This is a genomic window from Aeromonas sp. V90_14 (assembly GCF_029967615.1).
Lineage (GTDB): Bacteria > Pseudomonadota > Gammaproteobacteria > Enterobacterales > Aeromonadaceae > Aeromonas > Aeromonas hydrophila.
This window is the reverse complement of sequence record NZ_JASCAS010000031.1, coordinates 1-57,318: the sequence shown is the minus strand read 5'-3', so window position 1 is coordinate 57,318 and position 57,318 is coordinate 1. Positions and strand designations below refer to the sequence as shown.

Here is a 57,318-nt window from a genome sequence, read left to right as displayed (position 1 = left end):
CATGGTGGGCCTCCTTGTGTATCTGCTTTCACCCTAGCCCAGCCCCCCTCGGCAAAACATGATCAGGGTCAATACAAAACCTTAAAGGTTTTTTAACTGGCCCTGCTTCACATAATTGCTCGCTATCCCTTGTCTCCCTTGGGTTTTTGGTCTTTTGGGTTGCCTTGGAAGAAGGGGATAACTAGACTAGCCGCCGATTCCCCCCGAGGTGAAAGATGCAAGTATCCGATTTTCATTTTGATCTGCCAGACGAGCTGATTGCCCGCTATCCCATGACGGAACGTACCGCCAGTCGTCTGTTGCAGCTCGATGGTCAAACTGGCGCACTGCGCCACGGTCAATTTGTGGATGTGCTGGACCAGCTCAACCCCGGCGATCTGCTGGTATTCAACAACACCCGTGTCATTCCGGCGCGCATGTTTGGCCAGAAGGCCAGCGGCGGCAAGCTGGAGGTGCTGGTGGAGCGGATGCTGGACGAGCACAGCGTGCTGGCCCATGTGCGCTCTTCCAAATCGCCCAAGCCCGGTACCCGGCTCATTCTGGATGGCGGGGCCGACGGCGAGAAAGTCGAAGCCGAGATGCGTGCCCGTCACGATGCCCTGTTCGAGATCCACTTCCTCGACCCCCGTCCGGTGCTGGAGATCCTGGAAGCCATCGGCCACATGCCGCTGCCCCCTTACATCGACCGTCCCGACGAGGATGCCGACAAGGAGCGCTACCAGACCGTCTACAACCAGAAGCCGGGCGCCGTGGCGGCGCCGACAGCCGGCCTGCACTTCGACGAGCCCTTGCTCGAGAAAATTCGTGCCAAGGGGGTGGAAACGGCGTTCGTCACCCTGCACGTCGGGGCGGGCACCTTCCAGCCGGTGCGGGTGGAGAAGATTGAAGATCACCACATGCACTCGGAGTATGCCGAGGTGCCGCAGGAGGTGGTGGACGCCATTGCCGCAACGCGCGCCCGCGGTGGCCGGGTGATTGCTGTGGGAACCACCTCGGTGCGATCGCTCGAGAGCGCGGCCAAGGTGACCCTGGCTCAGGGCAAGCCGCTGGCGCCGTTCTTCAGCGACACCGACATCTTCATCTTCCCCGGTTACCCGTTCCAGGTGGTCGATGCCATGGTCACCAACTTCCATCTGCCGGAGTCGACCCTGATCATGCTGGTCAGCGCCTTTGCCGGCTACGACAACGTGATGGCGGCCTACCAGGCGGCCGTGGCCGAGCAGTACCGTTTCTTCAGCTACGGGGACGCCATGTTCGTCACCCGTCGCCGGGCGCTGGCATAAGCCGTGTCCTTTATACCGGGCCCTCGGGCCCCCTACTGTCAGACTGTTTCTCTGACGCAACGAGGTAGCAATGAAATTTGAACTGAAAACCACTGACGGCCGTGCCCGTCGCGGCCAGCTGGTATTCGAGCGCGGCACCGTGCAGACCCCGGCCTTTATGCCGGTCGGCACCTACGGCACCGTCAAGGGGATGACCCCGGAAGAGGTGCGTGAGACCGGTGCCCAGATCCTGCTCGGCAACACCTTCCACCTCTGGCTGCGGCCGGGGCAGGAAGTGATGCGCGCCCACGGCGATCTGCATGACTTCATGAACTGGCAGGGCCCGATCCTGACCGACTCCGGCGGTTTCCAGGTGTTCAGCTTGGGACACATCCGCAAGATCACCGAAGCGGGCGTGCACTTCCGTCACCCCATCAACGGCGAGAAGATCTTCCTCGACCCCGAGAAATCCATGGAGATCCAGTACGATCTGGGTTCCGACATCGTGATGATCTTCGACGAGTGCACGCCGTACCCGGCCACTTACGAAGAGGCGCGCAAGTCCATGGAGATGTCCCTGCGTTGGGGCAAGCGTTCGCGCGACAAGTTCGATGCGCTCGGCAACAAGAACGCCCTGTTCGGCATCATCCAGGGTTCCGTGTACGAAGATCTGCGGGATGTGTCGCTGGAAGGTCTCTTGGAGATCGGCTTCGACGGCTACGCGGTCGGTGGTCTGGCGGTAGGTGAGCCGAAAGAGGACATGCATCGCATCCTCGAGCACGTCTGCCCGAAAATCCCGGCCGACAAGCCGCGCTACCTGATGGGCGTAGGCAAGCCGGAAGATCTGGTGGAAGGGGTGCGCCGCGGCATCGACATGTTCGACTGCGTGATGCCGACCCGCAACGCCCGCAACGGCCACCTGTTCACCACCGACGGGGTGGTCAAGATCCGCAACGCCAAGTATCGCGAGGACACCAGCACCCTGGATGCCGACTGCGATTGCTACACCTGCAAGAACTACACCCGCAGTTACTTGTACCATCTGGACAAGTGCAACGAGATCCTCGGTGCCCGTCTGAACACCATTCACAACCTGCGTTATTACCAGCGCGTGATGCAGGGTTTGCGGGACGCGATCGAGCAGGGTAAATTAGACGACTTTGTAACTGAGTTTTACCGTCGGCAAGGGAAGCCCGTGCCTCCGTTAGCTGAAAATGACGTGAAATAACAACGATATATAAGCTAGTTTTCAAATCTACATCAATAAGAGGTTGTTAAATGAGCATTATCTCCAAGGCGTATGCAGAAGGCGCAGTTCCGGGTGCACAGGGTGGTGGCATGGAAATGATCATCATGCTGGCCGTATTCGGCCTCATCTTCTACTTCATGATCTATCGCCCCCAGGCCAAGCGCGCCAAAGATCACCGCAACCTGATGAGCTCCCTCTCCAAGGGTGACGAAGTACTCACTTCCGGTGGCCTGGTTGGCAAGATCGCCAAAGTATCCGCCGACAGCGAATACCTCGTGCTGGCCCTGAACGATCAGACCCAGGTCACCATCAAACGTGACTTCGTCTCTGCCGTTCTGCCCAAGGGTTCTATCCAGTCCCTCTAATCTCCCGAGGAGCACAGCGTGTTAAATCGCTATCCGCTGTGGAAATACCTGATGGTGGTCGTGGTGATCGCCATCGGTTTTCTATATGCAGCCCCCAATCTTTACGGCGAAGACCCGGCCTTGCAGATCTCTGCCAGCCGGGGGGCCGAAGTCAAGCTGGACACCCTTGACCTGGTGAAAGAGACGCTCGATGCGGCTCAGATCCCGGTCAAGCATGCGGCGTTCGAGCACGGCTTCATCCTGGTTCGTTTCAAAAATACCGAAGAGCAGCTCAAGGCGCGCGACATCGTCGCCAACAAGCTGGGCGACAACTTCATTACCGCTCTCAACCTGGCCCCTTCCACGCCTGCCTGGCTCGAAGCCATCGGCGCCAACCCGCTCAAGCTGGGTCTGGACCTGCGCGGCGGTGTGCACTTCCTGATGGAAGTGGACATGGCCGAGGCGCTGACCAAGCAGCAAGAGCAGATGGTGCAGGATTTCCGTTCCGAGCTGCGTACCCAGAAGATCCGTTATTCCGGCGTGCGCCGGGCCGGTGATCAGGTACAGGTGCTGTTCCGTGACGAGGCCGATCAGGCCAAGGCCATCTCTCACCTGCGTCGTCAGAACCCGGATCTCACCTTCACCACCGAGCAGAAGGGGGACGAGTTCGTCCTGCTGGCCGGTCTGAGTGAAGCCAAGATCAAGGAAGTGAAGAAGTACGCCCTCGAGCAGAACATCACCATCATCCGCAACCGGGTGAACGAGCTGGGCGTGGCCGAGCCGCTGGTACAACAGCAGGGTGCCGAGCGCATCGTGGTGGAACTGCCCGGTATTCAGGACACCGCCCGTGCCAAGGAGATCCTGGGCGCCACCGCGACCCTGGAATTCCACATGGTCGATGAGACCGCCGACATCCAGGCCGCGGCCGACGGTCGGGTGCCGCCGAGCTCCAAGGTCTACAACGATCGCAACGGACGTCCGGTGGTGCTGCAAAAACGCATCATCCTGACCGGTGACCACATCGTGGGTGCCCAGTCCGGTTTCGACGAATACAGCCGTCCCCAGGTCAACATCAAGCTTGATGGCCAGGGTGGCAACAAGATGGCCAACTTTACCAAGGACAACGTTGGTAAGGGCATGGCGACCGTGTTCATCGAATACAAGCCGGTCGGTCAGCCGGGTCCGGACGGCAAGCGCAAGTTCCGCAAGCAGGAGGAGGTGATCAACGTCGCCACCATCCAGTCGCGCCTTGGCAGCCAGTTCCGCATCACCGGCATCGACAACGCCAACGAAGCCCATAACCTGGCGCTGCTGCTGCGTGCCGGTGCGCTGATCGCCCCGATCCAGATCGTGGAAGAGCGCACCATAGGCCCGAGCCTGGGTCAGCAGAACATCGACAGCGGTATGGAAGCCATCGGCTGGGCCATGCTGGTGATCGTGCTGTTCATGGGGATCTACTACCGTGCGTTCGGTTGGGTGGCCAACATCGCCCTCACCATGAACCTGGTGCTGATCGTCGGTATCATGTCGATGATCCCGGGGGCCACCATGACCCTGCCGGGCATCGCCGGTATCGTCTTGACGCTGGGTATGGCGGTGGATGCCAACGTGCTGATCTACGAGCGTATTCGTGAAGAGATCCGCAACGGTCGTGGGGTGCAGCAGGCCATCCATCTGGGCTTTGATCGGGCATTCTCGACCATCGCCGACTCCAACGTCACCTCGCTCATCACCTGTGTGATCCTGTTCGGTATCGGTACCGGCGCCATCAAGGGCTTCGCCCTGACGCTGGGGATTGGTCTGAGTGCTTCCATGTTTACCGCCATCACGGTCTCCCGCGCCATCATCAACCTGGCCTGGGGTGGACGGCGCCTCGACAAGCTGCCGATCTAAGGAAGAGACATGTTTCAGATTCTACATTTTGAAAAGCCCATTCCCTTCATGCGCTATGCCAGGCCGGGAGTGGTCTTCTCTACCCTGCTGATGGTGATCTCCCTGTTCTTCCTGTTCGATCGGGGCCTGAACTGGGGGCTGGACTTCACCGGTGGTACCACCATCGAGGTGGGTTTCCAGCAGTCGGTGAGCCTGGACAAGGTGCACCAGGTGCTGGACGAGCAGAAGATTGAAGGGGCGACCCTGCAACACTTCGGCTCCAGCCGTGACGTACTGTTCCGCCTGACCCCGAAAGAGGGGGTCAAGGTGGAGCAGCAGGGCAACGAGGTACTGGCGGCGGCCAAGCTGATCGATCCTGCGGCCGTGCTCAAGCGCGTCGAGTTCGTCGGCCCTTCGGTGGGTGACGAGCTGGCGACCGACGGTGCGCTGGCCATGCTGGCCTCCATCCTCTGTATCCTGATCTACGTGGCGGTGCGCTTCGAATGGCGTCTGGCCATGGGGGGCATTCTCTCCCTGGTGCACGACGTGGTGATCACCCTCGGCGTCTTTGCCTACTTCCAGTACGAGTTCGACCTGACCGTGCTGGCGGCATTGATGACCCTGGTGGGTTACTCCCTGAACGACACCATCGTAGTGTTCGACCGGTTGCGGGAGAACTTTCGCAAGGTGCGCAAGGGGGATACCGAGTACATCCTGGATCTCTCCATGACCGAGACCCTGAGCCGGACCATCATCACCTCGGGGTTGACCTTCGTGGTGGTGCTGGCACTGCTGCTCAAGGGCGGTCCGCTGATCCACGGTTTCTCGGTGGCGATGGTGATCGGTGTCGCCTTCGGTACCTACTCCTCCATCTATGTGGCGAGCTCGTTCGCCATGTTCTTCGGGGTCAAGCGGGAGCACATGCTGCCGACCCAGGTGGAAAAAGAGGGCGCGGATCAGCAAGAGATCCTGCCGTAAATGACAAGGGCGCCGCGAGGCGCCCTTTCTCTTATCGTCCGGGTGAGTCATTATGACGGTTTCACCCACGGCTGTTGGCCAACAGGCAAGGAGCAAGCCATGCAACACAATCCCCGTTTTCTGGCACTGGTAGAGGCCATTCGTCCCCATGTACAGGAGACCGACGTGCACCAGATCAAACGTTGGCAGGATGAGGGGCGCACCTTTCACCTGGTCGACGTGCGGGAAGAGAGCGAGTGGGCCAGAGGCCATCTGCCGGGGGCGACCTACCTCGGTCGCGGGGTGATCGAGCGGGACATCGAGACCCGTTATCCGGATCCCGACACCGAGCTCTACCTCTATTGTGGTGGGGGATTTCGCTCCATTCTGGTGGCGGAGAACCTGCAGAAGATGGGCTACGGCCGGGTGGTCAGCGTCGATGGTGGCTTTCGGGGCTGGTGTGATGCCGGATACCCTGTCGAATCCTGATTTATTTGAGGGAGAGAGGCTCAGCCACATGACAAAGTGTCGGCTGACCTTTACCATATGCCGGGTCAAGCGTAAGCGTCGGAGTGTTCATTGAACGTCAGGAAAGGGATTGGATACCTCCTTGGTATCCTGTTGCTGCTCCCCATGTGGGGTTGCAGCAGTAGCAGTCAGGTTGAAGCGCCTCAAGTTCCCAAGCCGCAACCCGCTTCACTGGTATTGGCGACCCCCCTGCAGGTCTCTTACCAGAGCGAGTTGGCGTTGGCGCGACTCGGGCAGATGCTCAGTGAGATGGAATTGACCACGGAGCAACGGGCTGAACTGTTTTATGAGCGTGCTGTCGTGTTTGACCGGGTAGGCTTGCGCTCCCTGGCGCGGCTGGATTTCAACCGCGCCTTGCGGGAGAAGCCGGATTTCGCCGAAGCCTACAACTTCATCGGCGTCTACTTGGTGCAGCAGCAGAATTATGACGAGGCCTACGAGGCATTTGATTCCGCCCTCGAGCTGGCTCCCGATTATGACTATGCCTACCTGAACCGTGGCATTGCGCTCTATTACGGCAATCGTCCCGAGCTGGCCGCGGCCGATATGAAGCGCTTCTACGAGGCGCAGCCGGAAGATCCCTATCGGGTGATCTGGCTCTATCTGGCCGAACAGAAGCTCAATGCACCGGCCGCCATGAGCCGGATGCGCGAGCGGCTCAACAAGTACGATGACGATGCCTGGAACTGGGATCTGGTGCGCCTCTATACCGGCGAACTCAATGCCACCCAGTTGATGGGCAATGTGGTGAAAGGGGTGAAGGACAACCGGGAGCTCGCCGAGCGCCTGTGCGAAACCTACTTCTACCTCGGCAAGTTTGAACTGGCCAAGGGCAACCGCAAGGAAGCCATCAGCTACTTCAAGCTGGCGCTCGCCAACAACGTGTATGACTTCATCGAGCACAGATATGCCCTGCTGGAGCTGGAGCTGATGGCGCGCAAACCCCTGCCGCCCGGTGCCCAGAGTGCCCAGGGCAAGAGCAGCAAGCAGGCATCCTGAGCTTGCCCTGTTGCCGGTTTGAATGATGTAGAAAAGGCCTCACTGCGAGGCCTTTTTGCTGTCCGGGTGTCAGATGCGAGGGGGGGAGTCACCCCCGTCAGAGGGTACACAGCCGGCTCACTGCGCCAGCATCATGCCGGGGATCTGGCGCCAGTAGCCGTTGCAGTCGCGCTCCTGCTGCAGGGGCAGGGGAGCCTGGCCCTGCTGGTTGGCCTTGAAGCGCTCCAGCATCGTCAGGGTGTCCAGCCCCTCGGGGGAGAGGCGCACCACATCCACCAGCCCCTCCATCCCGGCCAGATCGTTGCCCAGGTTGTAGCAGTAACCGGATTGGGTCTGGATGCCGTTGAGGTTGAACACCTTCTGCCCCTCGCGGCTGCTGGCGAGCCGGCCGGTGGGGTAGTCGATGCAGGCCAGTTCGCAGTTGTCCTTGGGCCGGTCGAGGGAGCGGGCGGTGAAGCAGCGTGCCGAGTAGGCGAGCGGCAGGTGGCCGTAGGCGAACACCTCCACCTCGATCTGCTGGCGGGCACTGCCCAGATCCTGATTGAGCTGCACCAGCCAGTCCCGTGAGAGCTCCACCGGCATCACCCAGCGCTGCATCCCCTGTTTGAGCAGCATGCGCAGCACATCGGCGTTGTAGGCGTTGATGGCGGGGCCGCAGACGAACGGCAGCCCGGCTTCGCTGGCGAGCTGGACTGCCCCCAGATCGTTGGCCTCGATCATCAGCTCGCCGTTGTCGACCAGCCGCTTGACCTCCTTGAGCTCGGAGGGGGCGGAGATGAGCGCCAGCGTGGAGAGCACCGCCTGCTTGCCCGAGCCGGCTACCTGATGGGCGAGGGCAATCCAGTTATCCACTTTCAGTTCGCGGCGCTTGCTGCAGACGGTTTCCCCCAGATAGACGATGTCGGCCTGGCTGGCGGCGGCGGCCTGATAGAAGCCCTGGGTGTCGGCCTTGGGCCAGTAGAAGAGCAGGGGGCCGAGAGAGAATTTCATGAACAGGGCTCCTTATTGCCACTGGCGATGATAGGCACCGAGGGTAGTCTGGCTCCCCTCGGAGACGCGGGCGAGCTGGGCATCCCACTCGGCCTTGACCTGATAGGCTTCCGGGTTGGCCTGATAGGCGTCGATGGCGGCGCGCCAGACCCGGGTGACCTGCTCCACGTAGGCGGGGCTGCGTTGGCGCCCCTCGATCTTGACCGACTGGATACCGGTCTGGAACAGCTCGGGCAACAGGCCGAGGGTATTGAGGCTGGTGGGCTCCTCCAGCGCGTGGTAGGTCTGGCCATCGACCTCGAAGCGGCCCTTGCACAGGGTCGGGTAGCCGGCGTTTTCCCCCGGGCCGTAGCGGTCTATCAGCACCTCGTTGAGGCGAGACTCGAGGCCGCTCGGGGTCTCCTCCCAGCGCACGAACTTGGCCGGTGAGCAGGCGCCGACGGTATTGGGGCTCTCGCCGGTCATGTAGGAGGAGAGGTAGCAGCGCCCCTCCGCCATGATGCAGAGGCTGCCGAAGGCGAACACCTCGAGGCCGACGTCGGTCTCGCGGGCCAGCTGCCTCACCTGATGCATGGAGAGGACGCGCGGCAACACCACCCGACCGACGTTGAAGTGCTGTTGGTAGAAACGGATGGCGGCGGCGTTGGTGGCACTGGCCTGCACCGAGACGTGCAGTTCCAGATCCGGGTAGCGGCGGCTGGCATAGTCGAGCACGGCGAGGTCGGCGATGATCAGGGCATCGGCACCCAGTGCGGCGCCCTTGTCCACCGCCTGCTGCCAGCGGGCATCGGAGCCCGGGTGGGCGAAGGTGTTGATGGCGATGTGCAGTTTGCGGCCATGCTGGTGCACATAGTCGACTGCTTTCTCCAGCTTGCTGTCGGTGAAGTTGAGCCCGGCGAAATGGCGGGCGTTGGTGTCATCCTTGAAGCCGATATAGACCGCATCGGCCCCGTTATCCACGGCTGTTTTCAGTGCCGGCAAACTGCCTGCCGGACAGAGTAATTCCATCGGGTACGCTCCGAGAGGGCAAAAAATGCAAAAGTGGCCCGATTGTATTCACCGGCGTCCTTCCACTTTTTGACCTGAGGCAGCTTTGTGTGGCTTTACCCTTCTTGAGGTAAGTGGGCACAAGTTTGATTTCCAACAGGATCATGGCTGCGGCCCTGTGTTTGAATGCGCAAAAAACTGGGAGTTTATCGTGTTTCAACAACTGCAACGTCGCCTGGTCGAACAGGCTCCCCGCATTCTGCGCCACCCTCTCAAACTGGTGCCATTTTCCTTGCAGCAGAACCTGATGGAGCGCCTGCTGGCCAGCGTGTTCAAAGAGGCCATCGCAGATGGCGACTTTGAATTCCTGGCGGGCAAGTGGCTCAAGGTCGAAGTCTCGGATCTGGAGCTCTGCTGGTTCATCAGCGAGCAGGATGGCAAGCTGGTGGTGGCTCGCCATTGCGAGCAGGCCGATGTCTGTTTCAGCGGCACTACCAACGACCTCATTCTGATCGCCGGGCGCAAGGAAGATCCCGACTCTCTCTTCTTCCAGCGCAAGCTGAAGATTGAAGGGAACACCGAGCTGGGGCTGGAGGTGAAAAACCTGATGGACAGCCTGGATCTGGACGGTTTGCCAAGCCTGGTGCGTTATCCCTTGCTGGATCTTGCCACCTTCATCGAGCGGGCGAAGGCGGGATCAGCGCAAGAGGCGCACTCTGCGCCGGCGGGTGGGGTTGCGCCTCAGTTGTGAGACCAGCCCATCGGCATGGTGGCGGTAGTGATTGCGGGCCCACAGGCAGCGACAGGCCCACAGACAGGGCAGCAGTGCCAGCAGGGCGCTGGCGCTGGGAAGGCGCGAGAGCAGCAGACCCAGCGCCAGCCAGATGAACGGCTGGGCCTCGTAGAGCCACTCCGGCTGGAACCAGCGTTTGGTCGGGAAGATGACCAGATCGGTGCGCCGATAGCTGGATCGCATCATCCAGACGGTGGCGCCGGCGACAAACAGCAAGGTGCCCGCCAGCCAGAGCAGCGGGGAGTGGCTGAGCAGGATGATGCCGACCGCCACCAGCAGATAGCAGACGGGCAACCTCTCATAAAGCCAGCGTGGGCACATGTTGCCTCCACTTTTCACCTTCCCATCCTTCAAGTCTAGCCAGTCAGCGCACCTGTCTCATACCGCTTTGTTCTGCAAAACGGCGTCATTGTTGTGAATTGGCGCGCCATTTACGGTGCCAAAATAGCGATTGGCTATGTTACAATTGCGCGCCATTTTTGACTGAAGATTGACTGGGCATGTTGGATCAGATTCGTATCGTGTTGGTAAACACTTCTCACACCGGCAACATGGGCTCTGCGGCACGCGCCATGAAGACCATGGGCTTGAGCCAGATGGTGCTGGTTGATCCGCAAGCACAGCCCGATGACAACGCCTATGCGCTGGCCGCCGGTGCCAGCGATCTGCTGGCCAATGCCCGTATCGTGTCGACCCTGGATGAAGCCATTGCGGATTGTGGTCTGGTCATCGGTACCAGTGCCCGCTCCCGTACCCTGAGCTGGCCCATGCTGGACCCTCGCGAAGCGGGCGAGAAGCTGGTAACCGAGGGGATGCAGCATCCGGTGGCGCTGGTATTTGGCCGTGAACGCACCGGCCTGACCAACGACGAACTGCAAAAGTGCCACTACCACGTGGCCATTCCGGCCAATCCGGAGTACAGCTCCCTCAACCTGGCCATGGCGGTGCAGACCCTCTGCTATGAGGTGCGGATGCACTGGCTGCAGCGGGAACAGGTCGGCGAGACCGACATGGCGGTGGATTATCCCAGCGCCGAGCAGCTGGAAGGCTTCTACCAGCATCTGGAGCAGACGCTGCTCAAGACCGGCTTCATCGCCGATGACCATCCGGGGCAGGTCATGAGCAAGCTGCGCCGCCTGTTCAACCGGGCTCGTCCGGAAGCGGTGGAACTCAACATCCTGCGCGGCATTCTGACCTCGGTGCAAAAACCGAGGCCGCAGGATTAAACCCGACTGGATTACTCAACCATATACTTGACTGATTTAGTCGGGTATGTGACCATATGCCCATATTGATTGGTTCGCAAAACGGTAAGGCATATGAGACTGACCTCAAAAGGACGTTACGCTGTGACTGCCATGCTCGACGTGGCGTTGCATGCAGAGCAGGGGCCCGTGCCCCTGGCTGATATTTCGGAGCGCCAGGGCATCTCCTTGTCCTATCTGGAGCAGCTGTTTGCCCGCCTGCGCAAGCATGGCCTGGTGAGCAGCGTACGTGGTCCGGGCGGCGGTTATCGCCTCGGTCTGGCGCCGAATGCCATCTCGGTCGGTCAGGTGATCACCGCGGTCGACGAATCGGTGGATGCCACCAAGTGCCTCGGCAAGGGCGGCTGCCACGGCGGCACCCAGTGCCTCACTCACTCCCTGTGGCGTGACCTGAGCGAGCGGATCTCCAGCTTCCTGGGGGACATCACCTTGGCCGAGCTGGTTGATCAGGCCGATGTGCGCCGGATTGCCGGCAAGCAAGATGAACAAATGAAAACCGTGTTGTCCTTGGTAGACCGGGCAGAACGCGGCGATGTGAGCTTGAAAGTCCAACTATAAACAAACGTGCTTTCCACAGCTGGTCGATGTATGACCCTGGCTGTAACGGAGAAAAACATGAAACTGCCTATTTACCTTGATTATTCGGCAACCTGTCCGGTGGACCCGCGTGTCGCAGAAAAAATGATGCAGTGTCTCACCATGGATGGCCTGTTCGGCAATCCAGCTTCCCGTTCCCACCGCTTTGGCTGGCAAGCCGAAGAGGCGGTCGATCTGGCCCGTAATCAAGTGGCAGAGCTGATCGGTGCCGACCCGCGCGAGATCGTCTTCACCTCCGGTGCGACTGAATCCAACAACCTCGCCATCAAGGGCGTTGCCCATTTCTACGCCGGCAAGGGCAAGCACATCGTTACCTCCAAGACCGAACACAAGGCGGTACTGGATACCTGTCGCCAGCTGGAGCGCGAAGGCTATGAGGTAACCTACCTCGAGCCGATGCCCAATGGCCTGTTCACCCTGGAACAGATCGAAGGCGCGTTGCGTGATGACACCATCCTGGTCAGCATCATGCACGTCAACAACGAGATCGGCGTGGTGCAAAACATCGCCGCCATCGGCGAGCTGTGCCGCTCCCGCAAGATCCTGCTGCACGTGGATGCGGTACAAAGTGTGGGCAAGATCCCGGTCGACGTGGAAGCGCTCAAGGTTGACCTGCTCTCCATGTCTGCCCACAAGGTATACGGCCCGAAAGGCATTGGTGCCCTCTACGTGCGTCGCAAGCCGCGTGTGCGCCTGGAAGCCCAGATGCACGGTGGTGGCCACGAGCGCGGCATGCGTTCCGGCACCCTGCCGACTCACCAGATCGTCGGCATGGGCGAAGCCTTCCGCATCGCCAAGGAAGAGATGGTGAGCGAAGGTCAGCGCATCATGGCCCTGCGTCAGCGTCTGTGGGACGGCATCAAGGATATCGAAGAGGTCTACATCAACGGTGACCTGGAACAGCGGGTGCCGGGCAACCTCAACGTCAGCTTCGCCTATGTGGAAGGGGAATCCCTCATCATGGCGCTGAAGGATCTGGCGGTCTCTTCTGGTTCTGCCTGTACCTCGGCCAGCCTGGAGCCCTCCTATGTGCTGCGCGCACTGGGCCTGAACGACGAGCTGGCGCACAGCTCCATCCGTTTCAGCATGGGTCGCTTCACCACCGAGGAAGAGATTGATTACGCAATCAAGCTTATCCGTGACTCCATCGGTCGTCTGCGCGAGATGTCTCCCCTGTGGGAGATGTACAAGGACGGCGTCGATCTGAACACGGTCGAATGGGCTCATCACTGATCCGCGGGATCGGTGTTCAACGGAATTAGCAGGAGTTAGATATGGCTTACAGTGAAAAAGTAATCGACCACTACGAGAACCCCCGTAACGTAGGCGGCTTCGACAAGAACGATCCCAGCATCGCTACCGGCATGGTCGGTGCACCGGCCTGTGGTGACGTGATGAAGCTGCAGCTGAAGATCAGCGACGATGGCATCATCGAAGATGCCAAGTTCAAGACCTACGGTTGTGGTTCCGCCATCGCCTCCAGCTCCCTGGTGACCGAGTGGGTCAAGGGCAAGACCCTGGATGAAGCGGCCGGTATCAAGAACACCGACATCGCCGAAGAGCTGGCACTGCCACCGGTGAAGATCCACTGCTCCATTCTGGCCGAGGATGCCATCAAGGCCGCCATCGCCGATTACAAGCAGAAGAAAGGTCTCTAAGGTCAGGAGCGCAGTATGGCCATTACCATGACAGATGCCGCAGCGGCACGGGTTTCCTCGTTTCTGACCAACCGGGGCAAGGGCATCGGCCTGCGCCTCGGCGTCAAGACCACCGGCTGCTCGGGTCTTGCCTATGTGCTCGAGTTCGTCGATGAGCTGGCAGATGAAGATCAGGTATTCGAGCAGGACGGGGTCAAGATCATCGTCGATGCCAAGAGTCTGATCCACCTGGATGGCACCGAACTGGATTTCGTCAAGGAAGGCCTCAACGAGGGCTTCCAGTTCAACAACCCCAACGCCAAGGGCGAGTGTGGTTGCGGCGAAAGCTTCAGTGTCTAAGATGTGTGCAACACATGATCGCTTGTCCGTTGAACTGGCCGGCCACGGCCGGTTCAACCATGCCGCTTCGCCCACCTGAGCGCGAGCGGCATGGGGGCAGCATCAGTGTCTAAGAGGTCTGCATGAATTATTTCGAGCTGTTTGGGCTGGTTGAAGGCTTCGAGCTCGATACCCGTCAGCTGGCAGAGACCTACCGCCAGTTGCAAATCCAGTTTCATCCCGATCGTTTTGCCACCGCCCCCGAGCGGGAGCAGCTGGCTGCGGTGCAACGTGCCGCCCAGATCAACGATGCCTTCACTACCCTCAAGGCGCCCCTGCGCCGAGCCGAGTACCTGCTCTCCCTGCGTGGCACCGAACTTCGTGGCGAGCAACAGACGTTGCAAGATACCGCGTTTCTGATGCAGCAACTGGAGTGGCGTGAGCGGCTGGCTGACCTGAAAGGGGAGACGGACCCTGAGCGTGCCATCAAGGATTTTCGCCAGGAGATCAGGCATGATCACCAGTTGTTGATGCAGCAGCTGACCCAGGCTCTCGCTACTGGCGAGGATCCGCGAGCGGCTGATTGTGTTCGCAAACTCAAGTTTGTCGACAAGCTCCTCGAGGAGCTGGAACGATTCGAAGACTCGCTGTTCGAGTCTTGATCCTTTAACGCTGGAAGTTTGATTACCCATGGCATTACTGCAAATCGCCGAGCCCGGCCAGAGCGCCGCACCTCATCAGCACAAACGTGCCGTTGGCATCGATCTTGGCACTACCAACTCGCTGGTCGCCGCCGTGCGCAGCGGTCAGGCCGATACCCTCTGCGACGAGCAGGGGCGTGATCTGCTGCCCTCCGTCGTGCATTACCAGGCTGACACCATCCGGGTCGGCGTCGATGCCAAGCGCGAGGCCGCCCTCGACCCGCACAACACCATCGTTTCCGCCAAGCGGATGATGGGCAAGGCGCTGGCCGACATCGATACCCGCCAGCAACCCTATCAATTCGTGGCAGCCGACAACGGCATGCCGCAGCTGCAGACCCGTCAAGGGCTGGTCAACCCGGTTCAGGTCTCGGCCGAGATCCTCAAGAAACTGGCCGAGCGGGGCGCTGCCGCCCTCGGTGGCGATCTCGACGGCGTGGTCATCACTGTGCCCGCTTATTTCGATGACGCCCAGCGCCAGGGCACCAAGGATGCGGCCCGCCTGGCCGGTCTGCACGTGCTGCGCCTGCTCAACGAACCGACCGCCGCCGCCATCGCCTATGGCCTCGACTCCGGTCAGGAAGGGGTGATCGCTGTTTATGACCTGGGTGGCGGCACCTTCGATATCTCCATCCTGCGCCTGCATCGCGGGGTGTTTGAGGTGATGGCCACCGGTGGCGATTCGGCCCTCGGCGGCGATGACTTCGATCACCTGCTGGCAGACTGGTTGAAAGAGCAAGCCGGTTTGACTGGCGAGCTGGATGCCCGTCTGCAGCGCGAGCTGCTGGATGTGGCCGCCGCCGTCAAACACGGTCTGACTGACGCCGACGCCGTTCCCTGCACCTTTGCCGGCTGGCAGGGCTCCATCACCCGCAGCCAGTTTGACGAGCTGATCCAGCCGCTGGTCAAGCGTACCCTGTTGGCCTGCCGCCGCGCCCTGCGCGATGCGGGGCTCGAGCAGGAGGAGGTGCTGGAAGTGGTGATGGTCGGTGGTTCGACCCGGGTGCCGCTGGTGCGCGAGCTGGTGGGCGAGTTCTTCCAGCGTCCGCCCTTGACCAGCATCGATCCCGACAAGGTGGTGGCCATCGGTGCTGCCATCCAGGCCGACATCCTGGTGGGCAACAAGCCCGACGCCGAAATGCTGCTGCTGGACGTCATTCCGCTCTCCCTGGGTCTTGAGACCATGGGCGGCCTTGCCGAGAAGGTGATCCCGCGCAATACCACCATTCCGGTGGCCCGCGCCCAGGAGTTCACCACCTTCAAGGATGGCCAGACCGCGATGGCGATCCACGTGGTGCAGGGCGAGCGCGAGCTGGTGGCCGATTGCCGATCCTTGGCCCGCTTCACCCTGACCGGCATTCCGCCCATGGCGGCAGGGGCGGCACACATTCGCGTCACCTTCCAGGTGGATGCGGACGGTCTGCTGTCGGTCAGCGCCATGGAGAAATCCTCCGGCGTGCAGGCCGAGATCCAGGTCAAGCCCTCCTATGGACTGGGCGAGGATGACATCCTCAACATGCTGAGCGCCTCCATCGCCAATGCCCAGCAGGACATGGACGCCCGCATGCTGGCGGAGCAGCAGGTCGAGGCCGACCGGGTGGTCGAGAGTCTCAACGCCGCCCTGGCCGCCGATGGCGAGGCTTTATTGAGCCCCGCCGAGCGGGCCGAGCTGGATGCCGCCATCGCCCATCTGCTGACCATGCGCAGCACGGGCACCACCAACCAGATCAAAGAGGCCATCGAGGCGGCGGACGCTGCCAGTGGCGAATTTGCAGCCCGCCGGATGGATGCCTCCATCCGCAAGGTGCTGACCGGACAAAACGTCAACAAGGTGTAATATGCCAAAACTGATTATTCTGCCCCATCCCGAGCTCTGTCCGGACGGCGCGGCCCTCGAAGGCGCGACCGGTGAAACCATTCTGGACATCGCGCTGCGCAACGGCATCGAGATCGAGCACGCCTGCGAGAAGTCCTGCGCCTGCACCACCTGCCACTGCGTGGTGCGGGAAGGCTTCGACTCCCTCGAGCCGAGCGACGAGCTGGAAGACGACATGCTGGACAAGGCGTGGGGGCTGGAGCCGGAATCCCGTCTCAGCTGCCAGGCCAGACTGGCGGACGAGGATCTGGTGGTGGAACTGCCCAAGTACACCCTGAATCTGGCGTCTGAGCGCCACTGATGACCCCTTAATTACACATGAGTGAATTGCGCGTGCAGCATCTCGTGGTGCAGTAATGATATGGTGAAGGCCGTGACCCTTGAGGGAGCGGCCTTTTTTGTGCCCGTGATTTCCCTATTCGTTGATGAAAGTGCCAATAAAAAGGAAGCAAGAGAACATGGCTGACATGATGAACGTACGGTTGTCTTCCCAGGCTGCCGCCGCCCACTGGGGCGAGGGTGCCCTGCTCAGTTTCAACGGCGACGAAGCCCATCTCCATCTGGGCAGCGGCCAGGAGAAGGAGGCGCTGCGCGCCATCCAGCGTGCTGCCAGACGACTCGAGTCGAGCGGCATCAAGCGCGTCAAGCTGGTGGGTGAGGGCTGGAATGGGGAGCGTCGCTACGCCTTTGCCCAGGGCTTCTATGCCGCCAAGGGGGTTCGCGAGCTCGATTTCGGTGAGCAGAGCGACCAGGAGGCTGCCGAACTGGCTGCCTTGCTGAAAGCGACCCGCTGGGTGCGCGAGGTGACCAACGGCTGCCCGCAGGAGATCTACCCCATGAGCCTGGCGGAATCCGCCCTGCTGCTCATCCGCAGTCTCGCCGGTGACAAGGTGACCGCCCGCATTACCGCCGGGGAGGCGCTGCAGGAGGCCGGTCACATCGGGATCTGGTCGGTGGGCCGCGGCAGCGAGCGCGAGCCGGTGCTGCTGGAGCTAGACTACAACCCGACCGGGGATGCCAATGCCCCCGTGCTGGCGGCGCTGGTGGGCAAGGGGATCACCTTCGATTCCGGCGGCTACTCCATGAAGTCCTCCGACAACATGCTGCCGATGAAGTCCGACATGGGCGGCGCCGCCATGGTGACCGGCGCGCTGGCGCTGGCCATCAGCCGCGGCCTGAACAAGCGGGTGAAGCTCATCCTCTGCTGCGCCGAGAACCTGGTCTCCGGCCATGCCTTCAAGCTTGGCGACATCCTCACCTATCGCAACGGCATCTCGGTCGAGATCCAGAACACCGACGCGGAAGGCCGCCTGGTGCTGGCTGACGGCCTGCTGGCCGCCAGCGAAAGCGGGGCTGCCTACATCCTCGACGCCGCTACCCTGACCGGCGCCGCCAAGACCGCGCTGGGCCGCGACTATAACGCCGTGTTTGCCCTCGATGAGGCCGAGCAGGCCCGCGCGCTGGCAGCCGCCAAAGCCGAAAACGAGCAGGCCTGGGCGCTGCCGCTGGAGCCCTGGCATGCGGGTCAGCTCACCTCCGCCTTTGCCGAGCTGGGCAATGTGGCGTCCGCCGAAGGCACCGCCGGTGCCACCACGGCAGCTGCCTTCCTGTCGCGCTTCGTGCGTGACGAAGGCAAGGGCTGGGTGCACCTGGATCTGGCCGCTTCCTATCAAAAATCGGGCAATGACCTGTGGGCGACCGGTGCCAAGGGCCACGGTCTGCGTACCATCGCTCGCTGGTTGCAGGAGGTGAGTGAATGAGAGTCTGGCTGAATCAAGCATTTGGTGAAGGCTTTGGACAATCGGCGAACAGCGCCACGGCCTGCGTATTATCTGTCACCCGCTGTCTGCAGGAGGTGAGTGCATGAACATCTGGTTGAGCCGAGAATTTGCCGCTCCCGAGTGGGGCGAGGGGGCGCTGCTCTCCCACCGCGCCGACGGCATGGTGATCCATCTGGTGACCGCCAGCCCCTTGCTGGATATCCAGCAGGCGGCACGGCGTCTGTGCAGTCAGGGGATCCAGCAGGTGGTGCTGGCCGGCCACTGGGAGCGCGAGCAGCAGTGGGCCTTTGCCCAAGGGCTGCAAACCCCCAAGGTGGAGGTCGAGCTGCAGTGGGCCACGTCATCCGAGGAGGATCGGGAGGAGCTGGAGGCGCGCTGGCTGTGCGGGCGCTGGGTGCGGGAGATGACCAATGCCACGCCGGAACAGCTGGGGCCGCTGGAGCTGGCGGTTGAAGCTGCCGCCTTCATCACCGAGCTGGCGCCGGACCGGATCAGTCATCGCATTCTCAAGGGGGAAGCCTTGCAGCAGGCGGGCTGGGTCGGTCTCTACCAGGTCGGCCGTGGCAGCGAGCGCGAGCCCGTGCTGCTGGAGCTGGACTTCAACCCGAGCAGGGATCCCAAAGCCCCGGTAGCGGCAGCGCTGGTGGGCAAGGGCATCACCTTCGATTCCGGCGGCTACTCCATGAAGACCTCCCAGGGCATGCTGACCATGAAGCACGACATGGGCGGGGCCGCCATCGTCACCGGCGCCTTGGCGCTGGCCATTCTGCGCGGCCTCGACAAGCGGGTGAAGCTCATCCTCTGCTGCGCCGAGAACCTGGTTTCCGGTCATGCCTACAAGCTGGGTGACATCCTCACCTACAAGAACGGCACCACGGTGGAGATCGTCAACACCGACGCCGAGGGACGGCTGGTGCTGGCCGACGGCCTGCAGCTGGCCGGGGATTCCGGCGCGCCGCTGGTCATCGACGCCGCGACCCTGACCGGGGCGGCGGTGATGGCGTTGGGGGGACGTTACAATGCCTTGTTCGGGCTGGACAAGGGGCTGGTGAGCCGCGCCATGGGTTATGCGGATGCCGAACAGGAACCCGCCTGGCCGCTGCCGCTGGAACCCTGGCATCGCCAGCAGTGCCCGTCCCACTATGCCGACACCGCCAACAGCCGGCCCGTGCCGGGCGGTGGTCCGGGTGGTGCCTCCAACGCGGCGGGTTTCCTCTCCCGCTTCGTCGCCAATGAGGGGCAGGGCTGGCTGCACGTCGATCTCGCCGCCTGTTTCAGCGAGAACGGCGACAACCTGTGGGCGCCGGGGGCCAACACCCTGGGGATGCGCACCATCGCCCACACCCTGCTGGCGGAGGTCCGCTGACCGGCAATGACAAGGGCACCTGCGGGTGCCCTTTCGACAGGGGGAGGCTGAGCAATAGCCTGGGTTTCAGGGGGTTAACATGACTATCGTGCACAAGCGCACATTTTTTCCTGCCAGCCTGGGCCAAGATGAGTGGTGATGTTGTTTTAGGGAAGAAATTGTTTAATAAAAAGTTGCTTTTCTGTGTGTTATTTCGCTTTTTGTTTACGTATAATCGCCGCCGAACATGGATTCTAACAATAAATCTCTGTAGTTAAGGAAAGATCTCAATGGCCATCGAACGTACCTTCTCCATCATCAAGCCGGATGCCGTCAGCAAGAACCTGATCGGTGCCATCTACAACCGTTTCGAGAGCGCTGGCCTGAAAGTCATCGCCGCCAAGATGCTGCACATGAGCAGCGAGCAAGCCGCCGGTTTCTATGCCGAGCACCAGGGCAAGCCTTTCTATGACGGCCTGGTCAGCTTCATGACCTCCGGCCCCGTCATGATCCAGGTGCTGGAAGGCGAAGAGGCCATCCGTCGCCACCGTGAAATCATGGGCGCCACCAACCCGAAAGAGGCCCTGGCCGGCACCCTGCGCGCCTGCTTCGCGGAGAGCATCGACCGCAACGCCGTGCACGGCTCCGATGCTCCGGCCTCCGCTGCCCGTGAAATCGCCTACTTCTTCTCCGACGCCGAGATCTGCCCGCGCGGCTGATTTCTGTCGAAAGAACCCCAAGGGAGCCTCGGCTCCCTTTTGTTTTTTGGTCATTCGGTCAATATCCACTTATTCTCCAGGTGGAAAGCCGGACCCATAATTTGTACAATGCCGCCCCCTGACGTAGGTCAGCCGATAATTTATGAAGTGTGTGAGCTGAGGCCCTTGATGAGCGAAACAAAAACCAACCTGCTGGATCTTGATCGGGATGCCATGCGTGCCTTCTTCGTCGAACTGGGCGAGAAGCCGTTTCGGGCAGATCAGGTGATGAAGTGGATCTATCACTTTGGTTGTGATGATTTCGATCAGATGAACAACGTCAACAAGGTGCTGCGCGAGCGCCTCAAGGCGATCGCCGAGATCCGGGCGCCGGAAGTGAGCCGTGAACAGCGCTCCTCCGACGGCACCATCAAGTGGGCGCTGCAGGTCGGCGGTCAGGAGGTGGAGACCGTCTACATTCCGGAAGAGGATCGGGCGACCCTGTGCGTCTCCTCCCAGGTAGGCTGCGCCCTGGAGTGCAAGTTCTGCTCTACCGCCCAGCAAGGCTTCAACCGCAACCTGAAAGTCTCCGAGATCATCGGCCAGGTATGGCGTGCCGCCAAGATCGTCGGCGGCAAGCGTCCCATCACCAACGTGGTGATGATGGGCATGGGCGAGCCGCTGCTCAACCTCGCCAACGTGGTACCGGCCATGCGCCTGATGATGGACGACTTCGGCTACGGCATCTCCAAGCGCCGGGTGACCATCTCCACCTCCGGCGTGGTGCCGGCACTGGACATGCTGGGCGACCAGATTGACGTGGCCCTGGCCATCTCCCTGCACGCACCCAACGACAAGCTACGCTCCGAGATCATGCCGATCAACGACAAGTACAACATCGAGGAGTTTCTCGCCGGTGTCCGTCGCTACCTCGGCAAGTCCAACGCCAACGGTGGCCGGGTGACCGTGGAATATGTGCTGCTCGATCATATCAATGACGACATGCAGCACGCCCACGAGCTGGCCAAGGTGCTCAAGGATACCCCGAGCAAGATCAACCTGATCCCGTTCAACCCCTTCCCGGGCAACCCCTACGGCAAGCCGAGCAACAGCCGTATCGACCGTTTTTCCAAGGTATTGATGGAATATGGCTTCACCGTCATCGTCCGCAAGACCCGTGGTGACGACATCGATGCAGCCTGCGGCCAGCTGGTGGGGGAGGTGATCGATCGCACCAAGCGCACCATGAAAAATCGGATGCAACAGGATGGGATTTCCGTCAAAATGGTTTAACTTGCTAAGCCATTGTATAGTCAGGGAATGGATACACGTACATTGATCGTAGTGGCAGCGCTCTGCGCGCTGCCAGGCTGTGTTACCGAGACCACTTACGCTGGCCAGAATTCCACTCAGCGTGAAGTGGGTCCCGATCTCAAGGCGGCAGCCCAGACCCGTCTGGATTTGGGTATTCAATATCTGCAACAGGGCAACGCCGAGCAGGCCAAGTTCAACCTTGACCGCGCGCTGCAGTATGACCCTGCCAACCCTCAGGTTTACGTCGGTTTTGCCTACTTCTACCAGCAGGTGGAAGATTTCAAGGCGGCCGAAGAGAGCTACAAGAAAGCCCTTGCCATGGATCCGTCCAATGCTGACGCGATGAACAACTATGGCGCCTTCCTTTGCAATCGTGGTCGCTTCGACGAGGCGGAAAAGGCCTTCCTGCAGGCCGTCAGCCAGCCCAACTACATCAAGATTGCCGATACCTATGAAAACGCGGCACTTTGCGCCGCGCAAAATCGCAGAAATGATAAAGCAAGCGAGTATTATCGCTTGGCCTTGGGGTATAATCCCCGCAATCCAAGGTTATTGCTGGACATGGCGGAGCTTTCCATGAAAGATGGCAAGCTGCCTGATGTGCAGGCCTATCTCGCCCGTTTTGCCGATGTGTCAGACGAGAACGAGAACAGTCTCTGGTTGAGATTGCGGCTGGCGCAGGCCATGGACAAACCGGCACTACTTCACCAATTCGGGACTGAGCTGGTAAGGCAATATCCCACTTCGCAACAAGCCAAGCGTTACTTAGCCAATGACTACTGAACAGCCACACGATTTTCAAGACGACTCCCAGGCAGTTGGCCCAGGCCAGCTGCTGCGCAACGCCCGTGAACAGCTCGGCTGGACACGAGAACAGGTTGCGTCTCGCATTCACCTTCGTCTGACCCTGATTGCCGCGATCGAATCGGATACGTATGACAAGCATACGTCCCATACCTTCATTCGGGGTTATCTGCGTACTTATGCCAAGCTGGTCGGTATCCCGGAAGAGACCATCCTCGCGGCTTATGACAAGCTGGGGCTGACTCCCCCCGACAACATCGACATGCAGAGCTTCTCTCGTCGCTCCCGTCAGCAGGCCAACGACAGCCGCCTCAAGGTTGTCACCTGGCTGGTGATCCTGATGCTGATCGCGCTCTCCGTCGCCTGGTGGTGGCAGAGCACGGCCCGTCGCTCCGCCGGTGACGAGGCCCTGGCCGCGACTGAAATGGGCGCAACCAGCAACACCCCGAGCGCCACCGTGCCGCCGGCGGTGGACGTGGCTGACCCTGTGGTTGCTCCGGCAATTTCCGCTGCGGTCGCGACCTCGGCTGACCCCGTGGCGAGTGCCGCCGCGACCACGCTGCCGGTCGATGCCAGCAGCGCCGTGGCGACCACGGCTGTTGCGACCTCTGCCGCCACTGCCACGCAACCGGCTGCCGACACCGCCGCGAGCGAGCCGGCCAAGGTGCCCCAGCTCAAGATGAGCTTCACCGCCGACTGCTGGCTGGATGTCAAGGATGCCAAGGGCAAGACCCTGTTCAGCGGCCTCAAAAAGGCCAATGACGAACTGGTACTGGAAGGACCCGAGCCGCTCAAATTCATCATTGGTGCGCCCATGGCCGTCAATATCGAATATCAGGGCAAGTCCATCGACATGAGCCGTTACAACAACGGCCGGACTGCTCGCCTCTCACTGCCGCAGGAGTAATCTGTCCGCCATGTCCGCTCACGAATCTCCCATCATTCGTCGTAAATCCAGGCAGATCATGGTCGGTAATGTACCGGTTGGGGGCGATGCCCCCATCACGGTGCAGACCATGACCAACACCAAGACCACGGACGTGGCCGCCACCGTCGAGCAGATCCAGCGGATCGAGCGGGTTGGCGCCGACATCGTGCGGGTCTCGGTTCCCACCATGGAAGCGGCGGAAGCCTTCAAGCTCATCAAGCAGCAGACCCGTATTCCCATCGTCGCCGATATCCACTTCGACTACCGCATCGCCCTGAAAGTGGCCGAATACGGTGCCGATTGCCTGCGCATCAACCCGGGCAACATCGGCAACGAGGAGCGGGTCCGCGCCGTGGTCGACTGCGCCCGTCACTACAACATCCCGATCCGCATCGGTGTCAACGGCGGCTCGCTGGAGAAAGACATTCAGGAGAAGTACGGTGAACCGACCCCGGAGGCGCTGCTCGAGTCAGCCATGCGCCACGTGGACTATCTGGATCGCCTGAACTTCGACAACTTCAAGGTGAGCGTCAAGGCGTCCGACGTCTTCCTGGCGGTCGGCGCCTATCGCCTGCTGGCCAAGCAGATTGAACAGCCGCTGCATTTGGGCATCACCGAAGCGGGCGGTTTTCGCGCCGGCGCGGTGAAGTCCGCCATCGGTCTTGGCATGCTGCTGAGCGAAGGTATCGGCGACACCCTGCGCATCTCGCTGGCCGCCGATCCGGTGGAAGAGATCAAGGTGGGTTTCGACATCCTGAAATCTCTGCGCATCCGTTCCCGCGGCATCAACTTCATCGCCTGTCCCTCCTGCTCCCGCCAGGAGTTCGACGTCATCGGCACGGTCAACGCCCTGGAAGAGCGGCTGGAAGACATCATCACCCCGATGGATGTCTCCATCATCGGTTGCGTGGTGAACGGTCCTGGCGAGGCGCTGGTCTCGGATCTGGGTCTGGCGGGGGCGGCCAACAAGAGCGCCTTCTACGAGGGTGGTCAGCGAGTGGACCGGCTCGACAACAAGGATCTCATCCCGACCCTGGAGCGCCGCATTCGCGCCCGGGCCGCCATGCTGGATCCGGCCAACCAGATCCAGGTGGACGAGGGTTGAGCAACCAAGGGCCACTCAGGGTGGCCCTGTCTTTAGGTTGCTGATTTTACATCCCGCATTGGAATACCCTGATTTTACCTCGGGGTCGAAAATCCCTATAATGCGGCCAAATTTTACCTCTTTTTCTCGAGTATCAACGTGGCAAAACAGATCCAAGCTATTCGCGGTATGAATGATTGCCTGCCGGAGCAGAGCCCGGTATGGCAGAAAGTAGAACAGATCCTGCGCCAGGTCGTGGCCAGCTATGGCTACAGCGAAGTGCGCATGCCGATTGTCGAGCAGACCCATCTGTTCAAGCGCGCCATCGGTGAAGTGACCGACGTGGTCGAAAAAGAGATGTACACCTTTGAAGACCGCAACGGCGACAGCCTGAGCCTGCGCCCGGAAGGCACCGCCAGCTGCGTGCGGGCCGGCATCGAGCACGGTCTGCTTTACAACCAGGAACGCCGGATGTGGTACATGGGCCCCATGTTCCGTCACGAGCGTCCCCAGAAGGGCCGCTATCGCCAGTTCCACCAGTTCGGGGTCGAGCTGTTCGGCATCAACGGGCCGGATATCGATGCCGAGCTCATCATGCTGACCCACCGCCTGTGGCGTCTGTTCGGCATCAGCGAGCACGTGACCCTGCAGCTCAACACCCTCGGCCAGAGCAGCGAGCGCGCCGCCTACCGCGATGCGCTGGTGGCCTACCTGGAGCAGTACAAGGATCAGCTGGATGAAGAGAGCCAGCGCCGCATGTACAGCAACCCGCTGCGGGTGCTCGACTCCAAGGACGAGAAGGTACAAGCCATTCTGGTGGGTGCCCCGCGTCTGTTCGATCACCTGGGCGAAGAGAGCCTGGCCCACTTCGAGGGGCTCAAGCGCCTGCTCGAGTCCGCCGGCATCCAGTACGAAGTGAACGAGCGGCTGGTGCGCGGCCTCGACTACTACAACCTCACCGTGTTCGAGTGGGTCACCAACAGCCTGGGTGCTCAGGGTACCGTCTGTGCCGGTGGTCGCTACGACGGTCTGGTGGAGCAGCTGGGTGGTCAGCCGACGCCGGCTGTGGGTTTCGCCATGGGCATGGAGCGACTGGTGCTGATGCTGGAGACCCTCGAACTCAACGGCGACATCCGGCCGGCGGTGGATGTCTACCTAGCCATGGTGGGCGAGGGCACTGAACAGGCCGGTTTCCAGCTGGCCGAACGGCTGCGCGATGCCCTGCCTGACTTGCGCCTGATGAGCCACTGCGGCGGCGGCAACTTCAAGAAACAACTCAAGCGTGCCGACAAGAGCGGCGCGGCCATTGCCCTGATCCTTGGCGAGACCGAGGTGCAAAACGGGGAGATCACCATCAAATATCTGCGTGGCCAGGCCGAGCAACAGACCGTCACGGTCGACGCCGCCATTGCCCTGCTGGCAGCCAAAGGAGAGTAAGCTGTGGAAGTTTATACCACCGAAGAACAACAGGTTGAGGTCATCAAGAGCTGGTGGAAAGAGAACGGAACCTCGGTGATCGCAGGAACTGTTATCGGTCTGGTTGGACTCTTTGGCTGGCGCTACTACAACGAGCATCAGCAGACCAGCCAGGAGACCGCCTCCCAGGCTTACAACGAAATGGCTGCCCAGCTGGCCAAGGGTGATGCCGCCGGCTTCGAGCAGGCGCAAAGCTTCATCAGCGCCCACAAGGGTGACTCCTATGCCGAACTGGCTGCCCTGCAGCTGGCCGCCGCCGCCGTCAAGGCTGGCAAGCTGGATCTGGCTGCCGAGCAGCTGACTCAGGTGGCCACCAGCGGTGACGAGAGCATCCGTCCCATCGCTGCCCTGCGTCTGGCCCGGGTTCTGAACGATCAGGGCAAGGCTGACGAGGCGCTGGCCCAGCTTGGCAAGATCAACAACGATGCCTTCAAGGCCCAAGTTGCGGAAGTGCGCGGCGACGTGCTGCTCAAGCAGGGCAAGGCCGAAGAGGCGCGCGATGCCTATCAGGCGGCAGCCGATGCCGGCGGCCTGCAGGGCAGCGCCGAGCTCAAGCTGAAAATGGACGATCTGGCGTTGCCAGCGGTGACCACGGGTGAGGCTCCGGATGCGTAATCTGTTCAAGATGGTGGTGTTGGGGGCTGCGGTCTCCTTCGCCCTGCAGGGGTGCTCCCTGTTCAGTTCGGAAGAGGACCTCAACCCGATGGCACCGCTGCCCAAGGTCGAGTCCGCCTTCACGGCCGATACCAGCTGGTCCTCCTCGGTGGGTGACGGCATCGGCGACTTCTACTCCCAGCTCAAGCCGGTGGTGGAAGATGAGCGCATCTATGCCGCCGCTCGCGATGGCGATGTGACCGCCTTTGATCGCGAAAGCGGCAAGGAGCTGTGGAGCGTGGATCTGGCTGACTTGCCGATCAACGCCGACAAGCGCAGCGCCCGCCTCTCCGGTGGCCTGGTATCCCGTTACGGCAAGCTGTTCCTGGGTTCCGAGAACGGGGTAGTCTACGCCCTGAACCAGGAGAACGGCGAAGTGCTGTGGCAGACTTCGGTGCCGGGTGAAGTGGTGGCGAGCCCTGCCGTCGAAGATGGCCGGGTGGTGGTGCTGACCACCTCGGGCCGTCTGGTAGCGCTCGATACCGATGAAGGCAAGCTGCAGTGGACCTTGGCGGAAGAACAGCCGCCGTTGACCCTGCGCAGCGCCGGCGCCCCCATCATCACCAACGGCGCCGTGCTGTACGGCCGCGCCGATGGCAAGGTGGGTATCGCCCTGCTCAGCAACGGTCAGCCGGTGCGCCAGTCCAAGGTCGCTGACCCGCGCGGTGCCACCGAGCTGGATCGGATGGTCGATGTGGACGCCACCCCGCTGATCGCCGGCGATGAGCTCTATGCCATCGCCTATAATGGCCAGCTGATGGCGCGCAAGCTGATGACCGGTGACGAGGTATGGAAGCGCAAGTATTCCGGCTACCGCGACATGGCGGTGACCGGCAATGCCATCGTGCTGACCGACAGCCGTAGCCACCTGTTTGCGGTCGACCGTCGCAATGGTCTCGAGCTGTGGTCCAATACCCAGCTGGAAAACCGCACCGTGACCGCCCCCGTCATCCTGGGTGACTATGTGGTGGTCGGCGATGTGGAAGGTTACCTGTATTGGCTGGATCGTACCGACGGTACCATCAAGGCCATGCAGCAGCTCGACAGCAGTGGTCTGTACGCCGCCCCCCTGGTGGACGGTGACACCCTGTATGTGCAGAGCCGTGGCGGCAAGTTGTACGCTATCAAGCGTCCCTGATCGCCCGTCAATCTGAATATCCGGCTCCTGGTCTTCGGACCCGGAGCCTTTGTCGTCTTGAGAATGAGGCTTTTATGACTCCTGTAGTAGCCCTGGTGGGCCGCCCCAACGTGGGGAAATCCACCCTGTTTAACCGTCTGACCCGTACCCGGGATGCCCTGGTGGCTGACTTCCCCGGTCTGACCCGGGACCGCAAGTACGGCCAGGCGAAGTTGGGCGAGCTGGAATTTATCGTGGTGGATACCGGCGGTATCGATGGCACCGAAGAGGGGATCGAGCTGAAGATGGCCGAACAGTCCCTGCTGGCCATCGAAGAGGCCGACGTGGTGCTGTTCATGGTGGATGCCCGTGCCGGTTTGACCGCGGCGGATCAGGCCATCGCCGAGCACCTGCGCAAGACCCACAAGAAGGTGTTTCTGGTGGCCAACAAGACCGACGGCATCGACGGTGACTCCGCCGTGTCCGAGTTCTACGGTCTGGCCCTGGGCGAGGTCTACCAGATGGCGGCCGCCCACGGTCGCGGCGTACTGAGCCTGCTGGAGCTGGCGCTGGCCCCCCATCTGGAGACCCTGGTCGACGCCGCCACACAAGAAACCGCGCAGGATGAGGAAGAAGAGGACTTCGACGAAGAAGCCCTGCTGCGCATGGTGGCTGCCGGTGAACTCGACACCAAGGAAGACACCAAGGAGACGCCGTTCGCTGACCTGCCCATCAAGTTTGCCATCGTCGGTCGCCCCAACGTCGGCAAGTCCACCCTGACCAACCGCATGCTGGGTGAAGATCGGGTCATCGTCTATGACATGCCGGGGACTACCCGCGACTCCGTCTACATCCCGATGGAGCGTGACGAGCAGAAGTACGTCATCATCGACACCGCCGGCGTGCGTCGTCGCGGCAAGGTGCACGAGACGGTGGAGAAGTTCTCCGTCATCAAGACCCTCAAGGCGATTGAAGATGCCAACGTTTGCCTGCTGGTGATCGACGCCCAGGAGACCATCACCGATCAGGACTTGAGCATCCTCGGTTTCGTGCTCAACACCGGCCGCTCCGTGGTACTGGTGGTGAACAAGTGGGACGGGCTGGATCAGAAGGTGAAAGAGGACGTCAAGAACGAGCTCGATCGTCGTCTGGGCTTCATCGACTTCGCCCGCGTGCACTTCATCTCCGCCCTGCACGGCAGCGGGGTTGGCCACCTGTTCGAATCCATCCAGGAGGCCTACCAGTCCGCTACCCGCCGTACCAGCACCGCCATGCTGACCCGCATCATGCAGATGGCGCAGGAAGACCACCAGCCGCCGATGGTGAACGGTCGCCGGGTCAAGCTCAAATATGCCCACGCCGGTGGCTACAACCCGCCGCGCATCGTGATCCACGGCAACCAGCTGAACGACTTGCCGGATTCCTACAAGCGCTACCTCATCAACTACTTCCGCAAGTCGCTGAAGATCATGGGGACGCCGGTCCGGGTCGAGTTCCAGGAGTCGGCCAACCCGTTCGAGGGCAAGAAAAATACCCTGACCCTGAGCCAGGAGCGTCAACGCAAGCGCCTGCTCAAGGCCAAAGCCAAGAAATAAGGCCCAGCGGCTGCCCTCACCGGCAGCCGTTTTTTCTGAGGCCAGGGGAATGTGCAGTGGGTGGGCCCACTGCACATTCACTTTGCGAGGAGCCAACCATGAGTCACCTTCACTGCCCTGCCTGTCAGGGCGAGCTGGACAGTCGCAGCCGCGAGACCACCTGCAGCCAGTGCCAGGCCCGTTTCCAGATCCGGGCCCTCTGCCCGACCTGCCGGCAGGAGCTGGAGCGGCTCAAGGCCTGCGGCGCGGTGGATTACTTCTGCAATCACTGCAAAAGCCTGGTATCGAAGCGGGCAGTGGTGTTTGAGGTGAGCCCGCAGGCGGGGAATTGAGGCGATAAAAAACCCGGTAATTGCCGGGTTTATGCTGTGTGTTCTGCTATCAGCAAGGTGAAGGAGCGGTTTCGGCGCCATATCTTGCGTTTGATGTCATTGAGCTTGAGTTTGCGTCTGGGGCTCCAGCCGCACTTTGCTTTTCTGACCAGTGTCGTTCTTCTGCGAGCTCGCATCTTGGTCTCCTCCCATTGGGTGGCCATCCCGGCCTTGGGTGATGATGGGAGCCTATCTGAAAGTGCTGTCATCCCGAGTGCAAGTGGATGAAATAGCGCGATAAAAACAGTTTCGGATAGGCTCCGGTATGGTCGGATGGTAACAGAGAAACCACCCGAAAAACAAACCTGTCAACAAGGGATCAGCGCAGGGTGATCTGCTTGACCACTTCGGCGATGACGGTGGGGCGCTCGGCACTGGGCGGCTCGCTGCTGTCGTCATCGTCCAGCTCTTCACGGCGGTGGGCTTTCTGCTGCTCGTTGTCGAGCCAGAGCAGGCTCTGGTAGTACTGGCGCACGTTGTTGACGTAGTTGCGCGCCTCGCCGCCGCGGGCATAGCCGTAGCGTACCTTGCGATGCCAGCGCGACTGTTGCAGCAGCGGCAGCACCTCTTTGACGTCGCTCCAGGCATCGGGATTTTTGCCGAGCTCCTTGGTCAGGCGGCGGGCATCCATCATGTGGCCGTAACCGATGTTGTAGGCGGTGAGGGCAAACCACACCTTCTCGTCATCGGGCACCGAGGCGGGCACCTTCTCCATCATCTGCTCCAGATAACGGGCGCCGCCCTTGATGCTCTCCTCCGGGTGCAGCCGGTTGTTGACCCCCATCGCCTTGGCGGTGGGCTCGGTCAGCATCATCATGCCGCGCACCCCGGTGTAGGAGCGCGCCTCCGGATCCCAATGGGACTCCTGATAGCTGATGGCGGCCAGCAGGCGCCAGTCCACCACGTTGGCGTGGGTCTTGAACAGATCCTGATACTTGGGCAGCAGGCTCTTGGCCCGCTGCAGGAAGGTGCGGGTGTCGACGAAGTCGAAATTCTGCACGTGGCCGAAGTACTTCTCGTCGAGCTTGGCGATGGCGCCGTCCATGAAGCGCTGGCCGAAGAAGTCGATGATGCTGGCGTAGAGGCTGTCGTCCGGCAGCTTGGTCATGGCCCAGGCCACGGTCTGGTTCTTGGCCAGGGTCATCCCTTCGGTGAGCTCGGGGTAGTAGCGCTGGGTGCGGGCCAGCACGGTATCCTGCACCACCGTGTAGTCAATCTTGCCGTCGGCCACCTGCTTGAGCAGCTCCTCCACGTCGGCATCCCGATTGGTGCTCCACTTCAGGTTGGGGTACTGCTTGGCCAGCTCCTTGAGCAGGTCTTCTCCGGTGGAACCGGCCGGCACCACTATGTTGCCCTTGAGATCGCCGATGTCCTTGGGCTTGGGAGAGCCGTTGCGATAGACCAGCTTGGGGGAGACCTGGTAGAAGCCGGGGCCGAAGCGAAACAGCTGGCGCCGCTCCGGGGTGACCACGATGGCGGCGGCAGCCAGATCCAGCTTGCCCTTTCTCAGCAGTTCCACCAGTTCGGCGGTGGAGTAGACCGGCACTATGGTCAGCTTGACCCCCAGCCAGTCGGCATAGCTCTGCGCCAGCTCGTAATCGAACCCCTGGGCGGTGTCGTCACGCTGGTAATAAGAGGTGGGGCCGTAGATGGTGCCAACCCGGATCTCGCCTCGCTGGCGGATCTGCTCCAGCTGGCTGGAGGGGGTGTAGAAGTCGCAACCGACCAGGGTCAGCAGCAACATCAGCCCGATAAACAGTCGAAAAATGCAGCGCAAGTAGGTGAGTGCCCTTGTTGAAAAAATCGGCATTTGTCAAAAAAGAGGCACCTTTATACCAGAGAGTGTGCACCGAGTCACACTGGGCAAAACAAGAAAAACGTTTGTCCGGCATGGGCCTGATCCCTATAATACGCGCGTCTCAATTCCCCCCCACTTCAACACTTGGTGAGAAAGGTCATATGGATATCTTGCGTGGTGCCCCCGCACTGTCTGAGTTTCGTGTCCAAAAACTGCTGCAACGCTTCGCGCAGATGAAACAGGAGAGAGGAGTAGAGATAGAGGATGTCTATGCCGAATACGTGCACTTTGCCGAGCTCTCGAGCCCGCTGTCGCCCCCGGAGCGAGCGACCTTGGGCCAGCTCCTGCGCTACGGCCCGACCATCCCCGAACACACCCCCAGCGGTCAGCTGTTTCTCGTTACCCCCCGCCCCGGCACTATCTCCCCCTGGTCTTCCAAAGCAACCGACATCGCCCACAACTGCGGCCTGAATCAGGTCAAGCGGCTCGAACGCGGCATCGCCTATTACGTGCAGGCCAAGGGTGAGCTGAGCGCCGCCCAGCGTGCCGACGTGGCCGCCGTGCTGCACGACCGCATGATGGAGACGGTGTTTGGCGAGATGAACGAGGCCGCCGCCCTGTTTGCCCACCACGAGCCGCGCCCCTTCACCCAGGTGGATGTGCTGGGCGGTGGTCGCGCAGCCTTGGCAGAGGCCAACGTGGCGCTGGGTCTGGCCCTGGCCGACGACGAAATCGACTATCTGGTGGAGAATTTCACTAGGCTGGGTCGCAACCCCAACGACATCGAGCTCTACATGTTTGCCCAGGCGAACTCCGAGCACTGCCGCCACAAGATCTTCAATGCCGACTGGACCATCGACGGTGAGCAGCAGCCCAAGTCGCTGTTCAAGATGATCAAGAACACCTTCGAGCAGACGCCGGATCATGTCCTGTCTGCCTATAAAGACAACGCTGCCGTGATGGAAGGGAGCCAGGGGGGCCGCTTCTTCCCGAGCCCCGCCAGCGGCGAGTATCACTATCATCAGGAGCGCGTCGACATCCTGATGAAGGTGGAGACCCATAACCACCCGACTGCCATCTCCCCCTTCCCGGGCGCCGCTACCGGCTCCGGCGGCGAAATTCGCGATGAGGGTGCCACCGGTCGCGGTGCCAAGCCCAAGGCGGGGCTGGTAGGTTTCTCGGTCTCCAACCTGCGCATCCCCGGCTTCGAGCAGCCCTGGGAGCAGGATTTCGGCAAGCCGAGCCGCATCGTCAGCGCGTTTGACATCATGCAGGAGGGGCCGCTCGGCGGCGCCGCCTTCAACAACGAGTTCGGCCGTCCGGCCATTCTCGGCTACTTCCGTACCTTCGAAGAGCAGGTGCCGAGCCACAACGGCGTCGAGGTGCGCGGCTACCACAAGCCCATCATGCTGGCGGGCGGTATCGGCAACATCCGCAGCGAGCACGTCCAGAAAGGGGAGATCCCGGTGGGGGCTGCCCTCATCGTGCTGGGTGGCCCGGCCATGAACATCGGTCTGGGTGGCGGTGCCGCCTCCTCCATGGCCTCCGGTCAGTCGGCAGAAGATCTCGACTTTGCCTCGGTGCAGCGCGACAACCCCGAGATGGAGCGCCGTTGCCAGGAGGTGATCGACCGCTGCTGGCAGCTGGGAGACGACAACCCCATCGTATTTATCCACGACGTGGGCGCCGGTGGCCTCTCCAACGCCATGCCGGAACTGGTGAGCGACGGCGATCGCGGCGGTCGTTTCTCCTTGCGCGCCATTCCGAACGACGAGCCGGGCATGAGCCCGCTCGAGATCTGGTGCAACGAATCCCAGGAGCGTTACGTACTGGCGGTGGCAAAGGAGAAGCTGCCGCTGTTCAAGGCGCTGTGCGAGCGCGAGCGCGCCCCCTATGCCGTCATCGGCAGCGCCACCGAAGAGAAGCATCTCACTCTCTCGGATGAGCACTTTGACAACCACCCCATCGATCTGCCGCTGGATGTGCTGCTGGGCAAGACCCCCAAGATGCACCGCGAGGTTGCAAGCCTGCCGGCGCAGGGCAAGCCGCTGGCGCTCGATGGCATCACCCTGGGCGAGGCTGCCGAACGGGTGCTGCGCCTGCCCACCGTGGCGGAGAAGTCCTTCCTCATCACCATCGGCGATCGCAGCGTGACCGGTCTGGTCAACCGCGACCAGATGGTCGGCCCCTGGCAGATCCCGGTGGCTGACTGCGCCGTCACCGCCGCCACCTACGACAGCTACCACGGCGAAGCCATGTCGATGGGCGAGCGCACCCCGGTGGCGCTGCTCTCCCACGCCGCCTCCGCTCGCATGGCAGTGGCGGAAGCGCTCACCAACCTGGCGCCGGCCCACATCGGCTCGCTCAAGCGGGTCAAGCTCTCCGCCAACTGGATGGCCGCCGCCGGTCACCCGGGCGAAGATGCCGGCCTCTACGAGGCGGTCAAAGCGGTGGGCGAGGAGCTCTGCCCGGCCCTTGGCATCACCATCCCGGTGGGCAAGGACTCCATGTCCATGAAGACCTGCTGGCAGCAGGATGGCAAGGAGCACAGCGTCACCTCGCCGCTCTCCCTGCTCATCTCGGCCTTTGCCCGGGTGGAGGATGTGCGCAACACCGTCACGCCGCAGCTGCGTACCGATCTCGGTGAGACCGACCTTATCCTCATCGACCTTGGCAACGGCAAGCAGCGCCTCGGCGCCTCCGCCCTGGCCCAGGTCTATCGCCAGCTGGGTGACAAGGCGCCGGACCTGGACAACCCGGTCCAGCTCAAGGGCTTCTTCAACGCCATCCAGGCGCTGGTGAGCGATCGCAAACTCGTCGCCTACCACGACCGCTCCGACGGCGGCCTGTTTGTCACCCTGGTGGAGATGGCCTTCGCCGGTCACTGCGGTCTCGACCTGCAGCTGGATCGCATCGGCGGCGAGCTGCTGCCGGCCCTGTTCAACGAGGAGCTGGGCGCCGTCATCCAGGTGCGTCGTGAAGACAAGGAAGCGGTGATGACCCTGCTGGCCGGTCACGGCCTGGCGGCTTGCTCCCACGTGCTTGGCACGGTGCGCGAAGGGGATCTCATCACCCTGCAGCGGGCCGGTCAGGAGGTTTACCGCGCCAGCCGTACCGCTCTGCGTACCATCTGGGGCGAGACCAGCTGGCAGATGCAGCGCCTGCGCGACAACCCGGAGTGCGCGGATCAGGAGCATGCCGCCCGTCAGGACGCAGCCGATCCTGGCCTGCAGGCCAAGCTCAGCTACCACCCGGCCGAGGACGTGGCAGCACCCTACATTGCCCGCGGGGTCTCCCCCCGTCTGGCGGTGCTGCGCGAGCAGGGGGTCAACTCCCACGTGGAGATGGCGGCGGCGTTTGACCGCGCCGGCTTTGCGGCGGTGGACGTGCACATGAGCGACATCCTCGAGGGGCGCATCAAGCTGGATGCGTTCCAGAGTCTGGTGGCCTGTGGCGGCTTCTCCTACGGCGACGTGCTGGGGGCGGGCGAAGGCTGGGCCAAGTCCATCCTGTTCAACGACGGTGCTCGCGAGCAGTTCCAGCGCTTCTTCGAGCGCGGCGACACCCTCTCCCTGGGGGTGTGCAACGGTTGCCAGATGATGTCCAACCTGCGCGAGCTGATCCCGGGGGCCGATCTGTGGCCGCGCTTCGTGCGCAACCGCTCCGAGCGCTTCGAGGCCCGCTTCAGCCTGGTGGAAGTGCAGGACTCCCCGTCGGCCTTCTTCGCCGGCATGGCAGGCTCGGTGATGCCCATTGCCGTCTCCCACGGGGAAGGGCGAGTGGAGGTGCGCGATGCCGCTCACCTGGCTGCGCTGCAACAGAGCGGGCTGGTGGGGCTGCGTTTCGTCGACAACCGCGGTCAGGTGACCGAGCAGTACCCGGCCAACCCGAACGGTGCACCGGCGGGTATCACCGCGGTCACCACCACGGACGGGCGCGCCACCATCATGATGCCGCACCCGGAGCGGGTGTTCCGCACCGTGGCCAACTCCTGGCACCCGGACAACTGGGGCGAGGATGGCGCCTGGATGCGGATGTTCCGCAACGCCCGGGTACGTCTGGGTTAAGCGCGCATCGCAAACAAAAAACCGGCCCCTGTGGCCGGTTTTTTTATGGCGGCTTGCCCGCTAGAACTGGCCGTGGCCCAGCTCATGGGGGGTGAAATCCCCGCGATCGAGGATGCGCAGGCAGGCATCCACTACCGCTGCATCCAGCTTGCTGCCCCGCAGTTCGATGATATGGGCCCTGGCCTGGGGAATGCCGAGGGCGGCGCGGTAGGGGCGATCGGAGGACATGGACTCCACGATGTCGGCCACCGTGAGGATGCGGGCCTCCAGCAGGATCTGCTCGCCCTTGAGCCCCGCCGGGTAGCCGGAGCCGTCGATGAACTCGTGGTGCTGGTGGATCATCTGGGCGACGGGCCAGGGCAGGGCGATGTCTTTAAGCACCTGATAGCCGGCGCCCGGGTGCTCCTTGACCAGGTTGAACTCTTGGGGAGTCAGCCGACCCGGTTTGGTGAGGATGTCGAGTGGCACCTGTATCTTGCCGATGTCGTGCACCATGGCTCCCAGATAGAGCCCCCTCAGCCGCTTCTCGTCCAGCTTCAGCTCGCGGCCGATGGCCAGCGCCAGGGTGGCGACATGCTTCTGGTGGCCGGCGGTGTAGGGATCGCGCTGCTCCAGCACGGCGGCAATGGCGCCGAGGGCATCTTCCAGCGCCAGCTCCAGTTGGCGGGCGTGCAGCACCTTGTCGCGCTGGGCGGTGAGATAGGCCTGCTGGGTCGCGCGGGCCTGCAGGCCGTAGGCAAGGTAGTCCGCCAGCTGGCTGAAGAGGTGCACCTCTTCGTCGGTGAAGGGGCGGGCCTGTTCACTGTGAATGAGCAGGCCGCCATACCCGCCAGCGTGCCAGTGCAGCGGCAACAGCAGACGGGCGCGCAGGGTGGCCGAGTGGTGCACCAGTGCGCTGGCCAGGGCTTCGTTGCACGGTGTCCCGGTGCCGATGGCCTGATGCAGGGCGGGATCCCGGGTCAGCCAGTCGTCGCTGGCAAACCAGACCGCGTTGCCTGCCTGCGCCAGCACCTGCAGGGTGTGCTGGTCACTGTTTTCCTGCAGCACGGTGACGAGGGAAAAGCGGCCATCGAAGGTGATGGCGTCGCAGATCTCCTGCAACAGGGTCTGCTCATCATCCTGCTTGAGCATGGCGTGGTGGGCGCGGCCGATGGCCTCCAGGGTCCAGGTGTATTGCTGCAACCGCTCCTGCTGCTGTTTTTTCTCGGTGATGTCGTCGAAGAAGACGCCGACCCCGACCACCTGGCCCAGCTCGTTGTGCAGGGGAAACTTGGTGGTGCTGAGCCAGCGGGCCTCGCCCCCCTTCAGATAGGGCTCTTCATGGCGCTGGGTGGTGCCGCTGGCCATGACCCTCAGATCGTCATCCCGATAGCGCTTGGCCAGTTCGGCCGGGAAGAAGTCGGCATCGCACTTGCCGACCAGTTCGGCCGGGGTGAGGGTGAGATCGTCTGCCAGCAGCCGGTTGCAGGCGATGAAGACGGAGCGGGTGTCTTTGAGCAGCACCCGATAGGGCAGCTGATCCATCACCTGGCCAAGCAGGGCGGCCGTGGGCAGCGGGGGAAAGGGCGGTGCGGGTCTTGAACTCATTTCATCCTGCCTCGGTCAAAGGGGGGCAAAGCAATAACCCGCCTGCCACACGGCAAAGCAGGCGCTGACCACCTGCTCGTCGTAGTGGACGCCGGCATAGCGGGTCAGTTCGGCAAAGGCATCGGTGAGGGACATGGCTCGCCGGAACGGGCGGTGGGCGGTCATGGCAGCGAGAGAATCCGCCACCCGGATGATGCGCGCCTCCAGCGAGATGGCATCCCCCTGCAGCCCCTGCGGATAGCCGCTGCCGTCCAGGTTCTCATGGTGCTGCTGCACGATGGCGGTGATGGGCCAGGGGAAGTCTATCTGCTGCAGGATTTCACAGCCCGCCTGCGGGTGCTGCTTGATGAGTTCGAACTCCACCTCCCTCAATGCGCGGGGGCGGGTGAGGATCTCCGCCGGGATCTGCAACAGGCCTATGTTGTGCACCATGGCGGCGAGGCCCAGCCCGTCGAGGCGTTCTTGGGAAAGTTGCAGATGCTGGCCGATGGCCAGCGCGAGATCGTGCACACGCCGCTCGTGGCCCGCGGTGCCGGGATCCTTGTGGGCGATGGCGGAGGAGAGCGCCGCTATGGTCTGGAACAGCAGGGTCCGTTGCTGCTGCTCGCTCTCCTTGATGTGGGTGATGTCGACCAGGGCACCAATGATGCCGGCCACCTCGCCCTGATGGTCGTAGAAGAGATCCTTGAAGTTGAGCACCTGATAGCGGTGGCCGCTGCGATCAAACAGGGTGTGCTCGAAATATTGCGGCTGCCTGCTGCGCAGCACCTCCAGGTCGCGCTGGGTGTATTCGTCGGCCATCTCGGGGGGGAGGATCTCGTCCACCCGCTTGCCCTGCAGCTCGGCCTTGCTGATGCCGGTGATCTGGGTGAAGGTCGGGTTGCAGCTGATGAAGCGTCCCTCGACATCCTTGTAGAACACCGGGATGGGGATAGCCTTGAGCAGGGACTCGTTGAAGCGCTGCATGTCGACCAGCTCCGCCTGCTGGCGCAGGGCCAGCTGCTCGCTGTCCCGGCACAGCTGGATGGCGCGGGCCAGGTTGCCGAGGATGGGGCTGAACAGGTGACAGAGCTGCTCCCCCTGCTGCTCCGCATTGGGGGAGAGCAGCAGCATCAGGTAGCCCCCCTCGATCCGCAGCCGATAGGCAAACGGGTAGGGGCGCGAACCTGGCAGCGGCAGCGCTGCCCGCAGGATGCACTGCTCGCCGTCGCTGACCCAGTGGGGCAGTGCGAGCGGCTCTCCCTGATGGCGAAGCAGCTGCTCGTCGCCGATCGCCTTGATGATCTTGTACTCCCCCTGCGGCAACTGCTGCAGTACCAGTCCGACCGGGAAGGCGCAGTGAAACAGAAAGCGCTGCAGCACCTTGGTCAGCAGGGCATCCAGCGTGACCTCGCGGCCGATGCAGAGGGCGAGATCGCAGACGATGGCCATGGCGTGGTCGTTGTTCATCGTGTTCCCTCCCCGTTGCAGAGAATGGCGCCGTTGTGAAACAGCGGATAGTCCCCCGGCCGCAGGCTGCCAATCTCGCCAAGGGAGAGGGCGCCGACCAGCTGGTGGGCGCCGCTGTGGCTGAAGAGGGTCTCCAGCTCCAAGGTGCTCTGTTCGCCGAAGTGCTGCTGGCGGCCGGCGCAGTAGTAGATCTCGAGGCGTTCCGGCGCCCCGTGCCGGCTCAGTTTTTCGGCCAGCTCGATGGCGTGGGCGGTCGGGCTGTGCGGCGCCTTGAGCAGGGTGAGGATGCTGTGATCCGGCACTTCCCCGACGCAGAGCAGCGCCCCCTCGTCGGTGACGGCGACCGGGATGCGCACGATGACGTCGCCGTTGGCCCGCAGCAGCCCAAGCGGCAGGTGGACGCCGTACTGGTAGAACTGCTCCGGAGTCAGGCGCTGCTGGAACTGTTGCTGGACCAGAGACTGGTAGCGGCTGAAGGCGGGCTGCCAGTCGATGAAGGAGATCTTGTTGCCCTCGCTGCTGGTGGCCAGCATGGGCTGGGCGGTGAGCTGATAGCCGTGCTCGAGCAGAGGGTAGCTGCGATGGGGCAGCAGGGTGCAGCAGACCGCCTGTTCCAGCAGCCTGTGGTTGTCGAACAGGCAGGGCATGGGGCGAAACTGGCCGCTGCCCGCATTGACACCGGCATAGTGGACCCTGTCCGCGAGATGCAGATAGATCCCCTCGAGGAGGGAGGCGATGTTGGGGATCATGGCATCGAAAGTCAGAAAGAGGGTCGGTATGCCTTCGGCTGGCGGCCACTGGGCAAGCTGGGGGGCGAGCGCGTCGCAGAGCAGACGGGCCTGCTCATCGGCGCTGGCGACGGGATCGAGCGGGATGAGCAGCGGGGCGTGGGAGGCCGGGCGCGGTAGCAGCCAGGCACCGCGCTCATGAAAGCCGTGACGGCTGAGAAGGCGCGGAAAGAGGGCGCCGCTGAGTTGAATGTCGAGGTGGCTACATTGCTGCTGCAGGTCGGCAACGTGCTCTGCATCCTGCTCGGCCAGCAAGACGTCGAGCCGCTGGCCACGATAGGGGCGCAGTGCCTCGGTCAGTGGCTGCGTATCGAATGAATGAAACGCGGGCTGCATCATCGCTCGGAACTCCTTTCCTGCCAATCATCAATATATCAGCAAGGGGGGCGCGGTGGATACCCGGTCGTGTCCGGCAAGCGGCCATAAGCCGTTATAAAGGCAGATAAATTTGAGACGGCTGGTCAGGCATCCAGCGCTGTGGAGATAAAAAAACCGGCCACTTGGGCCGGTTTTTTTGAGTGGCGTGAAATCAGTGCAGCACCACGTTCTGGAAGCCCTGCACCAGGCTGATGACCGGCTGGGGATAGAGACCCAGTACCACCACCAGCGCGGCGGAGAGCAGTACCACCAGACCACCGGAGGTGATGGCCCAGTCTCCCTTGGCGTCGCGCAGTTGCATGCCGGGCTCGCGCAAGTAGAGGGTGACCATGACCCGCAGGTAGTAGTAGAGACCCAGCGCACTGCCGAGCACGATGGCGCCGGAGAGCCACCACAGCTTCGCATCGACGGTCACCCCGATCAGGTAGAACTTGCCGATGAAGCCGAGCGTCATGGGGATACCGGCCAGCGAGAGCATCATCACGGTCAGCACAGCGGTCAGGTAGGGACGACGCCAGAACAGGCCGCGGTAGCTGTGCAGGGAGTCCGCATCCTTGCCGCGATAGGGGCTGGACATCATGCTGATGACGCCGAAGGCCCCCAGGCTGGTGAACAGATACATCAGCAGATAGACACCGGCCGCTTCCACCGGCATCTGGCCGAGACGGCTCGCCACGATCACCGCCAGCAGGTAGCCGAAGTGGGAGATGGAGGAGTAACCCATCATCCGCTTGATGTTGGTCTGCAGCAGAGCCAGCAGGTTGCCGATGACGATGGAGACCACCGCCATGGCGGCCAGCAGCCAGTGGATCATGGGATCCGCGGCGGCGGGCACCGCCAGGTAGAAGCGAAGCAGCACGCAGAACACCGCGATCTTGCTGACGGTGGCGAGGAAGGTGGCCACCGGGGCCGGCGCCCCTTCGTACACGTCCGGGGTCCAGAGGTGGAACGGTGCCAGGGAGAGCTTGAAGGCAAAGCCGACCAGCATCAGACCCAGACCGCCCATCAGCAACGGGTGGTGAGCCGGGGTGGTGGCCAGGGTCAGCCCCAGATCGCTGAAGCTCAGGCTGCCGGCCTGGGCATAGAGCAGCGCCATGCCGAACAGCAGGAAGGCGGTGGCGGCGGCGGAGAGCACCATGTACTTGATGCTGGCCTCCAGCGAGTGGCGCTCGCGATAGGCGTAGCCCACCAGACCGAACATCGGCAGGGTCAGCATCTCGATCCCGATGAACAGGGAGGCGAGGTGACGGGAGCCGGCCAGCACCAGGCCACCGGCGGTGGCGATCAGCAGCAGCAGGTAGAACTCTTCCCGATTGTCCGGATAGCCCTTGAGCCAGGAGCGGCCGAAGGTACAGGTCGCTAGGGCACCGATGAGCACCAAGCCCATGTAGAAGACGGCGTAGCCGTCTATCTGCAGCAGCGGGGTGACCCCCTGATCGCCTTGCGCCATCACGATGGGCAGGGAGAATAGCGCCAGGTTGAGGCCGGCGATGGTGACCACGAAGGCGGTGTCATCGCACCGTTTCCAGGCGATGGCCAGCATCAGGGCCACCATGGCCCCGGTTGTCAGCAACAGGGGCAGCAGGGCCAGCAGTTGCGAAGCGGTGAAGGTCATTGCAGTGCTCCTGTAATGGACAAGGAAGGCAACAGGGCCAGCGGTTTAACAGCGGTCACTCTCATTGCAATGCTCCTGCGAAGGGCAGGGCGTACCAGTGCAGCACGCTCAGCAGGCTGTTGCCCGCGGTGTCGAGCACAGGTTGGGGATAGACACCGAGCAGCACCAAGAGACCGGCAATGGTCATCATCATCACCAGCTCGCGGCTGTCGAGCCCCTTGAGGACGCTCTCGTCCTTGGGGGTACCGAAGCAGGCGCGCTGCAGCATGATGAGGGAGTAGACCGAAGCCAGCACCAGGCCGAAGGTGGCGATGATGGTAAGCACGGGGGCAACCTGGAAGCTGCCGATGAGGATCAGGAACTCGCCGACGAAGTTGCCGGTGCCCGGCATCCCCAGAGAGGCGACCGAGAAGAACAGCATCACGCCGGGCAGGTAGCGCAGACGGCCCCACAGCCCGCCCATCAGGCGCAGGTCCCGGGTGTGCAGCCGCTCGTAGAGCTGACCGCACAGGATGAAGAGGCCGGCGGCGGAGAGGCCGTGGGCGATCATCTGCACCACGGCGCCCTGCAGGGCCAGTTCGCTACCGGAGTAGATGGCGATCATCACGAAGCCCATGTGGGAGATGCTGGTGTAGGCCACCAGCCGCTTGATGTCGGTCTGGGCGAACGCCACGATGGCGCCGTAGACGATGCCGATGAGACCCAGCACCATGGCGTAGGGGGCAAATTCGGCGGACGCCTCCGGGAACAGCGGCAGGGCGAAGCGCAGCAGACCGTAGGCGGCGGTCTTCAGCAGGATCCCCGCCAAATCCACGGAACCCGCGGTCGGTGCCTGGCTGTGGGCATCCGGCAGCCAGCCGTGCAGCGGTACCAGCGGCATCTTGACCGCGAAGGCGATGAAGAAGCCCAGCATCAGCAGCCACTGCACACCCTTGCTCATCGGGGTATTCAGCAAGTCCTGATAGTCAAAGGTGAACACGCCGGTGGCGGCATGGTGAGTCAGCACCAGGCCGAGGATGGCGACCAGCATGATGAGGCCGCTGACCTGGGTGTAGATGAAGAACTTGGTGGCGGCGTTGATCCGGGATTTGCCGTCGGTGACCGAGTGGCCCCACAGCGCAATCAGGAAGTACATCGGTACCAGCATCATCTCCCAGAAGAAGAAGAAGAGGAACAGGTCCAGCGCCATGAAGACGCCGAGCACGCCACCCAGGATCCACAGCAGGTTGAGGTGGAAGAAGCCGATGCGCTGCACGATTTCCTTCCAGGAACAGAGGATGGCCAGCACGCCGATAAAGCAGGTGAGGATCACCATCAACAGCGACAAGCCATCCACCGCCAGGTGCAATGAGATGCCGAAGCGGGGGATCCAGGGCAGTTGCAGTTCGGCGGCCCAGACGGGCACGCCGCCCTGGGCGGCCAGGGTGAAGTCACCGCTCCACCAGATGGCGCAGGAGAGCAGCAGACAGGCGCTCATCGACAGCAGGGCGACCCAGCGTACGAAGTACTCGCCGAATCGCTCGGTCTGCCAACAGAGCAGACCGCCGATGAAGGGTATTAACAAGATCCAGAGTAAGGTCACGATATCAGCTCTCGTCTATGTTCTAGTCACTGTGCAGGCCCGTGGGCTTGCTGCGAGTTCAGGGGCTGCATCACGGGATCAGCCGAGCAGCAGCAGGGCCAGGATCAGGGCGGCGCCCATCCCCATGGAGGCTGCATACCAGCGCAACTTGCCGGAAACGGTCCAGGCCAACAGCTGGTGGCCACTCTGTGCCAGCCAGGCCGGCAGGTTCATCATCCAGTCCAGCGGATCCTTGCCGAGCAGCCGGGTTGCCAGCAGATACGGCTTGACCCACAGCTGATCGTAAAGCCAGTCAAAGCCCCAGGCATTGAACCAGAGAGTGCTGAGCAACTTGCCCGGCGCGCTGTTGGCCACGCTGCTGGCCAGGCGGCGCTCGCCCAGGAACAGGAAGGCGGCCAGGGCAATGCCGGCGATGGCGATGACGGCGGAGGTGATCTCCAGCCCATGGCGCCCCTCTTCGATGTGATCCCCAGGACCAGCCGGCAGTACTCCCGCCAGCGGCGGCACGATCAAGGCGCCGATACCGGTGGAGAGCACCAGCAGGACCAGCAGCGGCAGCTGATGGGCCAGCCCGTGACCGGCGTGAGCCTGGGTCTGCTCCTTGCCGTGGAAGGCGATGAAGATCAGGCGGAAGGTGTAGAGGGAGGTGAGGAAGGCACCGCCCAGACCGGCCCACAGCAGGGCGCTCTGGCCGCTGGCCTGCACCTGCCACAGGATGGCGTCTTTACTGTAGAAACCGGCGGTCACCAGCGGCAGCGCGGCCAGGGCCGATCCCCCGACCAGGAAGCAGGCATAGACCAGCGGCAGGCTCTTGCGCAGGCCTCCCATCTTGAAGATGTTCTGCTCGTGGTGGGTCGCGACGATCACGGCACCGGCGGAGAGGAACAGCAGCGCCTTGAAGAAGGCGTGGGTCATCAGGTGGAAGATGGCCCCTTCCCAGGCGCCAACACCGAGGGCCAGGAACATGTAGCCGATCTGGCTCATGGTGGAGTAAGCCAGGATCCGCTTGATGTCGGTTTGCACTAGGGCGGCAAAGCCTGCCAGCACCAGGGTGATGGCACCGACCAGCGCCACCAGATGCAGGATCTCGGGAGCCAGCAGGAACAGACCGTGGGTACGGGCGATGAGATAGACACCGGCGGTCACCATGGTGGCAGCGTGGATCAGCGCCGAGACCGGGGTCGGGCCCGCCATCGCATCCGCCAGCCAGGTTTGCAGTGGCAGTTGGGCCGATTTGCCGACGGCGCCGCCAAGCAGCATCAGACAGGCAAACGACAGGGCAGGGGATCCCTCGGCAAACATCAGCGGTGCGCGTACCAGCAACTCGTGAATGTTGAGGGTACCCAGCTCACGGTAGAGGACGAACAGACCGATGGCGAGGAACACGTCGCCGACCCGGGTCACCACGAACGCCTTGAGGGCGGCAGCGCCGTTGGCCGGGTTGCGGTAGTAGAAGCCGATCAGCAGGTAGCTGCACAGCCCCACCCCTTCCCAGCCGAGGTAGACGAACAGCAGGTCATCGGCCAGCACCAGGAACACCATACTGGCGATGAACAGGTTGGTGTAGGTGAAGAAGCGCGAATAGCCCTCTTCCCCGCGCATGTACCAGGAGGCGAACAGGTGGATGAAGAAACCCACTCCGGTGACCACGCCGAGCATGGTCAGCGACAGGCCGTCCAGCGCCAGGCGGAAGGTGGGGGTGAATTTACCCACCGAGATCCACTGCCACAAGGTCTGGGTATAGACGCCGCCCGTTGGCATGGTGTTGAGGAAATCGATGCCGACCCACAGGGTAGTGAGGGCCGACAGCCCTATGCTGCCGACGCCGATGAGCGCAGCAGTGCGCTCGCCGAAACGACCGATGGAGAAGGCCAGCACCAGCCATCCCAGCAGCGGAAACAGAAAAGTCAGGTATAGGAGGCTCATCCGCGCATCTCGCTCACAGTGTCCACGTTGAGGGTGTGGTAACGACGATAGAGCAGCAGTAACAGGGCGAGGCCGATACTGGCCTCCGCTGCCGCCAGAGAAATCACCAGTATGTACATGATCTGGCCATCGGCCTGGGCCCAGCGGCTGCCAGCCACCACGAATGCCAGTGCCGACGCGTTCATCATGATCTCGATACTCATGAGGATAAACAGCAAGTTGCGACGTATCAGCAGGCCACACAGGCCGATACAGAACAGCACGGCAGCCAGCAGCAGGCCGTGTTCCATCGGGATTCCGTTCATCATTGACCTCCTTCTTGAGACGGATGTGCCGAGGCTTTTGGCACGGAGAGCACTTCCCCGCTCTTGTCTTCACGGCCCAGGTGATAGGCGGTGACCAGACCCGCCAGCAGCAGGATGGAGGCAAGCTCCACCGCCAGCACGTAAGGACCGAACAGGGCTATGCCGACCGCTTTGGCACTGACGTCGGTCAGACCGAGTTCACCGCCGGTGACCCCGAGAATGCCGTAGGCCAGAAAACCCAGCAGAATGAGCGAAAGCAGGCCGGGGCCCACCCAGGTGGTGGGGGTGAGCCAGTTCTTTTCCTGATCCTGGGCCGAGCCCAGGTTCAGCATCATCACCACGAACACGAACAGCACCATGATGGCGCCCGCATAGACGATCACTTGCAGGGCACCCGCGAAGGAGGCGCCCAGGCAGAAGAAGATCATGGCCACGGCGATGAGGGAGATAATGAGATTGAGCAGCGCGTGCATCGGATTGCTGGTGCTGATCACCCGCAGCGTGCTGTAAATGGCGACCAGGGCCGCGGCATAGAATGCCAGTTCCATGATTGACTCCTCAGGGCAGCAGGCTCTTGACATCGATGGGCTTGGCTTCGTTCTCGGCATCCCCTTTCGGCTTGCCGTCGATGGCCATCCCGCTCATGCGGTAGAAGTTGTAATCCGGATACTTGCCGGGGCCGCTGATCAGCAGATCTTCCTTCTCGTACACCAGATCCTGGCGGCGGTACTCGCCCATCTCGAAATCCGGCGTCAGCTGGATGGCGGTGGTGGGGCAGGCCTCTTCGCACAGGCCGCAGAAGATGCAGCGAGAGAAGTTGATGCGAAAGAACTCCGGATACCAGCGACCATCTTCCCGCTCGGATTTCTGCAGCGAGATGCAGCCGACCGGGCAGGCCACCGCACACAGGTTGCAGGCCACGCAGCGCTCGTCGCCGTCCGGATCGCGAGTCAGCACGATGCGGCCGCGATAGCGGGGCGCCGCATAGACGGCCTGTTCCGGATAGTTGAGGGTCTCGCGGGGGCTCCAGGCATGGGAGAACACCATCCCCAGGCTGCGCAATTGGGTGCCGACACCCTTGATGATGTTAATAATTTTCATAGTCGTGCCTCACTGCACATTCATCAGCACCACAGCCCGTACCGGCTGCATCCCGAGCGGGATGCAGGGCGGCGGGCAAGCAGACGTTCCAGCCAAACGGCATCACAATTTTTCTGTCCATTGCGGCCTCACTGCGCATTCATCAGCACCACGGCGCCGGTGACCAGCATGTTGAGCAGGGTCAGCGGCAGGCAGACTTTCCAGCCAAACGACATCACCTGGTCAAAGCGCGGGCGGGGCAGGGAGGCCCGCAGCAGGATGAAGAACACCATGAAACAGGCGGTCTTCAGGGCAAACCAGATGAAGGGCGGCAGCCAGGGGCCGTGCCAGCCACCGAAGAACAGGGTCACGATGAGCGAGGAGATCAGCACGATGCCGATGTACTCGCCCACGAAGAACAGACCCCATTTCATGCCCGCGTACTCGATGTGATAACCGTCGGCGAGCTCCTGCTCGGCTTCCGGCTGGTCAAACGGATGGCGGTGGGTGACGGCGACGCCGGCAAACAGGAAGGTTATGAAGCCCAGGATCTGGGGGATCACGTTCCACAGTCCTGCCTGGGCTTCCACGATATCCCGCAGGTTGAAGCTGCCGGTCTGGATGACGATGCCCATCAAGGAGAGGCCGAGAAACACCTCGTAGGAGAGGGTCTGAGCCGAGGCGCGCAGGCTGCCGAGCAATGAGTACTTGTTGTTGCTCGACCAGCCGGCGAACAGCACGGCGTAGACCGCCAGCCCCGCGATGGCCAGGATGTAGAGCAGCCCCACGTTGAGATCCGCCACGCCCCAGGTGGGGGTGATAGGCACCACCGCAAACGCCAGAATAAAGGCGGTAAAGGCGATGATGGGGGCCAGCACGAAGATCCGGCGATCGGCGAACGGCGGGATCCAGTCCTCCTTGAAGAACATCTTGATCATGTCGGCCGCCAGCTGCAGCAGGCCGAAGGGGCCTACCCGGTTGGGGCCGTAACGATCCTGCCACAGCGCCAGCAGACGGCGCTCGATGAAGCTCATGAAGGCGCCGGCTCCCACGATCCCCACCAGCACGATCAATGCCTTGCCGATTTCCAGCAACAGATCGATCAGAGAGTCGCTCATGCGATGGCCTCCTGCAGGTTAGCGAGATATTGCTGGTGCAGGGCGGTCGGCAGACCGTTGACACCGAGCGGCAGACCCACCAGACCGGCGGTCAGATGCTCGCTCAGCCGCAGGGTCAGCCGCCAGTGGTGGCCACCCCAGGAGAAGGCGACCTGGCTGCCGGCACTGAGGGCGAGACGACTGGCGTCGGCCGGGTTCAGCACCAGCACGGGCTCGCTCATGCGGGCCTGGATGACGGGGCTTCTGGCAGACAGCTCTTCGCCGCCAAACAGCTGGTCATAGCTCACCACCTGCAGCGCCTCTTTGGCGCTGAACGGGGCGGGGACGGTGTCGAACCAGCCGAGGCTGTCCTCGCCCGCTTCCAGCAGACGGCGACCGGGATCCCCGGCGCGCAGGTTGCCACCCACTTCATCCTGGAACTTGTTCCAGGCGGACGGGGAGTTCCAGCCCGGCGCCCAGGCGAACGGCACCTGTTGCAGCGGCTGGCGGGCACCGGCGTAGCCTTCCATGGAGAAGTTGAAGGGCGAGTCGGGATCCTGGGCGACTCTGGGCTCACTCACGTTCTGATCCGCCAGCATGGAGGTGCGGCCACTGTAGCGGTGCGGCTCGCGGGCGAGCTTCATGCCACGGATGCGCAGACCCGCGTTGGGTGCGGCCTCGCGCATGCTGGTCAGCAGCGGGGCGCTGGCGGCGCAGGCACTGCTCACCTCGTCGAAGGTGTTCCAGCGCAGCGGTTTGCGATCCAGCACGCCTTGCAGGGCGGCCAGCCAGCGCCAGCTCTCGCGCACCTGAATGTCGGCGTTGTAGAAGGCGGGAGCATAGACCTGGAAGAAGCGCTGGGCGCGGCCTTCCATGTTGATGAGGGTACCATCGGCCTCGGCGAAGCTGGCGGCAGGCAGCACCAGATTCGCCTTCTGGGCGGTGCCGGTGTCCTGATGGTCGACCACCAGCAGGTGCTGCAGACGGTCGATGGCGGCATCGACGCGGCTGCGCGGTGCGCGGCGGTAGAGATCGTTTTCGAGCATCACCAGCGCGAGCTTATCTTCTCTTTCGATACGCTCGAGGGCGGCTTCCAGCGGGGCGGCATTGCCGGCCAGCATGGCCAGCCCTAGGCTGTTGGTCTCCTGGGCTACCAGGGCGAGCTCCACGGCCTGGCCACGGCCCTTGAGGGCCCGGGCGATGTTGCTGGCCGCCTCAAGCAGCGCCTGGCTGCGGGCACCAGTGCCGGCGATGATGAGCGGCTTCTTGGCGTTGCCGAGTAGCGCTGCCCAGCTGGCGGCCAGGGCCTGCTGCTCGGGGGCGAGATCGGTCAGGGCAGGGGCGCTGCCATCGAGCAGATGGGCGATGGCGAAGCCGAGGCGCGCCTGATCCGCGTGGGGGGCGTGCAGGGTGCCGCTTGCCACGTCGTCCAGTCGGGTGCTGTCCAGGCTGGTGATCAGCAGCGGGTAGCGCTCGTTCTGGGCCAGGGTCTGCACCGCGGCGACTTGCCACAGGTCCACCTTCAGCTTGCGGGCGATTTCGCGGCCCTTGCCCTTGACTGCCTGACGCAGGGCCAGGGCAATGCGGGCAGCGGTCTGGGTGACATCCTCGCCGAGCACCAGCACGGCGTCGGCCTCTTCCATGTCGCGCAGGCTGGGGGTGCGCACACCGCCGTGCTGCAGGATCTGCAGCATCTTCTGCAGGCATTCCCATTCGCTTTGCTCGACGCCGCTGTAGAAGTTGGCGGCACCCACCAGTTCGCGCAGGGCGAAGTTGCTCTCAAGCGACGCGCGGGGCGAGCCGATGCCGATGACGCCGGCGGCGGTACGCAGGGCATCGGCGGCACGGTTGAGGGCACCGTCCACCGTGATGGCCAGCTTGTCATTGCCATCCTGCAGCAGGGGCTGGCGCGGGCGGTCGGTCAGATTGACGTGGCCGTAGCCAAAGCGGCCGCGGTCGCACAGGAAGTAGTGGTTCAGGGCGCCGTGATAGCGGTTCTCGATGCGGCGCAGTTCGCCATAACGCTCACCCGGACTGATGTTGCAGCCAACCGAGCAGCCTTGGCAGATGCTGGGGGCGAACTGCATGTCCCACTTGCGGTTGTAGCGCTCGGAGTGGGTCTTGTCGGTGAACACGCCGGTGGGGCAGACCTCCACCAGGTTGCCGGAGAACTCGCTCTCCAGGGTGCCATCCTCGACCCGGCCGAAGTAGACGTTGTCGTGGGCACCGTAGACCCCGAGATCCTCGCCGCCGGCGTAGTCCTTGTAGTAACGGACGCAGCGATAGCAGGCGATGCAGCGGTTCATCTCGTGGTTGATGAAGGGGCCCAGATCCTGATTCTGGTGGGTGCGTTTGGTGAAACGGTAGCGACGGCTGTTGTGGCCGGTCATCACCGTCATGTCCTGCAGGTGGCAGGAGCCACCCTCTTCGCACACCGGACAGTCGTGGGGATGGTTGGTCATCTGCCACTCCACCACCGTCTTGCGGAACTCCTTCGCCTCTTCATCCTCGATGGAGATATAGGTGCCATCGGTGGAGGGGGTCATGCAGGACATGACCAGGCGGCCGCGCTTGTCGTCGGCATTCTGATACTGCTTCACCGCACACTGGCGGCAGGCGCCGACGCTACCGAGCGCCGGGTGCCAGCAAAAATAGGGGACGTCCAGACCAAGGGACAGACAGGCTTGCAGCAGGTTATCTGCCCCGTCTACCTCGTACTCTTTACCGTCTACATGAATGGTGGCCATACAACTTCCCTGACTTCAATGAGATAAATTCTTTGGCTCGCGCCGGTTCAGCGGGCCCGCGGCGGGCGCCCTGCGTGCCTTACCAGCGCTCGCCCAGCAGGTTGGGCTGGATACCCTTGAGCTGCTTGCGATTATCCTGCGGCGCCTTGACGCCGGCCTCGAATTCCGACCGGAAATACTTCATCGCACTGCCCAGCGGCTCGATGGCGCCAGGGGCATGGGCGCAGAAGGTCTTGCCTGGGCCGAGGAAGCTGACCAGCTGCTCCAGGGTGGCGAGATCCCCTGGCTGACCCTCGCCCCGCTCCAGCGCGCGCAGCAGCTTGACGCTCCAGGGCAGGCCGTCGCGGCAGGGAGTGCACCAGCCGCAGGACTCGCGGGCGAAGAACTCTTCCATGTTGCGCAGCAGGGAGACCATGTTGATGCTGTCATCCACTGCCATGGCAAGGCCCGTGCCCATCCGGGTGCCGACCTTGCCGATGCCGCCAGCGTACATCTGGGCATCCAGGTGCTCGGGCAGCAGGAAGCCGGTACCTGCACCGCCCGGTTGCCAGGCTTTCAGGCGATAGCCGGGCTTCATGCCACCGGCATAGTTTTCGAACAGCTCGCGGGCGGTGATGCCAAACGGCAGCTCCCACAGGCCGGGGTTGTTGACCTTGCCGGAGAAGCCCATCAGCTTGGTGCCGTGATCTTCCGAACCCGGCAGCGCCAGCCCCTGATACCAGGCCACACCGTTGCCGATGATGGCGGGCACGTTGCACAGGGTCTCGACGTTGTTGACGCAGGTCGGCTTGCCCCAGACGCCGGAAACGGCGGGGAAGGGGGGTTTGGCGCGCGGGTTGGCGCGGCGCCCTTCCAGGGAGTTGATGAGCGCCGTCTCTTCGCCGCAGATGTAGCGACCCGCGCCGGTGTGGACGAACAGCTCGAAGTCAAAGCCCGAGCCCAGGATGTTCTTGCCGAGCAGACCGGCAGCCTTGGCTTCTTCCACGGCGCGGCGCAGGTTGGCTGCGGCATCGACGTACTCGCCGCGCAAGAAGATGTAGCCACGGTAGGCCTTGAGGGCCTTGGCCGAGATGATCATCCCTTCAATCAGCAGGTGGGGCAGTTGCTCCATCAACAGCCGATCCTTGTAGGTGTTCGGTTCCATCTCGTCGGCGTTGCAGAGCAGGTAACGGATGTTCATGCTCTCGTCTTTGGGCATCAGGCCCCACTTCACGCCGGTGGAGAAACCGGCGCCGCCGCGACCCTTGAGGCCGGCATCCTTGACGGTGCCGACGATCTCGTCCGGGCTCATCTGGCCCAGCGCCTTGCGGGCCGCATCGTAACCCTGCTTGCTCTGGTATTCATCCAGCCAGACCGGCTGGCCGTCGTCGCGCAGCCGCCAGGTGAGGGGATGGGTCTCGGCCGCGCGGGCGATGCGATTGGCGGTACCAAGGGATGCCAGACTCATGGGTAAGCCTCCAGGGTCTTGAGCAGGCTGACGGCGTCGAGCCCACCGTAGGTGTCATCGTCGATCATCAGCGCCGGCCCCTTGTTGCAGTTGCCGAGGCAGCAGACCGGCAGCAGGGTGAAGCGGCCGTCGGCGGAGGTCTGGCCGGGGGCCAGGTCCATCACCTCTTTCAGGCCGGCCAGCAGTTGTTCGTGGCCGTTGATGTAGCATACCATGCTGTCGCAGACGCGGATGATATGGCGACCGACCGGCTGGCGGAAGATCTGGCTGTAGAAGGTGGCGACCCCCTCCACGTCGCTGGCGGGGATGCCGAGCTCGGCGGCGATGGCGTGGATGGCACCGTCAGGTACCCAACCGCGGGCCTGCTGCACTATCTTGAGCGCTTCAATGCTGGCGGCACGGGGATCTTCGTAGTGGTGTTTCTCATGCTCGATGGCATCGCGTTCTGCCTGACTCAGGACGAAATCGTTCCCCTTGCCCTGGCATGAACTCTGTCCCTGCGGGGACTGATTGTGTTGGCACTGACATTGCTGGCTCATGGCTTAACCTTTTGTGGCTTGTCCTTTTTGTCGTGTAACGGGTCTTGGTAACAGCCGTTACTCAACGGTCCACATCCGACATAACGAAATCGATACTGCCCAGATAGACGATGAGGTCCGACACCATCTGGCCACGGATCACCGAGGGGATCTGTTGCAGGTGAGCAAAGCTCGGGGTGCGGATCCGGGTCCGGTAGCTCATGGTGGAGCCATCGCTGGTCAGGTAATAACTGTTGATCCCCTTGGTCGCCTCGATCATCTGGAAGGACTCGGCGGCCGGCATGACCGGGCCCCACGACACTTGCAGGAAGTGGGTGATCAGGGTCTCGATATCCTGCAGGGTGCGCTCTTTGGGCGGGGGCGTGGTGAGCGGGTGATCCGCCTTGAACGGCCCCTCCGGCATGTTCTTCATGCACTGCTCGATGATGCGCATACTCTGGCGCACCTCCTCGATGCGCACCAGTGCGCGATCGTAGGCATCGCCGTTGGCGCCGACCGGCACTTCGAATTCGAACTGATCGTAGCCGGAGTAGGGGCGCCACTTGCGCACGTCGAAGTTGAGGCCAGTGGCGCGCAGACCGCCGCCCGTGGTGCCCCAGGCCAGCGCCTGTTCGGTGTTGTAGGCGGCGACGCCGATGGTGCGGCCACGCAGTATGCTGTTGCGCATGGCGGCCTTCTCATAGTCCATCAGCCGCTTGGGCAGCCAGCTCAGCAGGTTGTCCTGTACCAGCCGCTGCCAGCCGACGGGCAGATCATGGGCCACGCCGCCGATGCGGAACCAGGCCGGATGCATGCGGGCGCCGGTGATGGCCTCGATGATGGTGTAAATCCGCTGCCGGTCGGTGAAGGTGAAGAAGACCGGGGTCATGGCACCCACGTCCTGAATATAGGTACCGATGAACAGCAGGTGACTCTGGATGCGGAACAGCTCAGCCAGCATGACCCGGATCATGTCGACCCGCTGCGGCACCTTGATGCCGGCCAGCTTCTCGACTGCCAGTACGTAGGGCAGGTTGTTCATCACCCCGCCCAGGTATTCGACCCGGTCGGTGTAGGGGATGTAGCTGTGCCAGGACTGGCGCTCGCCCATCTTCTCTGCACCGCGGTGGTGATAACCGATGTCGGGCACGCAGTCGCGGATCTCCTCGCCATCGAGCTGCAGCACCAGGCGGAAGGCACCGTGCGCGGAGGGGTGGTTAGGGCCGAGGTTCAAGAACATGTAGTCCTCGTTCTCGTTGCCACGGGCCATGCCCCACTCTTCCGGTTTGAACAGCAGGTTATCCTGCTCCTGATCCTGCTTGACCGCATCGAGCATGAAGGGATCAAATTCGGTGGCGCGCGCCGGATAATCCTTGCGCAGCGGGTGACCCTGCCAGCTCTTGGGCATCATGATGCGGGTCAGATGGGGGTGACCATCGAAATTGATGCCCATCAGATCCCACACTTCCCGTTCATACCAGTTGGCGTTGGGGAAGTGGCGGCTGACGGTGGGCAGCGTCAGATCACCCTCCTTGAGCGGCACCTTCAACATCAGATCGGCGTTGCGATCGATGGAAATGAGGTGATAGAAGACGGTGAAGTCGCTGTCGGGCAGGTCGTGGCGATGGCTGCGCATCCGCTCGTCGGTGGCGCTGAGATCGAACAGCATCACGAACGGGGAGGGGAGCTTGCGCAGGAAGCCCATGACATCCAGCAGCAGCTCGCGGGAGAGCCAAACCACCGGCACGCCGGTGCGGGTATTCTGGATGGTGAAACGTTCGGCACCGAAATGGGCGAACAGCTCGCCGATCACCTGAGCGTCTTTGTGATCGCTGGGTTGCCACTGGGCCATGGCGTAGTTGCTGGGGAATTCTCGAGTCAGTTTCATGGTCAGATCTCATCCGGCGTGCGCAGGTTGGTGACGTTGATCCGCTCGCCACGCTTGCGGTCCTTCTCGGCAGGCATTTGGGGGCGATAGATGCCCTGATCGCCAACCACCCAGGAGAGCGGACGGCGCTCCTTGCCGATGGAGTCCTGCAGCAGCATCAGCGCTTGCAGGAATGCCTCGGGACGGGGCGGACAACCCGGAATATAGACGTCGACCGGCAGGAACTTGTCGACGCCCTGAACGACCGAGTAGATGTCGTACATGCCGCCGGAGTTGGCACAGGCACCCATGGAGATGACCCACTTGGGTTCGAGCAGTTGCTCATAAAGACGTTGGATGACGGGGGCCATCTTGATGAAGGGGGTGCCGGCGATCACCATGAAATCGGCCTGACGCGGTGAGGCACGAATGACTTCGGCACCGAAGCGGGCCACATCATGGGGGGAGGTGAAGGCGGTACACATCTCTACGTAGCAGCAGGAGATACCGAAGTTGTAAGGCCAGAGGGAGTTCTTGCGGCCCCAGTTGACAGTGTCTTGCAGCACCTCTTCGAGGCGCCCGATCATGATGCCGCGGGAGGCCTCTTGAGCCAGGGGATCCTCGACGGTCTGGCGCTGTTCCTGGGGATAGCGCTCAACGGGCGCATCTGGGTCGATCCGGGTCAGGGTGTACTTCATGGTGCAACCTCAAAGGGATAATCAGTAATTCAGTCTGGCTTCTTGTCGGTCAGAACGCGCTTTTTCGGTGCCCAGTCGAGGGCGCCAATGCGCCACAGGTAGACGAGTCCTACCAGCAGCAGGGAGATAAAGATGGTGGCTTCGATGAAACCGACCCAGCCGCTTTCCCGAACGGAGACGGACCAGGCGAAGAGGTAGAGTGCCTCGACGTCGAAGATGACGAAGAACATGGCAACCAGATAGAACTTGGCGGAGAAGCGTAGACGGGCATTGCCCACCGAATCGACGCCAGATTCGAAGGGTTTGTTCTTGGCACGACCATAGGCCCGACCACCCAGCAGGGCGGCAAGGCCGATCATGGTCAGGCAGATGCATATGGCCCCAACTACATAGACAGCAAAAGCCCAATGCTGGACAGCAATATCAGCAAACATAGGAGTTTTCCCTAACCGAATTAATCACGCGACTTAACAAGGATGTTACGTATTATGCCACTTTCGTACTGATTTACATGTCATTTCAAAGGATTAATTATTAATCATCGGGAGGAAAATCGTATTTTGCTAGCGGAGTCAATGTTCCTATTTGAGAATCATTTTCAATCGCTTTTGGGATGTGGCGGAAATGGCGTGATCGTTTGAAAAATAAACTAATCGTGAAATGAGAGACCCCGCCAGGCGGGGTCTGCTCGATCAGGGTTTGAGGATGGGTAGCGCCTCTTCGGCTGCCTTGCCCTGGGAGAGGGTGATCTCGACCCGGCGGTTGGCCTGACGATGCTCGGGTGTGTCATTGGGATAGCGGGGCTGGGCATCCGCGACCCCCTGGGCGATGACCCGGGTGGCATCGAGTTTGGGGTTGGTCAGCAATGTGTGCACGATGGAGGCGGAGCGTAATACCGACAGTTCCCAGTTGCTGCGATAGAGCTCTACCGGGGCCTGGGAGTTGTCGGTGTGGCCGGTGACCACCACCTTGCCCGGAATGTCAGCCAGAATGCCGGAGATCTTGTTGACCAGCGGGATGAACTGGGGCTGCAGGAAGGCGGAGTCGGCCGGGAACAGCGCCTTCTCGCCGATGCGGATCACCAGCTGGCTGCCCAGTTGTTCCACCTCCAGATCCTTGGATTCAATCTGTGCCTTAAGCTGCTGCTCGAGCTTCTTCTTGGTGACCTGCACCCACTCCTGCTCCTTGGTCTTGTGAGGCCATGACTCCGTTGCGCTCGGCTTTTCCGAGGCACCGATGGTCTCGTTGAAGGGGTCCGAGGCGGCCATGGGGGCATCTTTCTCCAATACCGTCTCTTTCTTCGGGCTGCTGGGAGTGGTCTTGGACTCGGGTTCCAGGATCCCGGTACCGCCCTGCATCACGGGGGAGCCCGCGGCAGGGGAGATGAGGCCAATTTTGCCCAGCGATTCGATGAAGCCCTGGATCAGCACCCGGGTTTCAGACTGCTTGGCCATGGCAAAGGAGTAGAGCACCACGAACAGGGCGAACAGCAATGTCATAAAGTCGGCATAGGAGACCAGCCAGCGTTCGTGGTTCTCCGGCGCTTCAGCCTTTTTCTTTTTTGCCACCGTGGCCTCCGAGGTAGGGTTCGAGGGTGACTTGCAGGCGTTGCTGGGATTCGCCATCCACGATGCAGAGGATACCGGTCAGGGTCATCTCCTTGTAGTGGCGGATCTGATGGGCAAACCCTTTGTAGCGGTTGCCAAAGGGCAGGAAGATCAGGTTGGCGGCCGATACCCCGTAGATGGTGGCGATAAAGGCCACCGCGATGGCGCCCCCCAGCTTGTCAGGGGCATCCAGCAGGCCCATGGCGTGGATCAGGCCAAACACCGCCCCCACGATCCCCATGGTTGGGCAGTAGCCACCCATGGCTTCATAGAATTTGACGGTCTGCTCGAGATCTTCTTGCTCGAACTCGATCTCGTTCTCCAGCACCTCGTGGATCTTGGTCTTCTCGTAGCCGTCGACCATCATCTGCACCCCTTTTTGCAGGAAGGGATCCTTGATCTCGTCGATCATGCCCTCGAGGGCCAGCATGCCGCTGCGTCTGGCATTGCCGGCCAGGTTTTCCAGCAGTTCGGCCTGCTGCTGCATGTCCAGTTTGAGGGGGGCCAGCAGCCACTTGAAACGCTTGAGAGTGCTGCCGACAACGGAGAAGGGGAACTGGGTCAAGGCGGCACCTATGGTACCTCCGATCACGATGAGGAAGGCGGGCAGATCGAGCAGGGCGCTGGGATGTCCACCCTCGATCATGTTGCCGCCCAGGATGGCGATCAATGCCAGGACCAGGCCGATTAAGCTCATTTTTTATACATCCCTGAATATTGATAATGGCTAGTGTAGCTATTTAAGTATCAGTTTTTCAAAATGATATCCAATCGATGAGCAATAAAGTGAGTGCCTTGACCTCGATGGACAGATTTCTTTCCCGGGTGGCAAGCAGCCGGGCCATGCAGGGCGTTTTACCGAAAAGGGGATAGTCTGTCGCGGGACTTTGACGGGAAGAGGGCCTGGGCAGATCAGATTGCAAATGTTGGAAGGCAAAAAACCGGCCACTAGCCGGTTTTTTTAGATTGGGTGGGACGCTTCACCCCATGTGGTTTTTACTTGGGAGCGGCAGTCAGCCGTCCATCACCGCAGGCAACGCATTTCGCAGCCTGCGAGGGTTCTCCCCCTCCTTCTGTGGGCATCAGATTTGCTGTGCTCCCAGAAGCAAAAAACCGACCATCAGGTCGGTTCTTTAAAATTTGGCGGTGAGGGAGGGATGATTCGCCACTGCGTGGCTCACCCCTTCGGGGCGGCCTGC

Annotated in this window: 52 protein-coding genes (1 of these 52 only partly in view); 29 read left to right on the top strand and 23 right to left on the bottom strand. The window is 62.2% G+C overall.

The window, feature by feature from the left end; all coding sequences use genetic code 11:
• Positions 1 to 3, bottom strand: the 5' portion of a protein-coding gene (locus QLG02_RS11810; RefSeq protein WP_011705622.1) for a CBS domain-containing protein. It extends 444 nt beyond the left edge of the window; the window shows 3 of its 447 coding nt (coding positions 1-3); it begins with the start codon at positions 1 to 3; its stop codon lies beyond the left edge, outside the window.
• A 212-nt stretch (positions 4 to 215) separates the two neighbouring features.
• Between QLG02_RS11810 and queA the strand changes: the two genes are divergently transcribed.
• The 7 genes from queA to nlpI all read left to right on the top strand — a co-directional run bounded on the left by queA (position 216) and on the right by nlpI (position 7,211).
• Positions 216 to 1,283, top strand: coding sequence for a tRNA preQ1(34) S-adenosylmethionine ribosyltransferase-isomerase QueA (gene queA, locus QLG02_RS11805; RefSeq protein WP_282465237.1), 1,068 nt, complete (start codon positions 216 to 218; stop codon positions 1,281 to 1,283).
• Positions 1,284 to 1,353: 70 nt separating this feature from the next.
• Positions 1,354 to 2,490 (top strand): tRNA guanosine(34) transglycosylase Tgt, encoded by a 1,137-nt coding sequence (tgt, locus tag QLG02_RS11800; protein ID WP_016350389.1) that lies wholly within the window; start codon positions 1,354 to 1,356, stop codon positions 2,488 to 2,490.
• A 50-nt stretch (positions 2,491 to 2,540) separates the two neighbouring features.
• Positions 2,541 to 2,876: a preprotein translocase subunit YajC gene (gene yajC, locus QLG02_RS11795; RefSeq protein ID WP_011705624.1), complete on the top strand. Its 336-nt coding sequence runs from the start codon at positions 2,541 to 2,543 to the stop codon at positions 2,874 to 2,876.
• Between the two features lie 18 nt (positions 2,877 to 2,894).
• Positions 2,895 to 4,748: a protein translocase subunit SecD gene (gene secD, locus QLG02_RS11790; RefSeq protein ID WP_011705625.1), complete on the top strand. Its 1,854-nt coding sequence runs from the start codon at positions 2,895 to 2,897 to the stop codon at positions 4,746 to 4,748.
• Positions 4,749 to 4,757: 9 nt separating this feature from the next.
• Positions 4,758 to 5,705, top strand: a complete 948-nt coding sequence (gene secF / locus QLG02_RS11785) for a protein translocase subunit SecF (RefSeq protein ID WP_011705626.1) — start codon at positions 4,758 to 4,760, stop codon at positions 5,703 to 5,705.
• Positions 5,706 to 5,804: 99 nt separating this feature from the next.
• The gene (locus QLG02_RS11780; RefSeq protein ID WP_017410225.1) at positions 5,805 to 6,173 is read left to right on the top strand and encodes a rhodanese-like domain-containing protein; all 369 of its coding nucleotides are present in this window, start codon (positions 5,805 to 5,807) and stop codon (positions 6,171 to 6,173) included.
• Between the two features lie 90 nt (positions 6,174 to 6,263).
• On the top strand, positions 6,264 to 7,211 hold the full coding sequence (gene nlpI, locus QLG02_RS11775) for a lipoprotein NlpI (RefSeq protein WP_280940144.1): 948 nt from the start codon (positions 6,264 to 6,266) through the stop codon (positions 7,209 to 7,211).
• A 117-nt stretch (positions 7,212 to 7,328) separates the two neighbouring features.
• Here the strand turns inward: nlpI and QLG02_RS11770 are convergent, their stop codons facing one another.
• Entirely contained in the window at positions 7,329 to 8,201 is an 873-nt protein-coding gene (locus QLG02_RS11770) for a U32 family peptidase (protein WP_282465236.1), read from the bottom strand.
• Positions 8,202 to 8,213: 12 nt separating this feature from the next.
• Positions 8,214 to 9,209, bottom strand: coding sequence for a peptidase U32 family protein (locus QLG02_RS11765; protein ID WP_017410222.1), 996 nt, complete (start codon positions 9,207 to 9,209; stop codon positions 8,214 to 8,216).
• Positions 9,210 to 9,399: 190 nt separating this feature from the next.
• On the opposite strand from QLG02_RS11765, the gene QLG02_RS11760 reads away from it, so the two are divergent.
• Positions 9,400 to 9,939 carry an SCP2 domain-containing protein gene (locus QLG02_RS11760; protein WP_011705631.1) on the top strand — a complete coding sequence of 180 codons (540 nt, stop codon included), beginning with the start codon at positions 9,400 to 9,402 and terminating at the stop codon, positions 9,937 to 9,939.
• On the opposite strand, the gene QLG02_RS11755 is transcribed toward QLG02_RS11760, so the two are convergent.
• On the bottom strand, positions 9,886 to 10,302 hold the full coding sequence (locus QLG02_RS11755) for a hypothetical protein (RefSeq protein ID WP_101148881.1): 417 nt from the start codon (positions 10,300 to 10,302) through the stop codon (positions 9,886 to 9,888). The two genes, QLG02_RS11760 and QLG02_RS11755, sit on opposite strands and share 54 nt — an antisense overlap.
• Positions 10,303 to 10,481: 179 nt before the next feature.
• Here QLG02_RS11755 and trmJ point away from each other — a divergent pair, with 179 nt between their 5' ends.
• The 20 genes from trmJ (at position 10,482) to QLG02_RS11655 (ending at position 29,524) form a co-directional block, all read left to right on the top strand.
• Positions 10,482 to 11,207, top strand: coding sequence for a tRNA (cytosine(32)/uridine(32)-2'-O)-methyltransferase TrmJ (gene trmJ / locus QLG02_RS11750; RefSeq protein WP_049049104.1), 726 nt, complete (start codon positions 10,482 to 10,484; stop codon positions 11,205 to 11,207).
• Between the two features lie 93 nt (positions 11,208 to 11,300).
• Complete coding sequence (gene iscR, locus QLG02_RS11745) at positions 11,301 to 11,804, top strand: Fe-S cluster assembly transcriptional regulator IscR (RefSeq protein WP_011705634.1); 504 nt, start codon at positions 11,301 to 11,303, stop codon at positions 11,802 to 11,804.
• A gap of 57 nt (positions 11,805 to 11,861) precedes the next feature.
• Entirely contained in the window at positions 11,862 to 13,076 is a 1,215-nt protein-coding gene (locus QLG02_RS11740) for an IscS subfamily cysteine desulfurase (protein WP_005299763.1), read from the top strand.
• A 41-nt stretch (positions 13,077 to 13,117) separates the two neighbouring features.
• Complete coding sequence (iscU, locus tag QLG02_RS11735) at positions 13,118 to 13,501, top strand: Fe-S cluster assembly scaffold IscU (RefSeq protein WP_005299770.1); 384 nt, start codon at positions 13,118 to 13,120, stop codon at positions 13,499 to 13,501.
• Positions 13,502 to 13,516: 15 nt separating this feature from the next.
• Entirely contained in the window at positions 13,517 to 13,840 is a 324-nt protein-coding gene (iscA, locus tag QLG02_RS11730) for an iron-sulfur cluster assembly protein IscA (RefSeq protein ID WP_011705636.1), read from the top strand.
• A gap of 122 nt (positions 13,841 to 13,962) precedes the next feature.
• Positions 13,963 to 14,481, top strand: a complete 519-nt coding sequence (gene hscB, locus QLG02_RS11725) for a co-chaperone HscB (RefSeq protein WP_045790118.1) — start codon at positions 13,963 to 13,965, stop codon at positions 14,479 to 14,481.
• A 28-nt stretch (positions 14,482 to 14,509) separates the two neighbouring features.
• Positions 14,510 to 16,357, top strand: coding sequence for a Fe-S protein assembly chaperone HscA (gene hscA / locus QLG02_RS11720; protein ID WP_282465235.1), 1,848 nt, complete (start codon positions 14,510 to 14,512; stop codon positions 16,355 to 16,357).
• Position 16,358: 1 nt separating this feature from the next.
• On the top strand, positions 16,359 to 16,697 hold the full coding sequence (gene fdx, locus QLG02_RS11715) for an ISC system 2Fe-2S type ferredoxin (protein WP_005299781.1): 339 nt from the start codon (positions 16,359 to 16,361) through the stop codon (positions 16,695 to 16,697).
• A gap of 157 nt (positions 16,698 to 16,854) precedes the next feature.
• Complete coding sequence (pepB, locus tag QLG02_RS11710) at positions 16,855 to 18,156, top strand: aminopeptidase PepB (protein WP_101615373.1); 1,302 nt, start codon at positions 16,855 to 16,857, stop codon at positions 18,154 to 18,156.
• Between the two features lie 103 nt (positions 18,157 to 18,259).
• Positions 18,260 to 19,543 (top strand): aminopeptidase PepB, encoded by a 1,284-nt coding sequence (gene pepB / locus QLG02_RS11705; RefSeq protein WP_016350402.1) that lies wholly within the window; start codon positions 18,260 to 18,262, stop codon positions 19,541 to 19,543.
• Positions 19,544 to 19,812: 269 nt separating this feature from the next.
• Positions 19,813 to 20,241 carry a nucleoside-diphosphate kinase gene (ndk, locus tag QLG02_RS11700; protein WP_011705641.1) on the top strand — a complete coding sequence of 143 codons (429 nt, stop codon included), beginning with the start codon at positions 19,813 to 19,815 and terminating at the stop codon, positions 20,239 to 20,241.
• 168 nt (positions 20,242 to 20,409) lie between these two features.
• On the top strand, positions 20,410 to 21,513 hold the full coding sequence (locus QLG02_RS11695) for a bifunctional tRNA (adenosine(37)-C2)-methyltransferase TrmG/ribosomal RNA large subunit methyltransferase RlmN (RefSeq protein WP_011705642.1): 1,104 nt from the start codon (positions 20,410 to 20,412) through the stop codon (positions 21,511 to 21,513).
• A 12-nt stretch (positions 21,514 to 21,525) separates the two neighbouring features.
• Entirely contained in the window at positions 21,526 to 22,317 is a 792-nt protein-coding gene (gene tapF, locus QLG02_RS11690; RefSeq protein ID WP_011705643.1) for a PilW family type IVa pilus biogenesis/stability lipoprotein TapF, read from the top strand.
• Complete coding sequence (locus QLG02_RS11685; RefSeq protein ID WP_282465234.1) at positions 22,307 to 23,245, top strand: RodZ domain-containing protein; 939 nt, start codon at positions 22,307 to 22,309, stop codon at positions 23,243 to 23,245. The genes tapF and QLG02_RS11685 overlap by 11 nt, the downstream gene beginning before the upstream one ends.
• A gap of 10 nt (positions 23,246 to 23,255) precedes the next feature.
• Positions 23,256 to 24,371 carry a flavodoxin-dependent (E)-4-hydroxy-3-methylbut-2-enyl-diphosphate synthase gene (gene ispG, locus QLG02_RS11680; RefSeq protein WP_016350405.1) on the top strand — a complete coding sequence of 372 codons (1,116 nt, stop codon included), beginning with the start codon at positions 23,256 to 23,258 and terminating at the stop codon, positions 24,369 to 24,371.
• A 138-nt stretch (positions 24,372 to 24,509) separates the two neighbouring features.
• Entirely contained in the window at positions 24,510 to 25,787 is a 1,278-nt protein-coding gene (hisS, locus tag QLG02_RS11675; protein WP_011705646.1) for a histidine--tRNA ligase, read from the top strand.
• Positions 25,788 to 25,790: 3 nt separating this feature from the next.
• On the top strand, positions 25,791 to 26,441 hold the full coding sequence (locus QLG02_RS11670) for a tetratricopeptide repeat protein (RefSeq protein ID WP_016350407.1): 651 nt from the start codon (positions 25,791 to 25,793) through the stop codon (positions 26,439 to 26,441).
• Positions 26,434 to 27,618, top strand: a complete 1,185-nt coding sequence (gene bamB, locus QLG02_RS11665) for an outer membrane protein assembly factor BamB (protein ID WP_282465233.1) — start codon at positions 26,434 to 26,436, stop codon at positions 27,616 to 27,618. The genes QLG02_RS11670 and bamB overlap by 8 nt, the downstream gene beginning before the upstream one ends.
• 74 nt (positions 27,619 to 27,692) lie before the next feature.
• Complete coding sequence (der, locus tag QLG02_RS11660) at positions 27,693 to 29,192, top strand: ribosome biogenesis GTPase Der (protein ID WP_011705649.1); 1,500 nt, start codon at positions 27,693 to 27,695, stop codon at positions 29,190 to 29,192.
• 98 nt (positions 29,193 to 29,290) lie between these two features.
• Positions 29,291 to 29,524, top strand: a complete 234-nt coding sequence (locus QLG02_RS11655) for a zinc ribbon domain-containing protein (RefSeq protein ID WP_269383611.1) — start codon at positions 29,291 to 29,293, stop codon at positions 29,522 to 29,524.
• Positions 29,525 to 29,882: 358 nt separating this feature from the next.
• On the opposite strand, the gene mltF is transcribed toward QLG02_RS11655, so the two are convergent.
• On the bottom strand, positions 29,883 to 31,373 hold the full coding sequence (gene mltF, locus QLG02_RS11650) for a membrane-bound lytic murein transglycosylase MltF (RefSeq protein ID WP_282465232.1): 1,491 nt from the start codon (positions 31,371 to 31,373) through the stop codon (positions 29,883 to 29,885).
• A 149-nt stretch (positions 31,374 to 31,522) separates the two neighbouring features.
• Here mltF and purL point away from each other — a divergent pair, with 149 nt between their 5' ends.
• Positions 31,523 to 35,428, top strand: coding sequence for a phosphoribosylformylglycinamidine synthase (gene purL / locus QLG02_RS11645; RefSeq protein WP_282465231.1), 3,906 nt, complete (start codon positions 31,523 to 31,525; stop codon positions 35,426 to 35,428).
• Between the two features lie 60 nt (positions 35,429 to 35,488).
• Here purL and QLG02_RS11640 read toward each other — a convergent pair whose 3' ends face one another.
• The 18 genes from QLG02_RS11640 to QLG02_RS11555 form a co-directional block, all read right to left on the bottom strand.
• Positions 35,489 to 37,015 carry an HD domain-containing phosphohydrolase gene (locus QLG02_RS11640; protein ID WP_282465230.1) on the bottom strand — a complete coding sequence of 509 codons (1,527 nt, stop codon included), beginning with the start codon at positions 37,013 to 37,015 and terminating at the stop codon, positions 35,489 to 35,491.
• Between the two features lie 15 nt (positions 37,016 to 37,030).
• Entirely contained in the window at positions 37,031 to 38,464 is a 1,434-nt protein-coding gene (locus tag QLG02_RS11635; protein WP_282465229.1) for an HD domain-containing phosphohydrolase, read from the bottom strand.
• On the bottom strand, positions 38,461 to 39,591 hold the full coding sequence (locus QLG02_RS11630; RefSeq protein ID WP_282465228.1) for an FIST C-terminal domain-containing protein: 1,131 nt from the start codon (positions 39,589 to 39,591) through the stop codon (positions 38,461 to 38,463). The genes QLG02_RS11635 and QLG02_RS11630 overlap by 4 nt, the downstream gene beginning before the upstream one ends.
• Positions 39,592 to 39,781: 190 nt before the next feature.
• The gene (nuoN, locus tag QLG02_RS11625) at positions 39,782 to 41,245 is read right to left on the bottom strand and encodes an NADH-quinone oxidoreductase subunit NuoN (protein ID WP_282465227.1); all 1,464 of its coding nucleotides are present in this window, start codon (positions 41,243 to 41,245) and stop codon (positions 39,782 to 39,784) included.
• A gap of 61 nt (positions 41,246 to 41,306) precedes the next feature.
• Positions 41,307 to 42,827, bottom strand: a complete 1,521-nt coding sequence (gene nuoM, locus QLG02_RS11620; RefSeq protein ID WP_016350413.1) for an NADH-quinone oxidoreductase subunit M — start codon at positions 42,825 to 42,827, stop codon at positions 41,307 to 41,309.
• A gap of 78 nt (positions 42,828 to 42,905) precedes the next feature.
• Entirely contained in the window at positions 42,906 to 44,753 is a 1,848-nt protein-coding gene (gene nuoL / locus QLG02_RS11615) for an NADH-quinone oxidoreductase subunit L (RefSeq protein WP_039214909.1), read from the bottom strand.
• A complete protein-coding gene (nuoK, locus tag QLG02_RS11610) occupies positions 44,750 to 45,058 on the bottom strand; it encodes an NADH-quinone oxidoreductase subunit NuoK (RefSeq protein WP_005299823.1) in 309 nt (102 codons plus the stop codon). The genes nuoL and nuoK overlap by 4 nt, the downstream gene beginning before the upstream one ends.
• On the bottom strand, positions 45,058 to 45,606 hold the full coding sequence (gene nuoJ / locus QLG02_RS11605) for an NADH-quinone oxidoreductase subunit J (protein WP_011705659.1): 549 nt from the start codon (positions 45,604 to 45,606) through the stop codon (positions 45,058 to 45,060). Before nuoJ ends, nuoK begins: the two co-directional genes overlap by 1 nt.
• A gap of 10 nt (positions 45,607 to 45,616) precedes the next feature.
• Positions 45,617 to 46,159 (bottom strand): NADH-quinone oxidoreductase subunit NuoI, encoded by a 543-nt coding sequence (nuoI, locus tag QLG02_RS11600; protein WP_011705660.1) that lies wholly within the window; start codon positions 46,157 to 46,159, stop codon positions 45,617 to 45,619.
• Positions 46,160 to 46,287: 128 nt separating this feature from the next.
• Positions 46,288 to 47,256: an NADH-quinone oxidoreductase subunit NuoH gene (nuoH, locus tag QLG02_RS11595; RefSeq protein ID WP_011705661.1), complete on the bottom strand. Its 969-nt coding sequence runs from the start codon at positions 47,254 to 47,256 to the stop codon at positions 46,288 to 46,290.
• Positions 47,253 to 49,982, bottom strand: coding sequence for an NADH-quinone oxidoreductase subunit NuoG (nuoG, locus tag QLG02_RS11590; RefSeq protein ID WP_282465226.1), 2,730 nt, complete (start codon positions 49,980 to 49,982; stop codon positions 47,253 to 47,255). Before nuoG ends, nuoH begins: the two co-directional genes overlap by 4 nt.
• Before the next feature lie 79 nt (positions 49,983 to 50,061).
• Positions 50,062 to 51,429 (bottom strand): NADH-quinone oxidoreductase subunit NuoF, encoded by a 1,368-nt coding sequence (nuoF, locus tag QLG02_RS11585; protein ID WP_011705663.1) that lies wholly within the window; start codon positions 51,427 to 51,429, stop codon positions 50,062 to 50,064.
• Positions 51,426 to 51,968: an NADH-quinone oxidoreductase subunit NuoE gene (nuoE, locus tag QLG02_RS11580; RefSeq protein WP_282465225.1), complete on the bottom strand. Its 543-nt coding sequence runs from the start codon at positions 51,966 to 51,968 to the stop codon at positions 51,426 to 51,428. The genes nuoF and nuoE overlap by 4 nt, the downstream gene beginning before the upstream one ends.
• Positions 51,969 to 52,029: 61 nt before the next feature.
• Positions 52,030 to 53,835, bottom strand: coding sequence for an NADH-quinone oxidoreductase subunit C/D (nuoC, locus tag QLG02_RS11575; protein ID WP_011705665.1), 1,806 nt, complete (start codon positions 53,833 to 53,835; stop codon positions 52,030 to 52,032).
• 2 nt (positions 53,836 to 53,837) lie between these two features.
• Positions 53,838 to 54,512 carry an NADH-quinone oxidoreductase subunit B gene (locus tag QLG02_RS11570; RefSeq protein WP_005299840.1) on the bottom strand — a complete coding sequence of 225 codons (675 nt, stop codon included), beginning with the start codon at positions 54,510 to 54,512 and terminating at the stop codon, positions 53,838 to 53,840.
• A 29-nt stretch (positions 54,513 to 54,541) separates the two neighbouring features.
• Complete coding sequence (locus QLG02_RS11565) at positions 54,542 to 54,946, bottom strand: NADH-quinone oxidoreductase subunit A (protein ID WP_016350419.1); 405 nt, start codon at positions 54,944 to 54,946, stop codon at positions 54,542 to 54,544.
• A 258-nt stretch (positions 54,947 to 55,204) separates the two neighbouring features.
• Positions 55,205 to 56,080, bottom strand: a complete 876-nt coding sequence (locus tag QLG02_RS11560; protein ID WP_011705667.1) for a flagellar motor protein MotB — start codon at positions 56,078 to 56,080, stop codon at positions 55,205 to 55,207.
• Positions 56,058 to 56,816, bottom strand: a complete 759-nt coding sequence (locus QLG02_RS11555) for a flagellar motor protein (RefSeq protein WP_011705668.1) — start codon at positions 56,814 to 56,816, stop codon at positions 56,058 to 56,060. Before QLG02_RS11555 ends, QLG02_RS11560 begins: the two co-directional genes overlap by 23 nt.
• Between the last annotated feature and the right edge of the window lie 502 nt (positions 56,817 to 57,318).

Excerpts from the sequence above, each read along its gene's own strand:
- queA (WP_282465237.1), top strand. The coding sequence starts at position 216 with ATGCAAGTATCCGATTTTCATTTTGATCTGCCAGACGAGCTGATTGCC.
- tgt (WP_016350389.1), top strand. The coding sequence starts at position 1,354 with ATGAAATTTGAACTGAAAACCACTGACGGCCGTGCCCGTCGCGGCCAG.
- yajC (WP_011705624.1), top strand. The coding sequence starts at position 2,541 with ATGAGCATTATCTCCAAGGCGTATGCAGAAGGCGCAGTTCCGGGTGCA.
- secF (WP_011705626.1), top strand. The coding sequence starts at position 4,758 with ATGTTTCAGATTCTACATTTTGAAAAGCCCATTCCCTTCATGCGCTAT.
- QLG02_RS11780 (WP_017410225.1), top strand. The coding sequence starts at position 5,805 with ATGCAACACAATCCCCGTTTTCTGGCACTGGTAGAGGCCATTCGTCCC.
- QLG02_RS11770 (WP_282465236.1), bottom strand. The coding sequence starts at position 8,201 with ATGAAATTCTCTCTCGGCCCCCTGCTCTTCTACTGGCCCAAGGCCGAC.
- QLG02_RS11765 (WP_017410222.1), bottom strand. The coding sequence starts at position 9,209 with ATGGAATTACTCTGTCCGGCAGGCAGTTTGCCGGCACTGAAAACAGCC.
- QLG02_RS11755 (WP_101148881.1), bottom strand. The coding sequence starts at position 10,302 with ATGTGCCCACGCTGGCTTTATGAGAGGTTGCCCGTCTGCTATCTGCTG.
- trmJ (WP_049049104.1), top strand. The coding sequence starts at position 10,482 with ATGTTGGATCAGATTCGTATCGTGTTGGTAAACACTTCTCACACCGGC.
- iscR (WP_011705634.1), top strand. The coding sequence starts at position 11,301 with ATGAGACTGACCTCAAAAGGACGTTACGCTGTGACTGCCATGCTCGAC.
- QLG02_RS11740 (WP_005299763.1), top strand. The coding sequence starts at position 11,862 with ATGAAACTGCCTATTTACCTTGATTATTCGGCAACCTGTCCGGTGGAC.
- iscU (WP_005299770.1), top strand. The coding sequence starts at position 13,118 with ATGGCTTACAGTGAAAAAGTAATCGACCACTACGAGAACCCCCGTAAC.
- iscA (WP_011705636.1), top strand. The coding sequence starts at position 13,517 with ATGGCCATTACCATGACAGATGCCGCAGCGGCACGGGTTTCCTCGTTT.
- hscB (WP_045790118.1), top strand. The coding sequence starts at position 13,963 with ATGAATTATTTCGAGCTGTTTGGGCTGGTTGAAGGCTTCGAGCTCGAT.
- hscA (WP_282465235.1), top strand. The coding sequence starts at position 14,510 with ATGGCATTACTGCAAATCGCCGAGCCCGGCCAGAGCGCCGCACCTCAT.
- fdx (WP_005299781.1), top strand. The coding sequence starts at position 16,359 with ATGCCAAAACTGATTATTCTGCCCCATCCCGAGCTCTGTCCGGACGGC.
- pepB (WP_101615373.1), top strand. The coding sequence starts at position 16,855 with ATGGCTGACATGATGAACGTACGGTTGTCTTCCCAGGCTGCCGCCGCC.
- pepB (WP_016350402.1), top strand. The coding sequence starts at position 18,260 with ATGAACATCTGGTTGAGCCGAGAATTTGCCGCTCCCGAGTGGGGCGAG.
- ndk (WP_011705641.1), top strand. The coding sequence starts at position 19,813 with ATGGCCATCGAACGTACCTTCTCCATCATCAAGCCGGATGCCGTCAGC.
- QLG02_RS11695 (WP_011705642.1), top strand. The coding sequence starts at position 20,410 with ATGAGCGAAACAAAAACCAACCTGCTGGATCTTGATCGGGATGCCATG.
- QLG02_RS11685 (WP_282465234.1), top strand. The coding sequence starts at position 22,307 with ATGACTACTGAACAGCCACACGATTTTCAAGACGACTCCCAGGCAGTT.
- ispG (WP_016350405.1), top strand. The coding sequence starts at position 23,256 with ATGTCCGCTCACGAATCTCCCATCATTCGTCGTAAATCCAGGCAGATC.
- bamB (WP_282465233.1), top strand. The coding sequence starts at position 26,434 with ATGCGTAATCTGTTCAAGATGGTGGTGTTGGGGGCTGCGGTCTCCTTC.
- der (WP_011705649.1), top strand. The coding sequence starts at position 27,693 with ATGACTCCTGTAGTAGCCCTGGTGGGCCGCCCCAACGTGGGGAAATCC.
- QLG02_RS11655 (WP_269383611.1), top strand. The coding sequence starts at position 29,291 with ATGAGTCACCTTCACTGCCCTGCCTGTCAGGGCGAGCTGGACAGTCGC.
- mltF (WP_282465232.1), bottom strand. The coding sequence starts at position 31,373 with ATGCCGATTTTTTCAACAAGGGCACTCACCTACTTGCGCTGCATTTTT.
- purL (WP_282465231.1), top strand. The coding sequence starts at position 31,523 with ATGGATATCTTGCGTGGTGCCCCCGCACTGTCTGAGTTTCGTGTCCAA.
- QLG02_RS11640 (WP_282465230.1), bottom strand. The coding sequence starts at position 37,015 with ATGAGTTCAAGACCCGCACCGCCCTTTCCCCCGCTGCCCACGGCCGCC.
- QLG02_RS11635 (WP_282465229.1), bottom strand. The coding sequence starts at position 38,464 with ATGAACAACGACCACGCCATGGCCATCGTCTGCGATCTCGCCCTCTGC.
- QLG02_RS11630 (WP_282465228.1), bottom strand. The coding sequence starts at position 39,591 with ATGATGCAGCCCGCGTTTCATTCATTCGATACGCAGCCACTGACCGAG.
- nuoN (WP_282465227.1), bottom strand. The coding sequence starts at position 41,245 with ATGACCTTCACCGCTTCGCAACTGCTGGCCCTGCTGCCCCTGTTGCTG.
- nuoL (WP_039214909.1), bottom strand. The coding sequence starts at position 44,753 with ATGAGCCTCCTATACCTGACTTTTCTGTTTCCGCTGCTGGGATGGCTG.
- nuoK (WP_005299823.1), bottom strand. The coding sequence starts at position 45,058 with ATGAACGGAATCCCGATGGAACACGGCCTGCTGCTGGCTGCCGTGCTG.
- nuoJ (WP_011705659.1), bottom strand. The coding sequence starts at position 45,606 with ATGGAACTGGCATTCTATGCCGCGGCCCTGGTCGCCATTTACAGCACG.
- nuoI (WP_011705660.1), bottom strand. The coding sequence starts at position 46,159 with ATGAAAATTATTAACATCATCAAGGGTGTCGGCACCCAATTGCGCAGC.
- nuoH (WP_011705661.1), bottom strand. The coding sequence starts at position 47,256 with ATGAGCGACTCTCTGATCGATCTGTTGCTGGAAATCGGCAAGGCATTG.
- nuoG (WP_282465226.1), bottom strand. The coding sequence starts at position 49,982 with ATGGCCACCATTCATGTAGACGGTAAAGAGTACGAGGTAGACGGGGCA.
- nuoF (WP_011705663.1), bottom strand. The coding sequence starts at position 51,429 with ATGAGTCTGGCATCCCTTGGTACCGCCAATCGCATCGCCCGCGCGGCC.
- nuoE (WP_282465225.1), bottom strand. The coding sequence starts at position 51,968 with ATGAGCCAGCAATGTCAGTGCCAACACAATCAGTCCCCGCAGGGACAG.
- nuoC (WP_011705665.1), bottom strand. The coding sequence starts at position 53,835 with ATGAAACTGACTCGAGAATTCCCCAGCAACTACGCCATGGCCCAGTGG.
- QLG02_RS11570 (WP_005299840.1), bottom strand. The coding sequence starts at position 54,512 with ATGAAGTACACCCTGACCCGGATCGACCCAGATGCGCCCGTTGAGCGC.
- QLG02_RS11565 (WP_016350419.1), bottom strand. The coding sequence starts at position 54,946 with ATGTTTGCTGATATTGCTGTCCAGCATTGGGCTTTTGCTGTCTATGTA.
- QLG02_RS11555 (WP_011705668.1), bottom strand. The coding sequence starts at position 56,816 with ATGAGCTTAATCGGCCTGGTCCTGGCATTGATCGCCATCCTGGGCGGC.